Here is a 57,671-nt window from a genome sequence, read left to right on the forward strand (position 1 = left end):
TTCAACTAATTTGTTCATAGCCTGTTCCTCTCCGGAGTGGTTTTCGGCTTTCACCAAAACTTTGCTCCTGGAACAGGCCTCACGTCAATTTTTTATCCAGAATTCGGGTTATGAATATAACGCCCGTCGTCAGCTTACCCGTGCAAACAATGATGATGCGGTGGTGGAATATGAATACAACGCGGTTGGACTGCCTGTTTGTGAGCGTATTAATGGACGGGAAGTGACCCGTGAGTGGAACGATCTCGAGCAAATAATCGCTGAAACTATCGGTGGGCATACGTTGCAATTTGGCTATAACTTGATGGGAGCGGTTAACCACTTCCAGTTTAACCAGCATACACCACTGACTTTGAGCCATGATGCTTTAGGACGGGAAACAGTACGGGAAAGTGCAGAGGGGTTTATTCTTGCCAGCCGCTATACCACTACGGGACTGCTGGCACACCAATCAGCCGGACGGGCAACAGCATTCTTCCGTGAAACGCTGGCACAAAATGATCCCCATTTTCCGCCACAGGCCACCGCAGTTAACCGCAGTTGGCAATATGACCGAGCCTACAGTGTCAGCATGATCGATGATGGTATCTGGGGGCAGACTCGTTATCGTTATAACCAGAATGACCAGATCATCAGTGCTACATTTAACGGCCGATTGCCCTATGAAGAACAATTTGGTTATGACCCCAATGGTAACTTGAATTTGCATGTGCTGGTGGATGCAAAAGGAGTAATTGAACAGGTTGAACAACATCAGCAGACAGGTCGGGTTGTTAAGCGTGACAATGTCACTTATCGTTACGATGATAACGGCAGGCAAGTGGAAAAAACCGAACATCATGATGGTTTCCGGCCACAGATATGGCGTTATCGTTGGGATACCCAAAATCAGCTTACACACTGTGAAACACCCGATGGTTCACGTTGGCTCTATCGTTATGATGCGTTCGGGCGGCGTATCCGCAAATTAAAAGTGCATGATGGCAAACTGACCACTGCGAACCTGCAACGCTGGTTGAATGGTAAGCCAGATTTAACAGCAAAACCCGACGCCATCACCGGCTATGATTACTTGTGGAGCGGTGATCGGATGGTTGAGGAAGTTCCGCTTTATGCGGATGGCACACCTGCCTATGAGCGAAGTATTTGCTGGTTATATCAACCGGGTGTGTTAACGCCTTCAGCCCGCTATGAAAAAGGCAAACTGCATTATATCGTCAGCGATCATCAGGGAACGCCACGGGAAATACTGAGTGAAAATGGCAAACTAGTATGGGCAAGCCGATTAAGGACATGGGGAAAAGCTGAACGGATGCCATTATTGGCAGCAAATGATGAAGATTATCACGTTAGCTGCAATTTGCGCTTCTTAGGGCAGTATGAGGATGAGGAAAGCGGGTTATACTACAATCGGTTTCGGTATTATGATGGAGATATAGGACAATATATTACTCCTGACCCCATTGGGCTGCTGGGCGGGTTGAATCCGTATGGGTATGTCGATAATCCAGCAAATTGGGTTGATCCGTTTGGGCTTGCAAAAAAATGTCTGCATGCAAATCCTGAGAAGATTGCAGAGCTTCATGAAATTGAAAGTCCTAAAGATAGAGTAGCGTTTATCGAAAAAAACTTTAAAGAACTTGGCATTGACAAGGATAGCAGAAATTTTTTCTCGATGAAGTATACTATTAATACTGATAATAGAACGGTTACAGGCTATATAGACTCCGTTAGTGGTAAATATCATTCTGGATATCAGGAGGCATTTGTACCAGACCCTACTAATAGGACATTATTAAATTTTCCAGTATCTAATTCTCGACATCTTGATACAGAACTGAAAAGTTTAGAACAACTGGAACAAATAATTTCTGCTCAGAAAAATCCCTCAAGCATCCATGTTGAGATGCATTCAAAAATTGCAGTTTGTGACTCATGCTATTACGGTCTTAATCAGTTTATTGAAAAACATAATAATTCTGAATTTCACATAACTGCTACGGGGAAAAAATATTCTGAAGACTTTACTATGGGGGGCGATAATAGTGGAATAAGCATTAGAGGGGAAAAAGCTGGGGGAGTTATTGATAAACATATTTCTTATGATGAAATTCGTGGTATTAATAATCAATATACTGGAAAAAAAGTAGGCGATTTTGAGTTGACTAAAAAGGATGGGTCGGATATATCAAAAAAACTAAAAGATTAAATCCACTGATAAACAATCATAAAAAGAGAGATAAGATGAAAATAAAATCATTAGCTAATGAACTGAGTAAATTTGCAGGTGAAATAATGTCCAGTGGAAGAGTGGTTCAAGGCTGTGATGCTAAGCAACTTTCTGAGCTTGAAAGTAAATATGGGGCATTACCTGAGAGCTATAAGCTTTTTTTATCGCTTATGGGAATTGACGCCGGAGATTTTCAAATAGGCACTTCAATCTCATTTGATGAACTAGATGACATAAATGAAGGAGTGATAGAGTTAATGTATGAAAATATGATCACTCCACCGGAAAATATGTTTGCATTTCTCTTACATCAAGGTTATTCATCTTTATTCTTTGTTGATAGAACACAACAAGATCCTATCGTGTATAGTTATACAGAAGGAAATCCAATAAAAAAAACTGAATACACTTTTAGTGAATATATATTAGAAGAAATTAAATTTTATAGAAGCCTTAGATAAGGTTTATATAAAATTAATATATTATATCAGCAAGTTAAGTGTGGTGTTTTATCTTGCTTAGAATGAGAGTTTAATGCCTCTCTTATTGTTTTCAACAAAAGAGGCGTTAGATTTGGTTTATAAATCTCTGTTAATCTGTTTTATCCTCAAACTCACACAGATCTTCAATAATGCAAGATCCACAACGCGGTTTACGGGCAATGCAAGTATAGCGTCCGTGTAATATTAGCCAGTGATGACAGTCAACCTTGAACTCATCGGGGACGACTTTCAGCAGTTTCTTTTCCACTTCATCAACATTTTTCCCCGGTGCAAACTGCGTCCGGTTGCTGACGCGGAAAATATGGGTATCAACCGCAATGGTAGGCCAGCCAAACGCGGTGTTCAGCACAACGTTGGCCGTTTTACGGCCCACGCCCGGTAATGCCTCCAGCGCTGCGCGATCTTCCGGCACTTCGCCTTGATGCTTTTCCAGCAAAATCCGGCAGGTTTTAATCACGTTCTCGGCTTTGGTGTTATATAACCCGATGGTTTTTATATACTCTTTTAAGCCATCAACGCCTAAATCAAGAATAGTTTGTGGCGTATTGGCAACCGGATACAATTTTGCTGTTGCCTTATTCACGCTGACATCAGTCGCCTGAGCAGACAACAATACCGAAATCAATAATTCAAACGGTGAATTGAAAACCAGTTCAGTGGTTGGTGTTGGGTTGTTATCCCGTAAGCGGGTCAGAATTTCGACCCGTTTTTGTTTATTCATGCCTGATTACACCCTTAGCCTTTTGTGATATTGCTGCCACAGCCTTTATCCACTTCGTAGTGACGTGTTTTGCTCTCTGAACGGTTTCTGAGGCGTTCATCAATAATGTATTTCCCCGCCAGCATTAATCCTAATCCGATAAAGGCTCCCGGTGGCAGGATAGCGAGCAGGAACGGGGAATCCATATGAATAATTTCAATCCGCAGGACTTTAGCCCAGCTTCCTAATAACAGATCTGCACCATCAAACAGTGTGCCATTGCCCAGAATTTCACGCATCGCACCCAGAACGAACAGGGCAAACGTTGCCCCGAATCCCATAGCAATACCATCAATCGCTGAGTGATAGATAGAGTTTTTTGATGCGTAGGCTTCTGCACGGCCGATAACGATACAGTTAGTCACGATCAGCGGAATAAAAATGCCCAGTGATTCATATAACCCGAATGCAAAGGCATTGATTAACATCTGAACGGCACTGACGACAGAGGCAATGATCATCACATAAATCGGAATGCGGATTTCATGGGGAACCCAGCGGCGCAGGGCGGATACGGCAATATTGGTACTCAGCAGCACCAGCGTTGTTGCCAGCCCCAATCCCAATGCATTGGTGGCAGTAGAAGAGACGGCTAAAAGGGGGCAAAGCCCCAGAAGCTGTACTAATGCAGAGTTGTTCTTCCATAACCCCTGAAGAAACAGGTTCTTGGTTTCACTCATTTATTTGGCTCCACATGTCGGTAATGAAGAAAGTTGTGCCGGAATGGTTTCCATATAGATTGCTGTGCGTTTAACGGCGTTGACCACAGCACGTGGGGTAATGGTTGCTCCGGTAAACTGATCAAATTCTCCGCCATCTTTTTTCACCGCCCAGTGTGGATCGCTTGGTGAGGTAATTTTTTTGCCGGAAAACGCATAAATCCAATTGGAGATACGGGTATCAATTTTATCCCCTAATCCCGGTGTTTCATGGTGTTCCGTCACACGAACACCAAACACCTTGCCGGAAAAGTCAGCCCCGACCAACAATTGGATTGCACCGGAATAACCATCTGGAGCAGTGCTTTCTAGTGCTGCCGCAACAGGAATTCCATTTTTACGGGCGAGATAGAGGCGATGAGGTTGTTGGCTGCCCAGAGCATCCGCTGTTACCAGATAGCATTCATTTGGCATATCGTTATCATAGAGAGCGGGTGGAACAACCTGATCCAGTAATATTTTATGCTGTAATGCAGCCTGCTCGGCAATCCTGTCCTTTGTTAAGGAATAGACAACCGCAGTTAACCCTGTCGTGCAGGCGGCAAAAATAGCGAGAGTAATACCGTGACGTCGCATAGTTTCTAACATAGTCACTCCCTTATTTATGACCGTAAGCACGAGGCTGAGTGTAATTGTCGATCAGAGGTACACAGATGTTTGCCAGTAAAACAGCGAAAGCGACTGCATCCGGGTAACCGCCATAAACTCGAATTATCCAAATCAGTAAACCAATAATGGCACCGTAAATCAGGCGGCCTTTTGGTGTTGTTGAAGCACTGACCGGATCGGTGGCGATAAAAAATGCACCTAACATAGTTGCTCCGGAAAAGAGCTGTAATAAAGGCGGTGAGTAACGACCGGGATCAATCAGCCAGCTAATCAGGGCACAGCTTCCCAGTACCAGAATAAATGTTGTTGGAATATGCCAGCTAATGATTTTGCGGTTCAGCATGATTAATCCGCCAAACAGGTAAGCTATATTTATCCACTGCCAGCCAATGCCTGCCAGAGCCCCTTGCAAGATGGGCTGTTGTAATACTTCACTTATATCATGTGTCAGCCTTCCGGTTTTGAAGCTGTCCAGCGGTGTGGCCTGACTTAATCCATCAATACCCTGTAAAAGTTGTAATAGAGTCGAGCCGTCAGGTGTATGACCTGTGAAAATGACCATCAGACACTCCAAGGGAGTCAAAGTAACGGCCTGTAAGGAAGCGGGGGGCATCCAGCTGGTCATTTGTACCGGAAATGAGATAAGCAGAACCACATAACCAACCATCGCCGGATTAAATGGGTTTTGTCCCAGACCGCCATAAAGATGCTTGGCAATGATAATGGCGGAGAAAGTACCCAGAACGATGAGCCACCACGGTGCCAGTGGTGGCAGGCTGATCCCCAGCAGCAATCCGGTGACTAAGGCAGAGTTATCTTTCAGGCAGGGAATAACCAGCTGTTTTTTTAATGTGATAGCAGCGGATTCTGCCAACAGAGCGGTAATAACTGCCAATAAGATCTGGATTAGTGTTCCATAACCAAAGAAGTAAGTTTGTAGTGCGATACCGGGTATAGCAGCAAAAACCACCCATAACATAATTTGGCTGGTATTTTTTTTACTGTGTGTAAAAGGCGAACTGGCGACTTTTAACAGGTTATTGTCAGTGTTGACTGGCCTAAATTTCATCGATAAATGTCACTATTCTGTTAGAGTTTCTTGTTTTTCCTGAGCAGCTTTCTTCGCTTTTACACGAGCAATGGCCGCTGCGACAGCCGCTTTACGCGGATCCGCTTCTTCTGAAACCGTAGGCTGAACTTCTGGCGCTGGTGTTGGTTCAGGTTGAGCCTGAGCCGCTTTCTTTGCTTTTACACGAGCAATCGCTGTTGCGACAGCGGCTTTACGCGGATCCGCATCTTCCGAAACCGTAGGCTGAACTTCTGGCGCGGGTGCCGGTTCAGGCTGAACCTGAACAGTTTTCTTCGCTTTTACACGAGCAATCGCTGCTGCGACAGCGGCTTTACGCGGATCCGCATCTTCCGAAACCGTAGGCTGAACTTCTGGCGCGGGTGTTAGTTCAGGTTGAGCCTGAGCCGCTTTTTTCGCTTTGGCACGGGCAATAGCTGTTGCGACAGCGGCTTTACGCGGATCCGCTTCTTCTGAAACTGTAGGCTGAACTTCTGGCGTGGGTGTTGGTTCAGGCTGAGCCTGAGCGGCTTTTTTCGCTTTGGCACGAGCAATGGCAGCTGCAACAGCAGCCTTACGCGGATCAATTTCTTCCGAAACTGCCGGCTGAACTTCTGATACGGGTGCCGGTTCAGGTTGAGCCTGAGCCGCTTTTTTCGCTTTGGCACGAGCAATGGCCGCCGCAACAGTGGCTTTACGCGGATCTGCATCTTCCGAAACCGTAGGCTGAACTTTTGGAGCGGGTGCCGGTTCAGGTTGAGCCTGAGCCGCTTTTTTCGCTTTAGCACGAGCAATGGCTGCTGCAACAGCGGCCTTACGCGGATCCGTTTCTTCCGAAACCGCCGGCTGAACTTCTGGCGCGGGTGTCGGTTCAGGCTGCGCCTGAGCGGCTTTTTTCGCTTTAGCGCGGGCAATAGCTGCTGCGACAGCGGCTTTACGCGGATCCGCTTCTTCTGAAACTGTAGGCTGAACTTCTGGCGCGGGTGCCGGTTCAGGCTGCGCCTGAGCGGCTTTTTTCGCTTTAGCGCGGGCAATCGCGGCTGCAAGAGCCGCTTTACGCGGATCCGTTTCTTCCGAAACCTCCGGCTGAACTTCTGGCGCGGGTGCCGATTCAGGCTGAGCCTGAGCAGTTTTCTTCGCTTTGGCGCGGGCAATGGCGGCTGCAAGAGCCGCTTTACGCGGATCTTCTTCGTTTGCTACAGAGTCTGCGGTTGTTGTAGTTGCATTCGCTGTCTGTTTTTCAGCCTGGCGAGCGCGTAATTGTTCTTTTCTGGCCTTACGTGCTGCAATTGCTGCCGAATTATCAGGTAACTGACCGGCTTGTACGGTGATTTCCTCTCCCGCAGAGGATTGTTTTTCCTTCACGCGAGCCAATGCGGCCTGTACAGCGTTTGTATCCTGATTGCCTACCTGAACGGCTGCTTTTTTATGACGTTCTTCACGAGCCAGTTTTTCGCGCTCCATACGTGCCTGCTTGGCTTCAAACCTTAGTTTAGCTTCGGCAGCCCGGCGGGTTTCAGCATCAATGGCGCGTATTTCAGCTTTTTCCTGCCGGTAGTATTGAACAAGCGGGATATTACTGGGACAGACATAAGCACAGGCCCCACACTCAATACAGTCAAATAAGTTATGGTTTTTGGCTTTTTCGTGTTCCTGGCCCCGGCTGAACCAGTAAAGTTGTTGAGGTAATAATCCGGCAGGGCAGGCCTCAACACATAAACCACAACGAATACAGGCTTCTTCTGTAGTTTTTGGCTCCATTTCCTGTATAGAAGGAGCAAGTATACAGTTGCTGATTTTGACGATGGGGACATTCAAGTCAGGCAGAGTAAAACCCATTAACGGGCCACCCATAACGACCATCTGCTCTGACTGAGGAATAAACCCGGCCTGTTGCAACAGAAACTGAACCGGTGTTCCTAAGCGTGCCCAGAAATTACCGGGTGAAGCAACAGCTTCTCCTGTCAGGGTAACCACGCGCTCAATCAATGGTTCCCCATCAATAATAGCCCGTTTAATAGCCACCACAGTACCGACATTCTGCATCAGGGTACCAATATCAGAAGAGCGGCCACCAGACGGGACTTCCTTGCCTGTCAGTATCTTGGTTAGCTGCTTTGCTCCACCGGAAGGGTATTTTGTCGGAATGACACGCACGGCAATCGATTTATCACCTTGCAGGGCAAGATTCAGAGCGCTGATCGCTTCTGGTTTGTTATCTTCGATACCAATCAGAACCTGCTTCGGATTAAGCAGATGCATCAGAATGCGGATGCCTTCAATGATTTCGCTGGCATGTTCCTGCATCAGGCGATCATCTGCTGTGATATAAGGTTCACATTCGGCTGCATTGATGATCAATGTGTTGATGTAGTTCCCGCCACCTTTCAATTTTGCCGCTGTCGGAAACCCTGCTCCGCCAAGGCCAGCAATACCTGATGCATGAATACGTTGTAGTAAAGTATCAGCATCAAGGGATGTGTAATCTAAGGTTTTAACTTGTTCGCACCATTGATCTTGACCATCCGGTAGCAAACGGACGCATAATTCTTTCAGACCCGATGGGTGAGCTGTAACACAGGGTTCAATGGCTGTGATCGTACCGGAAGTTGAAGCATGAACAGGGACGGTTCTACCAGAACCCTGTGTCAGTGGCTGGCCCTTCAATACTTTATCTCCGGCTTTTACCAGCAACTCTCCCTCCGGGCCAATATGCTGCTGGAGGGGAATAATTAATTCCTCTGGTAACGGAGCATAGCGTAATGGTGTCCGGCTGGATTGCAGCTTCATTTCCGGCGGATGGATGCCACCATCGAAATCCCATATTTTGTTTTCGTTGGTAAGCAAATTGAATAGGTTAAACATTGACTTTAACCTCAACAGGCTTAACAGATGACATAAACAAAGAATTTGGTTCAGCAGGAATATTTTTGACCGGAATGGAATTCAAATCCCATTTCCAGTTGGATGTGGTAGTGGCTACAGGGATCATCGTGATGCAATCGGTCGGGCATGGGGCGACACATAAATCGCAGCCAGTGCAGAGATCTTCAACTACGGTATGCATTGCGCGGTTTGCACCGATAATTGCATCAACAGGACAGGCCTGAATACACTTTGTGCAGCCTATGCAGTTTTCTTCATCAATAAAAGCAACTTTTCTGGCCGGGTTTTGTATGCTTTCATCGCCATCCAGCGGTTGTGGATCAACGCCGAGCAATTCAGACATTTTGAGCATCACTTGCTCTCCGCCCGGAGCACATTTGTTGATCATCTCTCCATTGTTGATAACCGCCTCGGCATAAGGGCGGCAGCCCGGATAACCACATTGCCCACACTGACTTTGTGGCAACAGATTATCAACTTTTTCAACTATTGGATCTTCTTCCACCTTAAAACGGCGAGCAGCAAAACCCAGAATTAATCCAAAAATTAACCCGAGTACACTGAGTACGCCGACAGCAATCCATAAAGATATCATCAGAATTTCACCAAACCACTAAAGCCCATAAATGCAAGGGACATTAACCCTGCAGTGACAAGCCCTATCGATGAACCACGAAAAGGGGCAGGTATATTGGCAACAGCCAGACGTTCACGAATGGCGGCAAAGAGCACCATGACAAGTGAAAACCCGGCCGCAGCACCGAAACCATATACAGCAGACTGTAAAAAGTTATGCGATTGATTAACATTCAGCAGAGCTACGCCGAGTACAGCACAGTTTGTTGTTATCAGAGGCAGGAAAATGCCTAATAAACGGTAGAGTGAGGGGCTGGTTTTACGGACAGCTAACTCAGTGAACTGAACGACAACAGCAATTACAAGAATGAAACTTAGTGTGCGTAAATAAACCAAATCCAATGGAATAAGAATATAAGTATTTACCAGCCATGAACTGATGGAGGCAAGCGTCAGAACAAATGTGGTCGCCATTCCCATACCAATAGCGGTTTCAAGCTTTTTTGAAACACCCATAAACGGACATAGGCCCAAAAACTTCACTAAAACGAAGTTATTGACCAGAACCGTGCCAATAAATAACAGAAGGTATTCAGTCATTGCTATACCTGAAAATAAGATTATTTGATGAAAATAATATAGTCGTGAAAGTGACAGAAACTCCCCACGTTGCGGTGAGGCAAGTGGGGCAATGATAACAACCAATTGTGGGGGATGTTATCGATCTTGTGTGAAAGTCATTTTTACCCGATAAGAGCGCTTAATATAAGGAACAAAAACAGCAGCCGCTAATAGTGACCAAAGTAATGAGCTGACTGCAAGTTCGTCAGAAATGGGGGAGAATGCAAAAGCTTTGACAGCAATAAGTACTGAAAGTGTCAGCCAGATGATAAAAATACGCGGGAACCGTTTTGAACGAATAAAAAGCAATTTTAATACCCAAAGCGTAAAACACCACATAATAGCCGTGGTTAATACGGATATATACCATTGGACTGCGAAATCGCCACCTATTCGATGAATTAACGTACTTTGATAGGAATAGGTTATTCCATATAACACTAACATTGTACTGGCAGCAATAAATGTCATGACTAAATAAGCAGCAGGGGCTAATAGCCAACCATTAATACGGTAATAATCATTGGATTGATACATACAAAACATTCTCTCCATGATGGGTATTCAAATATAAAAAAGATAGTAACACAGGAAGTAAGATTATTTGCTAATGAGTCACCGCAGGTGATATTTTTTTATCCTTTTTGTAAATGTTGAGAGGTCATTATGAGTCATCTTCTGAAGGTTGGTCTGGTTGGATATGGTTATGCCAGTAAAACGTTTCATGCGCCATTGATTGCGGGAACGCCGAATGTAGAATTAGTTGCTATTTCCAGCAGTGATGCCGAAAAAGTCAAAAAAGACTGGCCGGACATGAATGTTGCTTCTTCTCCAGAAGCATTATTTAACGATCCTGACATTGATCTTATTGTGATCCCAACGCCTAACGATACACATTTCCCATTAGCACAAAAAGCGTTGGCCGCCGGAAAGCATGTTGTGGTCGATAAGCCTTTCACGATTACGGTGGCAGAAGCCGAAGCCCTCAAAAAACAGGCAGAAGAGGCTAATTTATTATTATCGGTATTTCATAATCGTCGCTGGGATTCGGGTTTTCTGACAGTTCAGTCACTACTGAAAGACAATGTGTTGGGCGAATTAAAGTATTATGAATCTCATTTTGACCGTTATCGCCCGGCTGTACGTCAACGCTGGAGAGAGGCGGCAGGCGCAGGCAGTGGGATTTGGTATGATTTAGGCCCTCATTTGTTGGATCAAGCGGTGCAACTTTTTGGCAAACCTCAGGCCATTACAACCGATTTGGGCATAATACGTCCAAATGCTGAAACTGCTGATTACTTCCATGCTCAGTTAAAATACCCTACGCTGAAAGTTGTATTACATGCATCAATGCTTGTTGCCGCAGAATCTCCTATTTATACCTTACATGGTATGTCTGGCAGTTACGTAAAATATGGTTTAGATACACAGGAAGATTGTCTGAAGGCCGGAGAAAGCCTGACACAAGAAAATTGGGGATATGATGCGCGTGATGGTCATGTGACAGTGTCACAAAATGATAATCTGATTACGCAGACTGTTCCTAATTTACCGGGTAATTATGGCGCGTATTATGCTGCTGTCCGTGATGCTATTTTGGCGGGAAAACCGAATCCTGTGACGGCGGAGGAAGCTATCCTGATTATGAAACTGATTGAAGCAGGTGAAAAATCAGCGAAAGAACAACGTACAGTAGTTATCGATTGACTGATTTAGTGATGGAGTAATCCTAAGGCAAGAGGTAGGGTACTGATGAATTGGTTGCAAAAATTAAAAATAGATCCTTTTCTGTTAACACTGCTTACTGTGGTCATGATTGCATCGTTTTTTCCCTGTGAAGGGGAAGTGAAAACGTGGTTCCAGTACCTGACTACGGCAGCCATTGCACTGTTATTTTTTATGCATGGAGCCAAACTTTCGCGTGATGCCATTCTGGCGGGAATAGGGCACTGGCGTTTACATCTGGTTATCTTTCTGAGCACGTTTGTTTTGTTTCCTGTACTGGGTATGGGGTTACATTTCATTGTGCCGGAATGGATGTCACCGTCTGTTTACATGGGGTTTCTGTATCTTTGTGCATTACCAGCCACGGTGCAGTCAGCCATCGCTTTTACCTCCGTTGCCAAAGGCAATGTTGCTGCAGCAATATGCAGTGCTTCTGCTTCCAGCTTACTGGGAATATTTCTCTCACCTCTACTTGTCGGTTATCTTATCCAGACGCATGATGGTGGAAGCCATCCTGATACATGGCAGGCGATAAAAGATATTATCCTGCAATTGATGGTACCTTTTATTGTTGGCCATTTGTCACGTCCATTGATTGCTAATTGGGTCGAAAAGCATAAAAAACTGGTTAATATCACCGATCGCTCATCTATTTTGCTGGTGGTTTATGTTGCATTCAGCGAAGCCGTTGTCGAAGGAATCTGGTATAAAATTGATGCTTACTCACTGATAATGATCGGTATTGTCTGCTGTGTTCTGCTTGCTGTGGTATTAACCATCAATGTATACAGTTCACGCTTACTAGGGTTCAGTAAAGAAGATGAAATAACAATCGTTTTTTGTGGTTCGAAGAAAAGCCTTGCCAATGGTGTGCCGATGGCAAATGTGCTATTTCCGGCCGCAATGGTGGGCATTATGCTGTTGCCACTGATGATATTCCATCAAATCCAGCTGATGGTTTGTGCTGTACTCGCCAATCGATATGCCAGACGTTCAAAAAAGGTCTAATTGTTCAAAAAAGGCAGAGTAATTTCTGCCTTTATACCCTCATATCATCAGCCTGATATAAGCTTAAACCGTCTGTTAACGGTTTGCGACTTTCATTCTTAATGCCTGTTTTTCCGCTTCGCTGAGGAATGCAGTTTCCAGACCATTTATCTGTGCCAGTCGGATCTGCTCTGGTGACAAGCCTGCGGCAGGGGCGGCAACATGGTATTCATGGCGAATTTCAATTCCTTCAACAGCCGGATCATCAGTATTGATGGATGCCGGAATGCCATGTTCAAGGAACTTTTTCAGTGGGTGAGCAGATAAAGCGCTGACAGTGCTGGTTTGCAGGTTTGATGTCAGGCAGGATTCAATACCAATACGGTGCTCTGCCAAATAATCCATCAGTGCCGGATCGGTAATGGCTTTAACACCATGACCAATTCGGGTTGCTCCCAGTTCACGAATCGCGTGCCAGATACTTTCTGCACCTGCTGCTTCTCCGGCGTGTACGCTGATATTCCAGCCTGCATCACGGGCCTGAATAAAGTGTTGTTCAAATAAATGCCCGGGGAAACCCAGCTCATCACCCGCTAAATCCATTGCAGTAATATATTGCTTATGAGCGAGCAGACCGGCTAATTCCTCAGAGCAGGCTTTTTCTCCGAATGTTCTGCTCAGAATACCAATCAGACGGATTTGGATATCGTGCTGCTTGCTGGCGGAATGAATGCCATCGATGACGGCTTCCACGACTCCCTCAACAGGAAGCTGGTGTTTCATCGCCATATAATAAGGAGAGAAGCGCAGCTCAGCATAATCCAGACCGGCATTAACGGCATCTTCTACGTTTTCTACAGCAACGCGGCGACAGGCATCCAAATCAGCCAGTACAGTAACGCCCCAGTCAAGTTTTTGCAGGAAACTGACGAGGTCTGGCTCGCTTTCAATGATCTGAACATGAGGACGCAGAGCTTCCAGCTCATAGGCAGGAAGAATGATATTGTGTTGACGACCAAGATCCAGAATCGTTTCGGGACGAATGTTACCGTCAAGGTGGCGGTGTAAATCGGTCAGCGGAAGCTGTGTATCAATCATTTTTTATCCTTTTTGTTTTACTAAAGTTATCATAAAAAGTATACAAAAAAGCCAGTCAACGCATTGACTGGCAATGAAAGTACTATCTATCGGTTTTTTTACGATGTTTTCGCTGTTTAGGCTTCTCCAGCCTCAGCATGTACTTTCTTATAGAGAACCTTGATAGGGTTTTGTGTTACTCAGCTGCAGGAAGACTAGCTTCACCATCATGCTGATTTTGCTCATCGGCATCATCATAGGAGTCGATGAGGTTATGATCAAGCAGGAATTGATGCAGGTTGAACTCTTCACCGTTAAATTTGACTTTGTCATCGGCATAATTGAGATTCATGTCAATGGAGTCATCAGTATGGGTAAACAAATTAAGTGCCGTAGCCTGTGCTTCAATCATTTGCACAACACTTTTTCCTGTAGCATCGGCTGCTTCCCTGTTTTCACCCTTGACCATCGCAGACAGAGCGATAGATTCTGTCAGCATTGGTTTTGATAGCTTAATGTCAAGTGAGAAGTTTTTGATCAGACTACGAATGATTTCTTCTTGATTACTATTCTGTAGCTTACTGAAATCGCCAGGAAGGTTATTCAGAGTCGTTGTGAAGTTAGCTGTACTTTCGCCTTTGCTATTTTTGAAGCTAAGAGTTTCGAGGGTGAATGTTGGATTATGTTGCAGCAACGCTGGCAAGTTTTCCATCAGCGCAGCATCTGTAATCTGAGAATATTTTTCTATATCAAAAGAATTCATTGTTTTGAAGAGAGCTTCATAAGTTGCCCGGTCTACCTTACTGTAGGCTTGATTATCAAGATGGTACATGCCTAACACAAATTTAGCTGAACCAAAATCCTGGTTTTTAACTTTGATGCCATCAACGGTAAGAGAATATTTTCCATCCAGATTGTTCTTTTCACCTTCAGTAAAGGTAGAAAATGATTTGATACCGTTAATGGACATCATATCTTCACCAAATCCACTCAGGCTCACTTCGTCTATGTTTGATGAAGTGTCACCAAGATAGACACCAAATTGGTTTTTTTTACTATTAAATGAAAAGCTTAAATTTTTCATTTTAAATTCGGTGTTTTGCTGAGAAGGCTGAATAAATTTTATTTCATCGCTTTTTCCTGTGGATGTAATTTCACTGAAATCCTTATTAGTATCTACAGTTAGATCTGCGCCTGAAATGACCCAATGGAGGCCTTCTTCAGTGGTGTAATCAACAGGAATAACATTGATACCAAAAGATAAATTACCATCATACGCGACACGGGTATCAACATTAAGTAAGGATTTATTTTTGGTGATTTCGAACAGTTCTTTCAGTAATTCACCGTCTTTTAGTTCGGAATGGATTGATGCTAATTTAGGGCTAAATTTAAATTTAGCAATATCGGAAAGAGGGAAAGGCCCATGCTCAATATTGGATGCGATAACAATGCCTTCTTTCTTATCAAGTTTGCTAGTAAGAGCAAGTTGGACATCCGTGCTAAAGATGCCGCGTTTCACATCTTTTTTCTGCAACTCCAATCCAAGGTCTGGCATTTTTTCGGCCAGTTTTGTATTTGCTTTTTGGAGTGCTGCATCCATACGCGCTTCAACTTGTTTCCCTGTGTACCAGGACGCGCCTGTCCACGCTGCCCCTAAAGCAACAATAACACCTACAGCTACTAGCGATTTTTTCATGTGGGAATTCCATCCTTTTTTGCGCATACGGCATTATTGCCATATGCGATATGTCTTTGTGTAAAAAATAGTTGTTAATTGTATAGATTAACTAGAGAAATTTTAATCACTTTTCAATAAAAGTGTGATTAACTACTGATGGGTAACTTTGTAACTATATGAATCACAATTATTTATTAGATACTAAGGCCAATTTCCCATTACCATAAATAGTTACATTTTTCTCTGCCGCGGCTAAGAAGATGGATTCACCAGCATATAATTTCAGTTCCTGCTCAGCAGACTTGACTGTAATCTGACCGCCAGAACAAAATAGAACCGATGCGGAATCATTTTCCAGTGTTATCGGCTGCCCTGAAACAGCATAAATAGAAAAATGAAAATCGTTGACTGGAACAGAATAATTCAGAGCTTCTTTTTCTTGTGTTGGGATAGTTAACAAGGTGGCAGCAGGTTTAGAGGTAAACTCCAGATTTGCCATTAATTCAGGAACATCGATATGTTTGCTGGTTAAGCCGGCGCGAAGGACATTATCTGAATTTGCCATAACTTCTAATGCAACACCTTCAAGATAAGCATGAGGAGTGCGGGCATAGAGAAACATGGCCTGACCCGGTTGTAATTCCACAATATTGAGCAGGAGAGGAGTAAACAGACCATTATCGTCGGGATAAAATTCTGTCATTTTTTTAATCGTTTCCCATGGCTCTCCCTGACGGCTATTCAATGCAGATTTCAATACTGCAAGCGCTAAACTTTTCTGTTTACCCTGCATATTGAGCAGTTGAGCAAAAAGGAACGATAAACCCTGCTCGGTAGGGTGTTGAATAAATGGCTGGATATCGGGATGTGCGTTCGAGACATAACTCAGTAACTCAGTTATTTCTGATAAAGGCCGGAAAGCATTCATCGCTCTGAATGGAGTCAGCGCATACACTAATTCAGGCTTATGGTTATCATCTTTATAATTACGCTGGGGTGAATCCAGAGGAATACCCGCAGCATTTTCTCTGGCAAAACCTTTTTCTGCCGATGATTTATCCGGATGAACCTGAATAGAAAGTGGCTGAGCTGCGCACAAGACTTTAAATAAAAAGGGTAGCCGCCCGAACTGCGTGGCGACTTTTTTACCCAGATATTTTTCCGGGTCCTGAGCGATAAGCTGATTTAGGGCAATAGGCTGGCCCGTTTCAGGATCAGCTACCTGAGAACTGCATTTGGGATGTGCGCCCATCCATAGCTCTGCCATAGGCTGATTATCCGGATTCGCGATACCATAAATATCGGTCAGTGCGGTTGTACTTCCCCAATCATAATGTTGGATTTGGTTGGTCATTTTCAGCATGGCGGATTTCCTTGTAATAAAAAAACTTATTTATACAACAACTTTATATGACAACAATACAATAAACACGATTAGGTCGCATTATCGATAATAAATTTATGGCATTATAAAGAGATGCCGATTAATTTATCTGCACTGTTGGGTGAGTTAAAAACAGTTGGATCCGGCGTATTCAATTATTCTGTGTGCTAAGGAGATAGTAATGGCAGCCACTCGCATTGAAAAAGACTCAATGGGACCTATCGAAGTACCTGCTGACCAATTATGGGGAGCGCAAACTCAGCGCTCACTGGAGCATTTCCGCATTTCTCAGGAAAAAATGCCTGTTGCATTGATTCATGCTCTTGCGTTAACCAAGCAGGCCGCGGCCAGTGTTAATATGGATCTGGGCCTTTTACCTAAGGAACGCGGTGATGCAATTATCGCTGCGGCGAAAGAGGTGTTGGAAGATAAACACCCGACAGAATTCCCTCTCGCTATCTGGCAGACGGGTTCTGGCACTCAAAGTAACATGAACATGAATGAAGTGCTGGCAAACCGTGGTAGTGAGATCCTTGGTGGTCAAAGAGGTAATGAACGCCTGATCCACCCTAATGATGATGTTAACAAGAGCCAAAGCTCTAATGACGTCTTCCCGACAGCAATGCACGTTGCGGCAGTTATCGCATTACGTGAGCACCTGTTGCCTGAGCTGAACGTTCTGCAAAAAACGCTGGCAGATAAAGCCGAAGCATTTAAAGATATCGTAAAAATTGGCCGTACTCACCTACAGGATGCGACCCCACTGACTTTAGGTCAGGAAATTTCAGGCTGGGCAGCAATGCTGGCTCATAACCTGAAACACATCGAAAACAGCATCCCTCATGTTTGTGAACTGGCGCTGGGCGGAACGGCGGTTGGTACAGGTCTGAATACTCACCCTGAATATGCCGTTCGTGTTGCGAAAAAAATCGCTGAATTATCCGGTCAGCCTTTTATCACTTCACCAAACAAATTTGAAGCATTAGGCACTTGTGATGCACTGGTTCATTCTCATGGTGCACTGAAAGGTCTGGCTTCATCATTGATGAAAATTGCCAACGATGTTCGCTGGTTGGCTTCCGGACCTCGCTGTGGTATCGGTGAAATTTCTATCCCTGAAAATGAGCCGGGTAGCTCCATTATGCCGGGTAAAGTAAACCCGACTCAGTGTGAAGCTATGACTATGCTGTGCGCTCAGGTTATGGGTAACGATGTGGCTGTCAATATTGGTGGTGCGTCCGGTAACTTTGAACTGAACGTATTCCGTCCAATGGTCATTCATAACTTCTTGCAGTCCGTCCGTCTGTTAGCTGATGGTATGCGTAGCTTCAATGAGCATTGTGCAATTGGAATTGAGCCTAATCGTGAGCGCATTACTCAGTTGCTGAATGAATCTCTGATGCTGGTAACTGCTCTGAATACTCATATTGGTTATGACAAAGCAGCAGAAATTGCTAAAAAAGCACATAAAGAAGGCCTGACTCTGAAACAATCAGCAATGCAGTTGGGTTACCTGACTGAAGCTGAATTTGACGCTTGGGTTCGTCCGGAAGATATGGTTGGTAGTATGAAGTAACTCTTGCCTATTAATGGCTGATGTGGAACCGGAGGTTTTTCCTCCGGTTTTTTGTTTATATTTCCCGATAAAGATGTAAACGGGGAATTATTCGCTCAAGCGGCTTAGCTTTGGGTTTGTGGCGGTATTTGATTGTATTGGCGTTATAATTTGGTAGTGAGCCTACTTTGGGGGTTACGCCACGATCTTTTGTATAAAAAGCGATGATGGGGAGAGGGCAGGCATATTGAACCTGTTTTTGTATTTCTGAATACCAGACTCGTGCGATAGGCTGTACTTTTACTGGTCGTTTAATTTTCAAAACCACATCATCAGGCAATTTCTTAATATCGGTGATTTCCAATGCGACCAATGCAGTCCACTGATCGCTGGAGTAGGGTGGGACTGCACGACCGGAATTATAACTCTTTTCCAGCCTTTCCAGAATTTGTTGTTTTGTTACTTTATTAATGATGTTTTTATTGGCCCAGCCAAAGTTGATAGTATCCGGATCTACGAGTGGAGTAATCGTTCGATAGGCATTTAAGGTAATTAAACCGCGTAAATGATCATGAACGAATTCAAACCGCTGTTCTTTGCTGACGCCTGATTCCTTAGTTACTATATTTTCCAGCTCTGTTTTTAACTCGTTGATTTCATCAATAACACTCATGGCCGCTTTATATTGTTGCTGGCTGACAGAAAAACACAATGCGCCCGGTAATCGGCTTGCGGCTTTGCTGCTGATATTGGGATGATTATGATGTATGAATAACTTCTGGTAAAACCGTAAACCTAAGTTAAGGGCATCTTCACCCTGTAGAGGAGTGACTTTAATTTCAGTAACCTGTTCATGTTCATCGCCTTTTTCAATTTGTGGCAATTGGAATACCCGGGCATCAATAAGGGGATATTTCATCAACAGTTCAGCCAATTCAGCTAATTTTTTTTCCTGTTTTTTAAAGCAAGAAGTAAGTGACTCTATTGAAAGGTATTTATTCATATTCGAATGCTCACACTTGTATTCTAGTGGATTTTCTTAAATTTAGTTACAACATACTTATTAAAATACAAAAAATCCAGTGCAACTATCAATAACAGAAGAAAATAAAGCTAAATAGGGAAGTTTATGGCAAATTATCTTTTAAATTGGCTATTGCTAATTATTTCTACATTATGGTAAAAGCTAAAAATAGATGCTTGCTATCTTTGTGTGATTACTTCGCTCTTGGGAGAGTTTTTTTGAAATCGGTTGGGTAAAGCGCTCTTCATTTTTTAAAGCGTATGAGAAAATTTTATTTTTTATGGACGTTATTCTGGGGTGGTTTGATATGAATAAATTGATTAAGCCAGTGAATTCTTTTAATAAAATTATTGATGCATTATTACCTTCCTCTGAAGAAATTTTATCAGATTTACCAACGCAAGGTTCATTAATTAAAATTGAGAATGAATTTGCCAAGTTCTTTTTATTAGTGCAGGGATATGTGAACATACGCAGAGTAGAAGATAATTTAATTATTTCGACTGTTTTTTCTCCTTATATCTTAGGGTTATCTTTTTATTCTGGTTCAGAAACCTATTATTCTATCGAGCTTGGCCCTGATTGTAAGATATATCAATTACCTCGTATTAGTGCATTGAATGCTATAAAAAAACATGATCTTTACAGAGAGTGGATGAGAGTGATTTCATATAAAATGGCATTCCTATATGCCAGAGATATGAGTATATTCCGTCACGGCGCTAAAGATATAGTATGTAGTCTATTATCTCGTCTTATCACGTTACCTAATGAATTCAGAGAAAATATCTCAGCTATTAAATATATAGAACAGCGATGTACACTTTCGCGCAGTTGTATTCAGCGCATATTAGCTTCTCTGAAAAAAAGTAAAAATATTGAGATTATTGATGGTTATTTAGTAAAGGTTATTTTTTTGCCAACAGAATCATATTATTAATAATCATATCTATCTTTTTTTTAAGTCACTTTTTTATTGGCTACACTCAACAATAATCGTTTTTATAACATATGATTATCTATATTTCTCTGGATCTTGAGAGAGTTCTGCCTCTCAAGATCCACTGGATATATTTTATTATGCTGCTAGTTTATTGAGCTTCATACCTATATAAAAAGCTATTATTGTTAATAATGAAATAAAAATAGCAACACCGTTCCATTGATAGTAAAACCAAAATACTCCACCTAATGTTCCTGATATACTCGAACCCGCATAATAACAGAACAGATAAAGTGATGAAGCCTGTGCTTTGGCTCGTTTAGTTCTTACGCCTATCCATCCACTGGCTACGGTATGAGCGGCAAAGAAGCCCATTGTCAAAATTGTCATACCGAGGAACAAAGCCCAGAGAGAGGAAAAAACCATGATTAAATTACCAATCAGCATCATACTGATCGCAATGAGTAACACCTTTCCTCGTCCATGCTTATTCAATAATGAGCCGGCTTTTGTTGCACTGTAAACACCTGTCAGATAAACAACAGATAATAATCCCACTACTGTCTGGCTCAAATGATAGGGAGCATCTAATAACCGATAGCCAATATAGTTAAACATTGTGATAAAGCTTCCCATCAATAAGAAAGCTTCGGCGAATAAAAGGGGCAATCCTTGATCGCGGAAATGTAATTTCAGATTAATAAATAATGTCTTAGGCTTGAGAGAACTGGATTTAAAATGTTGGGAGGAAGGAAGCATCACCCAAAATACGATAGCGGCAATAAGTGAAAATGAACCTAATAAAATGACAGCAAGATGCCAGGAATAATAATCTGTCATTACACCGGTTACTAATCGTCCGCTCATTCCACCAAATGAATTTCCACTGATATAAAGTCCAATCGATAAGGCTGCGCAACTCGGATGAATTTCTTCACTGAGATAAGTCATTGCAACGGCTGCTACGCCGCTTAAAGACAAACCTACCAAAGCCCGGATAATTAAAAAACCATACCAGCTGGTAGTCATGCTACTTAAAAGTGTAAGTAAGGAAGCGAAAATCAGAGAGATAGCTATCACATTTTTACGACCAATTGCATCAGACAGAGGGCCAGTGATCAATAATCCCAGTGATAACATGCCAGTAGATAATGAGAGAGCTAAGCTGCTGTTAGCTGGTGAAACTGAAAACTCTTTCGATAAGATAGGTAATATAGGCTGGATGAAGTAAAGCAGGGCAAAAGTTGCTAATCCGACCGCAAAAAATGACAAAGTAACACGTAGGTAGGCAGGGTCGCTGCTCTGTATATAACCACTATGTTCCCTATAACGAACTTCTTTTTCAGTATCTCGTGTAACATCAGCACCTACTGAATCTCTACTGATATCAGAGATTGTACCCATTCTACTTCCTTAAAATCCCTTCATTCAGGATTTATACTAAGAGGCTAAAAAAACGTTAATGTTTTGTTTCATAAAAAGGTTCCGGAACAAGAGTAAGAAGTTGTCAATATTTTGTCTAATATATTAATAATAATAAATGATATTTTTAACATATCAATTGACGGAAGATGATGAATATTAATATAGAATTAAGGCACTTACGTTATTTTATTGCGGTTGCAGAAGAACTGCATTTTGGGCGTGCAGCAGAGCGACTGAACATTTCACAGCCTCCATTAAGCCAGCAAATCCAGTCCCTTGAAGCCAATATTAAAGCCAAATTGCTGGCACGTAATAATCGTACAGTTACCCTGACACCAGCTGGTCATATGTTCCTCAAAGAGGCCTATCAGATATTATCTCAGGTTGATGCTGCGGCAACTAAAGCAGCCAGAATGCAGCAGGGTGAATTAGGCGAAATATCAATCGGTTTCACATCTACCACACCTTTTATGCATAAAGTGGCGCTTAGCTTACGTCAGTTTCGGGAACGTTACCCTGATGTATCGGTTCACATGCACCAGATGAACACCAAAACTCAGATTGCTCCATTGCAGACTGGTCGGATTGATATCGGGATCATGCGCAATACGTTATTACCTGATAATTTGCAGCACCGGCTATTGTTTCGTGAACGCTTTATGCTCGCTGTGTACGATGGCCATCCTTTACTGGAGTGTGTAAACGAAGGGATCACAATAAAAATGTTATCTGAATACCCTTTGGTTTTTTTCGAGCGGGATGTGGGAACGGCTCTATATGATGAAATTATTGCTTTGTTTATCAGTGCCGGAGTATCTCCGATGATTTCACAGGAAGCAGGCGAAGCGATGACTATACTTGGCCTTGTTGCCGCTGGTTTGGGAATTAGTATTGTTACGGAATCATTTATACGGATGAAAATCGATGGGGTGCAATATATTCCGTTAGCTCATACGTCGGTTCACTCTGAAGTTTGGCTGGTTAACCATAAAAAACGGCAGAACAATCCGGCAGTAGAGCGGTTAACTGATCTATTGCTCTCAAATATCTACAGTTGACAGAGAGTAGTTAAACAAACGTAACAATCACGAGAAATTCGTGTGAAAGATCACATTTTTGTTCTAAACGGATATCTTCAAATTTAAACAACGACATAATCATTACTAATTATTTAGAGGTGTAAATTAAATAGCGGGAGGCTCAGTGAGTATAGACGTACAACCAAGCCATGTTGACCAAATCAAACAGATTAATCTTGGTCTGGTTTACGGTCTGATAGATCAATATGGGCCTATTTCACGTATTGCACTTTCTAAAAAATCTCAGTTAGCACCTGCCAGTATTACAAAAATTACCCGAGAACTGTTCGATGCTCACTTAGTGAAAGAAGTTGAATTTCCTGATCTAGGGTTTCGTGGGCGTCCAGCAATCGGGTTAAAAACCGACAGCAAAGGGTGGCAATTTTTATGTATACGGATCGATAAAGATAGCACTGTATTTGGGCTTAGGGATTTGGGCAATAATCTTATTGTTGAAGAAGAGTTATCCTTATCTGCTTCTGAAAACCAGTCTTTTCTGAATTGCCTTTCTGAGCTGATCGATAATTTTTTTTTCCGGCATCAATCCCACCTCGAGCGTTTAACGGCTATCAGTGTGACCACAAACGGGATTATTGACCCGATTAATGGAGTTATTCATAACTCGCCGCATTACAGTATCCAGAACCTTCCTCTCAGCACATTTTTATACCGACGTATCGGCGTGCCGGTTTTTTTGCAGCATGGCATTACTGCATGGACAATAGCTGAATCTTTATATGGTGCAGGGAAGGGTTGCCAGAACATTATTCAGGTTGTTATTGATGATAACGTTGGTGTTGGCATTATGATCGCCGGGAAAATGCTCCATGCAGGAAATCAGAGTGTTGTTGAGATTGGGCATACTCAGGTCGAACCTGATGGTGAGCGTTGCTATTGTGGCAATACGGGCTGTCTGGAAACTGTTGTCGGTATTAAAAATATTTTGCTGAAAGCTCGAGAATTAGCCAGCCAATACCCTGGTTCATTAATATCTCCGGCAACACCTCTGACAGTGGAATTGCTTTGTCTGGCTGCTAATCAGGGTGATCCTCTGGCAACAGAGATTATCCAGAATGTAGGGGAAAGAATAGGGCAAATCATGGCGATTATGGTCAATATCTTCAATCCAGATAAGATATTGATTGGTTCACCGCTAAACGAGGCGAAACATATTCTTTATCCTGTTATTCAACAGAAAATAACGCAGCTTTCACTCCCCGGATATAGTCAAAGAGTCAATATAGCAGCGACCGCATTTGCCAATTCAGGAACCTTACCAGCCGCATCATTGATCAAGCAATCCTTGTACAGTGGTCATTTACTGCTCGAAATTATGCAGGGATAGCACACATCAGGCAAAACATTGAGCTAACGCAATCCCTATCTCAAACATATCACCTAAACTTCAACTCAGTTCTCTAGTTACAGCAAAGAGTAACCAGTCTAATCGGTTATTACGGAAATAAATTTATGTTAACGCGCTTATTTGTTACAGGCACGGATACCAATATCGGTAAAACGGTTGTTACCCGCGCATTACTGCAGTTCTTTAATAATGAAAAGGAAATTGCTGTAGGGTATGAACCTATAACAGGGGAAGGAACTTCGGTTGATTTTGCTCAAATGACTGATTGTCTTAATAAGCTGAGTCATAAGGCAGATCGTGTGATTGTTGACGGAAATGGTGGCTGGCGGGCGTTATTACAAGATAATTCTTTCTATTCTGACTGGGTTGTGAGAGAAAAACTACCCGTAATTTTAGTTGTAGGTATTCAAACCGGGTGTGTTAATCATGCTATTTTGACTGCACAATCCATTATCAGTGATGGTGTGCCATTGCTTGGTTGGATAGCCAATCGCATTAATCCCGGTTTAGCACATTACGCTGAAGTACTGGAAAGGTTACGTTGTCACATACCAGCACCTCAACTGGGTGAAATTCCTTATCTATTAAGGCCAGAAGAGCGGGAATTATCTCATTATCTGGATAGCACTGTTATATCGACATTTGATCATCTGTGAATACAAGAAGGGAGTGCCACTGTGTTCACTCCCTTCTTGTGAAGTAATTACTTTTGGCGATAGATTAGTGAGTGGACTGGCTTTCGTCATTAGTGTGAAGAAGTCGGGTATAAATAATTTTCTGTTTGCCACGGTTACAGCTTCCAACGACTTTCTCACCACTGTTAACCACTTGATCATTATCGATAACTTCAAGCTTAAAGTTTGCTTGTTTAACACCGTTGTTAATAATTTTCTGCGCTATTTGCTCTTTTAGAACATCACATGTCACAACTTTATTTGTCACTACATTGGATTGCGGATTTTGATCTTGTGATGCCTGAGTTACAAAAGATGTAGCTGCAGTCATTAAAATAGCCCCGGTTAGTAAGAATTTTCTCACCTTATCTCCTTGTTTTATTGGTATGGGTATAGCCTATTCAGGATTAATAGGGCGACCTGTATTCACATCCAGACAGCGCTTTGTTTTTGGTTCCCAATAAGCATTCAGGTTGAAGTTTTTCAAACAAGCATCCTCATTGTCAACGTCATTCTCATATTCTTCAAATCTCTTTTCTTTGCGTTTATTAATTTTATTACGCAAATCACGTTGTGAGTTCCACTCTTCTCTATCCTGTCTGGCGGTCTCTCTGGTCATAGAGTTCTCACCACCACCATTAATAATGACGCAGTTATCTGATGTGCAAGGATTAGATCTGGATAGCGCAGGAGTCTGCCAAAATAGCAGTAATAGAAGGGCAATGGCAGGGAAGTACTTGGCTATTAAGGGATGATGAATATTCATGCTTTAACCTCTCTCACAAAGTATTCATGAATGATACCCGAAATAATTGAAACCTGTTTTAAAGAGTCGCCTTATTATTTCGGGTATAAAATAACACCTATACCATTACCCATTGGTCAACAGATTAAATTTTTAAGCTCTGTGTATACTCAGGCCTGCAAATGTCTGGCAAACAGGCATCATTTCTAATGTATTGATATTGACGCGACCCGGCAGGTTAGCAACCCAGAATACAGCTTCTGCAATATCATCTGCAGTCAGTGCATCTGCGCCTTCATAGGTTTTATTCACTTTTTCACCATCACCTTTAAAGCGAACCTGAGAAAACTCCGTTCCTCCGACCAAACCCGGTTCAATATCTGTAACCCGAACTTTCTTCCCTTGTAAATCAGCACGAAGACCCAGACTGAACTGTTTTACAAATGCTTTAGTAGCACCGTAAACGTTACCGCCCGCATATGGCCAGCTTGCTGCGACTGAACCAATATTAATAATATGACCGTGATTCATTTTTACCATGTTAGGTAGTAAGGCGCGGGTCATATTCACTAAGCCTTTTGTATTGGTATCAATCATAGTTTCCCAATCATCAGGGTTAGCCTGATGAGCGGGCTCCAGCCCTAATGCAAGACCGGCATTATTCACGAGAATATCGATATTACGTAAGTTATCGGGCAAATCCTGCATAACTTTCTCTATTGCAGCACGATCCCTCACATCCAGTTGTACAGGATAAAAATTTTCACCTAATTCTTCCCTTAATTTATCCAGACGTTCTTTGCGACGCCCGGTAGCAATAACGATGGAACCGTTTTCAATAAATTTTCGGGCAATCACTTCACCAAAGCCAGCTGTTGCTCCAGTCACAAAAACAATCATAGTCGTCCCCTTTTACCGATGATTAACTAATTTTCCTATTTAACTATTAATTAGAGAAAGTTATTTATCTTTAGTCAAGAAAGAATTTAATAAGCTCTTTAGTTGTGATGACAAAATGAAGGGTATTCAGAGCTCATCGATTAATGTAACTATATGATATTAATTTGATTTTTTTGGTTTTTTATCTTCGTAAAACAATGGGGGTTATTTTATGGATTACAGAAAATCATGGGAATACAATATTAATTCCCTGCCACTTGCAGCAGGGATACTGGACCTTAATTTTAATGGCTTGAACTATTTAATGAATACACCAAAACGTTGGAACTGATTGATTTCAGAAACGAACTTATCAAAATATTTATGTTCTTCCACCGTATCTTTTGGGGAATAGTTTCGGTATGTTTCAGAAAAATCCGTGTATGCCTGATTGATTTTTTCTCTGAAGTTATCGTAAATATCCGGATTATCAGAAGACTTAATCTTATTTAATAATGAAACCAATTTTTCTGCCTCTTTTTGTACATCTGCATGTTTAAATTTCGGCTCAGGAAGAGTGTAATCAAGCACTGTATTCACAGTATCGTTGTTTTCATCAGCTTTGGTATCAGGAGTGAACTTTTCATCGTATTCTGTTAAAAAATATTGCAATAACTCTGGTTTATCAAAACATTTTGAGGTTATTTTTCCCTGTGATTTTTTATCATAAATATTAATTTCTTCTGGGAATGGTTTGCCTAAAGGAAATTGGCAGTTAAAGACATTGCCATCAATAACTGCTGCATTACTACTTCTTAATGGCATTTCAAGCTCATGCCCGTTAATAGTAACCTCATATTCTGCTGGCATGAAACGGTCTGCCTGCCCCTTTAACGCATATACTTCTGATAAGGTGTAATACATATAATTGTTCGGATTGAGGATACCGCCATTATTGTGTTCCAGTACCATAAAGGTAGATTTATTACCTTTATTATCATCAAGGTAATGTACTCCTGGTGACAGTTTTACACTTCCGTTGATCCCCGGTTCAATAGTGTAATCCTTATCGTCAATTTTAAATGTGATAGGGCTGTTTGTCGGGTTGCTGTAATAGAATTTGTTCTTATTGCTGTCAGGATCTAAGGCATCACAGGCTGCAAGGAGTAATACTGCGCTACTTAATACACCAACTTTTAAAAATGTTTTCATAGTTTATCGTCCATAACAAAAAAGTGTTCAAATTATTCATACACCATAAAGTTTTTGCAAATGTTTTGTTTTTAGAAACAAGGACAATAAAGTCAAATATTACTTGATTGACGTATAAATAACGTCTGCGAATTACCGGATAGCATTTTTATTCTGATGAGATACATATGAGAAAAATAATAATATTGGAAGCGGACTTTATCACTTATCACCTGATTGAAGCGCTCCGTGAAGAAAAGACTTGCTCCATGGCGGTAATTAAGCGCTGATTTTCCCACTCACTGCGTATAGCTATTCGATAGTAACGGTTATCTAGTCCGGCATAATTTTTACAATGACGGATTAGCAACTGATGTTTCAGTAAGGCATGCCACAGATCAATCTCAGGTCGCTCACAGCGAAAAAATAAAAAATTGGCTGATGGCGGCCAGACTGTCAGTTCAGAAAAGGCTGAAAGCTGGTTCCACAAATAATATTGCTGTGATTTAAGCCACTGATGTGTCGCAGCAATATAGTCATGCTCATCAAATAAAATTTCACCGACTTTTGCGGCAAAGGCGTTAATTGACCACGGCTCACGTCTATTTTTCATCTCTGCAATAACGGTTGTATTTCCGCTGATTAAATAACCTAAACGTAGGCCGGGAATAGCAAAAAATTTTGTCATTGAACGCAATATATAGAGATGTTTTGTGGTCGAAATTTGTGAGATCAATCCTCGATTATCAGGTAAAAAATCAATAAAGGATTCATCGACAATCAGCGAAATTCCATTTTTCTCGCAATATTCCACCAGCGCCTGTATAACTTGATTATCCGGCATTAACCCCGTGGGGTTATTGGGCGTGGCAATAAACAAACAATCGGGTTTAATTGCAGAAAGCATATCCAGTAGACGCAAATCAGGCTGAAATCCAGTTTCTTCTGTTAATGAATAATCGATGATTTTTGTTCCGATTTGCTGCAAAGCCCGTCGATATTCGGCAAACCCCGGAGTAAGAAGTAAAGCGAGTCTGGGATTAAGACAACGGACAATGGCATAAATCAGCTCTGTTGCACCGTTGCCTGCAATAACCTTTGCCTCATCGCATTTATGCGCTTTTGCTATTGCCTGATGTAAATAGCGATACTCCACATCGGGATATTTCTCAATATCGGTCAGGCTATTCTTTATCAACGTCTTAACGCGTTCCGGCGGGCCTAGCGGATTAATATTTGCACTGAAATCAATGAGTGTATCGGCTGAAAGACCATATCGCTGAGAAATACCGATAATATTGCCGCCATGTTCACTCATGGTATTACTCCGTCAATAGAATCTTCCAGTGCAGGGCAAAGCGAAGAAAGATTCAGATAAGAGGGAGAGAAGGCCAGCATTTCACTTAAATTAACTACATCACCGATCACAATCAGAGCAGGAGCATGCAGTTCCTTTTCTTCTGCCTTTGCCGCCAGTGTTTCCAGTGTGCCGATAACACTTTCCTGTTTCGGGTGGCTGGCATACATAACCACTGCCGCTGGCGTTGTCGCGGGTTTACCATGCTGAACTAATTGCTGACAGATATCTGTCAGGCGGGTCATTCCCATCAAAATGATCAAAGTGCCTTCCAGCTGAGCAAGTATTTTCCAGTTTTGTTGTTTGTCTTCCTGAGAGGTGTGCCCGGTCACTATATGAAAACCGGATGCGTAATTACGGTGAGTGACCGGGATCCCTGCATAGGCTAATCCGCCAATTGAGGAACTGATCCCCGGAACAATTTCAAATTTAATACCATGTTGTGCCAGAATTTCTGCTTCTTCTCCTCCACGCCCGAAAACATAAGGATCGCCGCCTTTTAAGCGCACGACTCGTTTTCCGTCCAGAGCATGTTGTACCAGAATTTCGTTAATCGCCTCTTGTGGAATAGGGTGATAATCATGTTCTTTACCAACATTAATAATTTCGCAGTGATCGGGGATTTGAGCAATAAGTTCAGGATTAACGAGACGATCATGAACAATGACATCCGCAGATTGAATGCAATGTAATCCCTTGACCGTAATTAAACCCACATCGCCGGGACCTGCACCGACTAACCATACACATCCTTTATTCATGAGATGACCTCTATGGATGTAAAATATAATGGAATTATATTTTTCTTTATCTCAGAGTTTTTACTATACACAATATAAATATGTTGATAATTATTACTGAAATGCTGAACAACTGAAATTGATTCAAATCAATTTTTGTATTTTTTGATAATGAATATTTTTCAGATTAGATGTTATCGTTTTAAATTAAGGTGTTTTATGTGAAGTTAATTTAATTAAAGATAAATGGGATCTTTGCTATAAACCATAGAATGTCAATGCGCTACTGGTTTTTATTGCTATTTCATTGTTGTTATGTATTGTTTTTTATTTTATCTCACTATAAATAATCATTAGAGGTTGTCATTAAAATTATCAATGGAATATTAATTGTTATATGGCGGGTTAATTAAAAATCATTTTGTTTGATATATGTCAATGATGAGGAATGCATGAATTTAACATCCTATTACTAATACAAGATTAAAACTAAGAAAGTCTTAAAAACTAAATCTGATTTTAATATCAAATCAGAATTTATATGTTTTGGGGTCAGCACATGCAACAGAAATATGCTTTTGTTATCGCAGGTACAGGTAGCGGATGTGGTAAGACAACGGTAACGTTGGGCATTATGCGATCCTTGATAAACCGAAAATTACGGGTACAACCGTTCAAAATCGGGCCTGATTATCTGGATGGCGGATGGCATTGTGCGGTAACGGGGGTTGCTTCACGGAATCTTGATGCTTTTATGCTCCCGAAACCTATCCTGAATGGTTTATTTAACGAAGCTATAGCCGATTACGATGTTGCCGTCATTGAAGGCGTGATGGGGCTGTATGATGGTTATGGTACAGATCCTGACTATTGCAGCAGTGCAGCGATGGCAAAGCAACTGGTTTGTCCGGTGATTTTGGTGGTGGATGGTAAGGCTGTTTCCACCTCGATTGCTGCAACAGTGATGGGATTTCAGCTATTTGATCCGACAGTGAATATTGCAGGTGTACTGATTAATCGCGTTAATCGGGATAGTCATTTTCAGCTTTTAAAACAGGCAATTGAAAATTACTCCGGTATTCCCGTTTTGGGGCGGCTTCCCGTTATGCCTGACGTGATACTGCCCTCCCGTCATTTAGGGCTGCTCCCAGCACAAGAACAGCGAGATCAACCTGCTGAACGCTGGTCCCGTCTTGCTCAGCAGGTTGCAGACTCGATAGATTTGGATAAGTTGCTGGATTTAACCCGGCTATCTTCGCTGCCAAAAGGCGATATAGGCTCTTTGGTTGATCCTACTCTAGGGCGGGGTTTAACGCTGGCACTGGCAGAAGACGAAGCCTTTCACTTTTATTACCCGGATAACCTGTTGTTATTGGAAAAGGCCGGTGTATCAATCAAACGTTTCAGCCCTCTGCATGATCACCAACTTCCTGAATGTCAGATGGTTTATCTGGGGGGAGGATATCCTGAAATTTATGCCCGTACTTTAGCTGCCAACTACGCCATGCATACAGCATTACGTCAGGCACACCAGAAAGGTATTCCCATTTATGCAGAATGCGGGGGATTGATGTATCTCGGTGATGCCCTGATTGATGCAGATGGTGTGAAGCATAGCATGGTGGGGCTGATTTCTGGTGAAAGCCGGATGGGTGATCACCTGAAACGCTTTGGTTACTGCGAAGCCACGGCAATGTGTGATACGCCTTTAATTGCGAAGGGAGAAACGTTGCGTGGGCATGAATTTCATTACTCAGATTTTATTACGACTCAGCCTGCGGTTTTTCAATGTATTAAGAAAACACACACTAGAGAAGCCTCAGAGAAAATCCAGAAAAGCTGGCAGGGCAGTTACCTGAATGGCAATACACTGGCGGGTTATCTGCATATCCATTTTGCCCAACGGCCTCATTTGCTCCATCGCTGGTTAATGCTGGCCCGGAGGCTGTTATGACCGTGTTATTGTGGTTCTCCGCTTTTATTCTGGATATGAAGTTAGGCGATCCTCTTCATTGGCCTCATCCCGTGCGCTGGATAGGGCAGCTTATCAGCCGGTCTGAGCAATTTATTCGTCCGGTTTGTCAGACCGAAACCAGCCTGAAATGGGGCGGTGTGTTGCTATGGCTTGTCGTTGTGGGGAGTACTTGGCTGGCGAGCTATTGGTTTTTACAACTGGCCTATGGGCTTATGTTCTGGCTGGGATGTGTAGCAGAAATCTGGCTGATTTATACCATGCTGGCAGGACGAAGCCTGAGCGATGCAGCAAATGCGGTTTATCAGGCATTGTGTAATGAAGCTACAGATCACAATAATTTGAATATCAGCCGACAGGAACTTGCCAAAATTGTTGGTCGTGACACTTCTCAATTACAACCACCACAAATTAGCTGCGCTGTGATTGAAACCGTGGCTGAAAACAGCGTAGACGGCGTTATTGCTCCCTTATTCTTCTTAATGCTTGGCGGCGCTCCACTTGCTATGGCTTATAAGGCAATCAATACCCTTGATTCAATGGTGGGATATAAAACTCCCCGTTATCAGGCAATAGGAATGTTTTCAGCCCGTATGGATGATGTCGCGAATTGGTTACCTGCACGTCTTGGATGGCTCCTGCTGGCAATGGCCGCAAAATGGCAGGGGCAGGATTTTCGCCAGGCATTGCGCATTGGCTGGCGTGACCGCTACCAGCACAGCAGCCCGAATAGCGGCTGGTCAGAGGCAACTATGGCAGGGGCATTAGGTATCCGCTTGGGTGGGCCGAATGTTTACTTTAACCAGCTGGTTGAAAAGCCGTGGATTGGTGATGCAAAGCGCGAAGTCACACCAGAGGATATACCTCAGTCTGTTCGAATAATGCAAGTAGCATCAGTCATGGCGCTTCTGCTTTTTGCCCTGCTGTATAGCCTGTTCAGCGTGATGACATAAGGAGGGAATAACATGAGTGATTACATCCGACAGCCCCAACAGATTGAAAAAAATAGTTTCGATATCATCAGCCGGATTATTTTCGAGTCATATCCTGATTTTCATTTTGTCGATGAAGAGCAGGAAGCGGTCATCAAACGGGTCATTCATACCACTGCTGATTTTGACTGGCTTAATCTTCTCTATTTTTCCCCTGATGTTTTTCATCTTATTCGTAACGGTATATTGCGTGGCTGTACGCTATACACCGATACAACTATGGCGCTGTCCGGCATCAACAAAACCCGTCTGGCTCAGTATGGAAGCAAATGCCGTTGTTATGTCAGCGATTGTCGTACTATGCACATGGCAAAAGCACAGCAAATTACGCGTTCGATGGCGGCTGTCGATCTGGCTCTGCAAGAACCGGGAGAGAAGATTTTTATCTTTGGCAATGCTCCGACAGCCTTGTTTCGTTTGATGGAACATCAAGTTACTCCTATTGCTGTCGTCGGTGTACCGGTTGGGTTTGTTGGGGCAGAAGAATCAAAAAATGCCCTGATCCAGAGCGGAATAAGCTGTATTGCAGCAAAAGGCCGTAAAGGAGGCAGCAATATTGCAGCTGCGATAATCAACGCGATTCTGTACCGGATGCCAGAGGTGAGCCATGAATGATCTCATTGAGCTCGGTACAGTCTGGCACAGAGGAAAGCAGTATCGTAAAGGCTATACCACCGGCTCTTGTGCGACCGCTGCGGCAAAGGTTGCTGCGTTAATGATCCTGCGTCAGCAGATTATCCATCAGGTTTCAATTGTCACACCTTCCGGCATCACTCTGGCTTTGAATATTGAACAACCCTTGATTGAAGGTGATCAAGCTGTCGCGGCTATCCGCAAAGATGGCGGTGATGACGTAGACGCAACTCACGGAATGCTGATTTTTGCCCGGGTATCCCTGAACGACAGTGGTGTTATCACACTGGATGGCGGTAACGGTATTGGCAGGGTAACGCGGGTGGGGGTCGGGTTACCTATAGGCTGGGCGGCAATCAATAAAACCCCGCGCCAGACCATAGAAGAGACGGTACGGGAGGTAATCGGTCCGAATCGAGGGGCAGATATCATCATTTTTGCACCTGAAGGTGAGGAGAGAGCGAAGCAAACTTATAACGACCGATTGGGAATTAAGGGCGGAATTTCGATTATCGGCACAACAGGCATTGTAACTCCGATGTCAGAAGAGAGCTGGAAACGTTCACTGGCGCTGGAGTTAGAAACGAAACGGGCCAGTGGGTTGGATCGCATTATTTTTGTGCCGGGTAATCATGGAGAGCGCTTTGTCAGCCAGCAGCTGGGTATTGATGCCAGCTATGTCGTCACCATGAGTAACTTTGTCGGTTACATGTTACAGGAAGCAGTACGTTTGGAATTCCGCCATATCGTGCTGGTCGGGCATGTCGGCAAATTAGTGAAAATTGCTGCAGGTATTTTTCATACTCACAGCCATATTGCCGATGGGCGCATGGAAACTCTGATTGCCAGTCTGGCCTTAATGGGAGCTCCTTTCGAACTGATTCAGGCCGTGGATCAGTGTGATACCACTGAAGCAGCCATTGAATTGATTGCTGAACAGGGCTGGCAGGGAGTGTACCAGCAGATAGCGCAGAAGATATGTTGGCGTATCGACCAAATGCTGCGTTTCGCCAAGAGCAAGCCACAGTGTGACGCCATTTTGTTCTCCTTTGATAATCAGATATTAGGTTGTAACCGGCCTGCAGACCAGATAGTGCAGGATTTTATGGAGGGCGGCCGATGATCACGGTTGTAGGCGTTGGCCCGGGTGCTTTAGAAAATCAGACATTGTCTGCGCTGGATGTTATCAGTCAGGCCGATGTTCTGGTTGGAGGAAAACGTCATCTTGCCGAATTTCCTTACTTCGATGGTGAAACCCATCCTGTGAATGCTGATGTGGATACGTTAATGCAGTGGCTGGAACAGAATCAGCATCGCAAAGTTGTTGTACTGGCTTCAGGTGATCCTCTTTTCTATGGCATCGGTAAACGGATTAGCCAGCATTTCTCAAAGCTATCTTTTACTACAAAAGAACCACATGCTGATGAACAGCATAATAGTAGAAAAAACATCCGCATTATCTCCGGTATCAGTTCAGTCCAGTATTTGTGCGCGCAAATTTTGCTGGATATGAATGACATTTATCTCACCAGCAGTCACGGCCGCAAGCCGGATTTTGACTGGTTACTCCAACACAAAAAAATCGCCATGGTGACGGATAACGTTATTGGCCCTTACCAGATTGCCCAGGAAATTCTGGCGCGAGGGCAACAGCGTTACATGGTGATTGGTGAAAACTTATCCCACAAACATGAACACATTCGTTGCCTGACAGCAGAGCAGATCGCGCAACGTGGCGACATTCATTATGGCCTGAATGTCGTGATTATCCTGAATGGTGATTTCTATGAAAGATGAACTGTTTTTGCGTGGTCATCGCATTCCAATGACCAAAGAAGTGGTTAGAGCGCTGGCACTGGAACGTTTGCAACTGGAAAACGCCCGACATTTTATTGATGTCGGTGCAGGTACTGGCAGCGTCAGTATTGAAGCGGCACTGCGTTATCCCGCACTGGATATTATCGCCATTGAGCGCAAAGAAGATGCATTACTGCTACTGGCTGAAAATGTTCAGCATTTTTCCTGCCATAAGGTCCGTATTAAATCGGGGGTAGCCCCTGTGCCACTGGAAATCAATGCAGATGCTATTTTCATTGGCGGAACGGGTGGCCATCTGACCGAAATTATTGACTGGGCGTTGCTCAACCTGAATTCAGGTGGGCGTTTGGTCATGACTTTCATTCTGTTAGAAAACTTCACACAGGCATTGTCCTATTTGGGAGCGTGTCCGGTAGCAGAGCTGGACGGGCGTGAAATTCAGGTGGGAGAACTGACAGCATTAGGACAGGGGCATTATTTCAGGCCTAACAATCCGACTTATCTATTGTCCTGCCTGAAGAGTTCTGATCAGGAGGTACAGAATGGATAACGTCAGCTTTGACACTGAAAAAGTCTGGTTTGTTGGTGCGGGGCCGGGAGATAAGAGTCTGATTACCCTAAAGGGATATCAATTATTACGTCAGGCTCAGATAGTGATTTATGCCGGATCACTGGTTAATCACGAGCTTTTGGATTACTGCCGACCCGATGCTGAATGCCATGACAGTGCCGGATTAACGCTATCAGAGATCACCGAATTAATGGTGAATGGTGTGAAAGGGAAAAAATTAGTGGTTCGTCTGCAAACGGGAGATTTATCGCTGTTTGGCTCCATTCGTGAACAGGCGGAGGAGCTGAAAAACTGCGGAATCAGTTTTATCTCTGTTCCCGGCGTGAGTTCATTTCTTGGCGCAGCCGCGCAATTGGGCGTGGAGTACACCGTCCCCGAAGTTGCCCAAAGTTTAATTATTACCCGTATGGAAGGCAGAACACCAATGCCCCCGCAGGAGACACTGGAAGCCTTTGCTGCTCATCAAACCTCAATGGCGATTTTTCTTTCGGTACAGAATATCAGGGAGGTTGTTGCACGGTTAATTCAGGGAGGTTATGAACAGGAAACACCGGTTGCTGTGGTTTATAAGGCAACGTGGCCTGATTCACAGATTGTGCGTGGAACACTGGAAACCATTACTGAACAGGTCCGCAGTGCCGGTATTCGTAAAACGGCTCTGATTCTGGTGGGCGCTTTTCTTGGGCAAGAGTACCACTATTCAAAACTGTACGATGCGAGGTTCAGCCATGAATACCGTAGCGCCTGACATAATGATTGCTGACACTATAACAGATGGAGTGACAACGTCACTTAATGCAGTCGTACCTGATAACAAATATGCCTTGTTTTGTCTGACAGCGGGAGGTATCGCGCTGGCTCGTCGTTTGCAGTCCTATTTAGCGATAGATTGCTTCACCTCCCCTGAGCTGGTGGAAAGTGGATTTTTCACATTTGACGGTAGTTTTTCCAATACGGTACGCAAAGTATTCACACGATATAGCGCACTGATCATGGTGGGTGCAACGGGGATCGCCATTCGGGTTATTGCGCCTTTACTCCGGGATAAAATGACTGATCCGGCGGTTATCGTGCTGGATGAAAAAGGGCAGTTTGCTATCAGTTTATTGTCAGGGCATATGGGAGGAGCAAATAAACTGGCACAGCAGATTGCCGATATCCTTGATGGTCAGGCTGTCATTACGACTGCAACGGATGTCAATCAGGTCGCAGCGCTGGATCTCTTATCCCAACAATTAGATGGAAGAATGGAGAATTTCCGGGAGAGCGTTAAAACCGTTAATCAAATGCTGGTTAACGGTAAACGGGTTGGAATTTGGTTTCACCCTGATTTAAGTGATGAAAAAAATCGCTACGATATACGTGGGTTCATTCCCGTCTATTCTCTGGAAGAACGCCCTGAGTTGGATGCTTTGGTATACGTCAGTTATGAGCGAACTAATCTAATGCTGGCAATCCCTGTATTTAAATTAATTCCTCGCCGTATTGTGGCAGGAATAGGTTGCCGGTTAGGGGTAGAACCTGAGCGATGTGCCGAACTCTTAGAACGCCATCTGTTGGAACTCAACCTTGAACCACTGGCACTGAAAGCTATCGGCAGTATTGAATTGAAAAAAGACGAGCCAGCGTTAATCCAATTAAGCCAGCAGCATCAAATTCCATTCCAGACTTTTTCTGTTAATCAGCTTTCCCACTATGAGCAAGTATTTCCCACGTCTGAATTTGTCCGGAAAACGGTAGGCATCGGCAGTGTCTCCCAGCCTGTGGCCTGGCTAATGAGTAAAGGGCATTTAGTTGGCCATACTCTGCGAGAGCAAGGTGTCACCATCACATTAGGAGTATTGAGTCCATGTTAACTGTTATTGGAATTGGTCCCGGTAGCGAAGCCATGATGACGCAGGAAGCGATAGCGGCACTGAAAGCCGCTGATATCGTGGTGGGTTATAAAACCTACACCCATTTAGTGAAACCGTTGGTTGGTGACAAGGAAATTATTAAAACTGGCATGTGTAAGGAGATAGAACGTTGTCAGACCGCTATTGAGCTGGCAGAACAGGGTAAAAATGTGGCGGTGGTTTGCAGTGGTGATGCGGGTATTTATGGCATGGCCGGTCTGATTCTGGAACTGGTCAGCCAGCAAAAACGTAATGTAGAAGTCAGGCTGGTGGCTGGAGTGACGGCAAGTACCGCCTGTGCTGCTTTGCTGGGGGCGCCGTTAATGCATGATTTTTGTCATATCAGCCTGAGTGATCTGCTGACGCCGTGGGAATTGATCGAAAAACGGGTGAAGGCGGCGGCAGAAGCCGATTTTGTCATCTGTTTCTATAATCCGCGCAGCCGTGGGCGGGAAGAACATCTGGCCCGGGCATTTGCCCTGATGGAACCATGGAAATCAACAGATACGCCTGTGGGAGTCGTGAAAGCAGCAGGACGTAAACATGAAGATAAATGGCTGACCACTTTTGGCGCAATGGATTTCTCCCGTGTTGATATGCGTAGTCTGGTGATAGTGGGTAATCAGTCAACATATGTACGTGACGGGCTGATGATCACACCAAGGGGATACCGGTTATGAAACGGCCAGCGACTCTCATTTTTGGCGGAACCAGCGATGCCCGCCAGATTTGTCAGATGATGGATACTGTCGGCATCAATTACTGCCTGTCAGTGGCGACTTCCGCAGGCGTACAACAGGCGACTGGGATCCGTGGCGAAATAATTACCGGCAGAATGGAAGCGGAAGAGATGGTGGATTATCTGAAAACGCGGGAAATGGAAAGGGTGATTGATGCCTCTCATCCCTATGCTGAACGGCTGAGCCAGAATATTGTCAGCGCCTGCCGGAAGTTAGGTATTCCTCTTATTCGTTATATTCGACCCAGCGATATTGATGCTGTCGAGAATCCGCTTATTCATAAAGTCACAACCATCAAACAGGCATGTGAAACAGCGGTCAGGCTGGGTACACGGGTTTTGTTGACAACAGGCAGTAAACAGCTGACCGATTATATGACGTACCTGAAAGAGAAAACGGTACTGGCTCGAGTCTTACCAACCGCAGAAGTGCTGAAAATGTGTGAATCCTGCGGCTTATCTGTCGATCAGATTTTTGCCCTGAAAGGCCCGTTCAGTGCTGATTTTAATCGGGCTTTTTACCAATTTTGCCGGGCGGACGTGGTGATTACCAAAGAGTCGGGTGAGCAAGGCGGTTTCAGGGAAAAAGTGGAACCGTGTCTTTCTCTTGGGCTGCCCTGCATTGTGCTTTGTCGCCCGGAACAACAATTTGAAGGCGAGGGGATCACTCAGATTCATGGATTAGAAGAGATGGCGTGCTTGTTGGCAAATTAAAATAAACCAATAAGGAAAAACGAAATGAAAAAAGCACTATTGGTGATCAGTTTCGGAACCAGTTATCACGAAACACTGAAAAATAATATTGAAGCCTGTGAACAACAACTGGCATCTGTATTTCCGGACAGGGAACTCTTCAGGGCATTCACCTCCGGTATGATCATTCGCAAATTGCGCCAGCGCGATGATATTCACATTGATAACCCTCATGATGCGTTAACCAGATTGCACCACGCCGGTTATAACGATGTTGCCGTTCAGTGTTTGCATATTATCAAGGGCGATGAATATGAAAAGGTGTTACATGAAGTTGAAAAATTTCGTCCTCGTTTTAGACGATTAGTGCTCGGTGCGCCGTTACTCAGCCATTTTGATGATTATCTGCAACTGATGCGGGCATTACACCACCAGCTTCCTGTACTGACGGAAAACGAATGTGTCGTCTTTATGGGACATGGCACAGAACACCATGCTTTTTCTGCTTACGCCTGTCTTGACCATCTGATGAATCATTATCACTTTCCGGCACGGGTAGGTGCGGTTGAAAGTTATCCGGAACTTCCCCTGATTATAAAAGGATTAAAAGAGCAACGGATCCGTAAGGTATACCTGATGCCATTGATGCTGGTGGCCGGAGATCATGCCATCAATGACATGGCTTCAAGTGAAGATAGCTCGTGGAAATCACAGCTGGAAAAAGCCGGAATAGCCGCAATTCCCTGGCTACAGGGATTGGGAGAAAATCCGAAAATTCGGCAGATGTTTGTCGACCACCTTACTTGTGCGCTGAACTGTCAGGAGAAAGTCTAATGGATGAAAAATCGTCGGATAATATGGGGAAACTGTATGTTATTGGCGTGGGGCCGGGAGCCAGTGATCTGATTACGGTACGGGCAGCCCGCATTCTTGCTGAACTTGATGTGACCTATACCCCAACGGGAAAAAAAGGAACCAAAAGCCTCGCTCACTCAATTATTGAAGAATATCTTTTGGCGGAAACCAAAGTTTTCACTTACCACTTTTTAATGAAAGCCGATATAGACGCTAAAAACGCAGTGTGGGATGAAGTCGCTCACTCATTGCAAGAAGAAGTGTTCAGTGGCAGAAAAGTCGGTTTTATCACTTTGGGTGATCCTATGCTGTTCAGCACATGGGTATTCCTTTTACAGCGTCTGGTATCGACGCAAATGGTCATTCCGCCGTGGCTGGAAATTGTGCCGGGAATAACTTCATTTTCTGCCATCGCCGCCGCCAGTACGATGCCATTGGCAATGGAAAACCAGACATTGGCTGTTATTTCCTGTACTGCTTCTGAAACCACTTTAGAACAGGCATTGCTTAATCACGATTGCCTTGTCCTAATGAAAGTCTATTCGCGTTTCCCCCTGGTCCGTAACTTGTTACAACGTCACAATCTTCTGGAACATGCATTGATGATGGCTGATGCCACATTGCCGGGTGAACAATGCTGGCGCGACCTCACTACACTGCCGTTCAGTGAAAAAGATTGCAGACAGGAATTATCTTATTTTTCAACGATTTTAATTAATAAAAACTGGCAATTATCGAGGTGAGTTATGCAACAGAAACTGACGAACTCTACGTTATTGAGTGCAATTATCGCACTGTTGTTGGTGATGGCACCGCAGGAAGTTTTTGCTATGCATGTTATGGAGGGTTTTTTACCCCCCATGTGGGCGATTGGCTGGTGGCTGGCTTTTCTGCCTTGTCTGGCGGTCGGGTTGGTAAAGTTACGCCAGATTGTGCAGGATGAGGGGAATCAAAAAGTTCTGCTGGCACTGTGTGGCGCATTTATTTTTGTCCTTTCAGCCCTGAAAATTCCTTCGGTTACCGGAAGTTGCTCACATCCTACCGGCGTGGCGCTGGCGGTGATTCTATTTGGCCCTTCTGTTGTGGCGATACTGGGTGCAATTGTCTTGTTGTTTCAGGCGTTATTGCTGGCGCATGGCGGTATCACAACGCTGGGTGCTAACGGAATGTCAATGGCAGTTATTGGCCCACTGGCCGGGTATTTGATCTGGCGTTTCTCCTGCAAGATGGGAATGCGCAAAGATATTAGCGTCTTTTTGTGTGCTTTTGTCGCTGATATTGTCACTTACGCCATTACCTCCATTCAGTTGGGTGTTGCTTTTCCTGATCCGCAACTCGGTATGGGGGCGGCGATCCTTAAATTCATGGGTATTTTCTGCATAACTCAGCTTCCCATTGCCGTGGCTGAAGGGTTACTAACCGTACTGATTTACGACCAGCTGGTAAAAAGACAATTAATTCAGGCCCGCAGTTTCTGAGGAGAACAACAAATGAAAAAGACCGTGATATTACTGTCCCTCGTTGCAGCACTGTGCATTATCCCGTTTTTCATTGAGCATGGAGGAGAATTTGGTGGAGCAGATGGACAGGCAGAAGCCCAGATTATGGAAATAGCGCCGGATTATACACCGTGGTTTGAATCCCTCTATGAACCTGCCAGTGGTGAGATTGAAAGCCTGTTGTTTACTTTACAGGGAAGCCTGGGTACTGCCGTGATTTTCTACATTTTTGGTTACTATCACCGTAATCGGAAAGATCATGATCGGAATAGATAAACTCAGTTACCAAAGCCGCTGGCGTGATAAAGATCCCAGGGCGAAATTCGCCCTGTATCTCCTGTTCATGACTCTGGCAATGGTGCTTTCGCCATTGGGGCAGGCCGTATTGTTGGTCGGGCTTGTGATGCTGAGCTGCTATCTATTGCGGATCAGCCTGCTGCGTTATTTGAAATGGCTGTTAATTCCTTGTGGTTTTTTGGTATTCGGCCTGATTGCTATTGTGTTGTCCGTTGGTATGCAGCCGGAAAAACTGCTGTGGGGATTTCGTATCGGGCAATATTGGCTTGGTATTGATACACAGGGAATTCAGATAGCTAATCAAACTCTCTGGCGCAGCCTTGCTGCGCTATCTGCAACATTCTGGTTCATGATGAATATGCCCTTTGAACAGATAATCAGATTACTGAAATTTTGCCGTGTTCCCCATTTGCTAATCGAACAACTCCTGCTGACATGGCGTTTTATTTTTATCTTTGTAGAGGAAGCAGCCGCAATTCATCATGCGCAATCATTACGGTTCGGTTACCGCACTTTGCGAACGAGTTACCACTCACTGGCAATGCTAATCAGTATGTTATTTGTGCGGGTAATGAGCCGTTATCAGCAAATGGGCGTGGCATTGGAACTCAAGCTATATCAGGGAAATTTCCATTTAACAATAAGAAAACCATAAAGTAAGGTGAAATAATATGTTAGAAACTCGGGCACTGTCTTTCAGCTATCAGGATGGTCCGGTCTTAAAAGATCTCACACTTGATTTCAGTCGCTTTCAGGTTACTGGCATTATTGGTGCAAATGGCTGTGGCAAATCCACCTTATTTATGAATCTTTCCGGTATTCTGCGCCCACAAAAAGGCGCAGTCTGGTGGAATAACACACCGCTGGATTATAGTAAAAAAGGTCTGATGGCTCTGCGCCAGCGTGTTGTGACAGTTTTTCAGGACCCCGACCAACAAATTTTTTATACCGATATCAACAGTGATCTTGCTTTTAGTTTGCGTAATCTGGGTGTTGATGAAACTGAAATTCAGCGCCGGATAGAATATGCACTGACTCAGGTAGATGCACACACTTTTCGCAATAAGCCAATTCAATACCTGAGTTTTGGTCAGAAAAAAAGAGTCGCTATTGCGGGTGCGCTGGTTATGGATGCTGATTATTTATTGCTGGATGAACCAACCGCAGGGCTTGATCCGGCAGGTCGCCAACAAATGCTAGATATTATCCACAATATTGCTGCTGAAGGTAAAAGGATCATTATTTCCAGTCACGATATAGATTTAATTTATCAAATCTGCGATGGCTTATATGTGCTGGCAAATGGAGAAATGATCAGTTCCGGCAGCACTGAAACCGTGTTCCTGCAAAAAACTCAGCTTGAGCAGGCTGGATTGGTACAGCCGTGGCTGGTGAAAGTACACACTGAAGGTGGTTTGTCTTTGTGCAAGACAGAGCAACAGCTTTTTTCCATGCTTCGCAAAAATATCCCTAATCATTAACACTTTTGTAAAGCAGCAATAATGAAGTTTGCTATGCAACTTGTAACTACCAAAATCCCAGCTACACTGCCTTCGTTAAATTTTCTGTTGCTGAGATATTAAGTACGAATACAACTGGAAAAATATTTTTAGTCAAAAAGTGGGTTACTTGTCTAACCCCGTAACATCCGATTTGTGTATAGGATAAAGTAACCACACAGTATGCAAGCTAATCTTTAATCGAGCGGGTTGCCATAAAAGTAGGTAAATACTGATCTATGACAAAACGGGGATAGGGTTGCCAATCCTCATAAAAATCAATTAACCGGAATCCAACACGTAGTTGCCCACCAATTAAATCAGTTAAAGAGTGTCCGAAAACAAACGCTTCCTGTTTCTGGTTTTTATCAGTTATTTGTTCTGGTGTCAGAATATCCATTTCAGAAAAAGGCATTTTATACAGTGGCTTAATAATTCCTTGCTGCATATGTTCTTGATTGCGTTCTCCAACAAAAACGACAGGGTTAAAAAAGCTCGCTAATAATTTCCCTTTTCTTTTTAAAACCCGGTGACACTCTTGCCATACAGGATTGACATCGGGAATATACAAATTAGAGATAGGGTGAAAAATGAAATCAAATGTTTCATCGGCGAATATACTGAGATCTCGCATATCTCCTTGAACAGTCTCAATTCGGAGTTCGTCTCTTTCTGCAACGATTCTGTCTTGCTCCAGTTGTTTTATGGAAAGATCAAAAACAGTGACTTCAGCTCCGGCTGCCGCCAGTATTGGCGCTTGCTGCCCACCGGCAGAGGCCAGACACAGGATACGTTTCTGGCTAATATCACCAAGCCACTCTTTGGGAAGCGCTTTCGGAGTGAGATGAACCTGCCATTCACCTTTTTTGGCTTGTGAAACCGTCTCGGAACTAACAGGGACAGACCACGGATGCTGTTCTTCGGCTTGTCTATCCCAGGCTATTTGGTTCGCAGTTAAAAAATCAGTCATAAAGAATACTCATTGGTAGGGGAGTGATGCAACTCAAAATCTATAGGGTATAATTTAAAAGCGTTGATTTAAGACTCTTTCTGATCCGAATCTCTTATTATATACGTCTTCTCATTCATCACCCCGAACTCTTCTTCGCTCACAGGAAAACATCCACCAGCACACGGGTTTCACATGATTAAAATGGTTTTGTCGGTAAATATTTACCGTCCAGAGTGATTACAGCCCGGCTTCCGCCTGCGGGATCTTCGATTTTCCTGATATCTAATTTAAAGTCAATTGCACTAATAATACCATCGCCAAATTGCTCATGAATTAACGCTTTTAAGGTTGTTCCGTAGACTTGTAATATTTCATAGAAGCGATAAATCGTTGGGTCGGTCGGTATTCCGGTTGGGATTGAACCCCGCATAGGAATTGCCTGTAGAAGTTTTACCGCATCATCTTTCAGCCCCAATTGTTCGACAACCTTTTTGGCCGCTTCCATCGGTAATGAATGTTGCCCAAGTAAGGCCGCTGTAACAAAAGTCACACTCAGCCCTGTGCCCTGCGCAATGTCTTCCCATGAGAGGTTTTTTGCAAGTTTGGCTGTGATAATACGTTCAGTCAGTTCGAGACGAGAGGTTTGAGTGGTTAATGTTTGTTGCATGTTATTTTCCTGAATAGTAGTGAGAGGTAGAAAAGGGGTAAATAAGGAAAATAACCCGGATCACTATCCGTAATTCGGGTTATTGACTGCTTATTTTTTCATTTCAATAATATAGTGATGACTTCCTGTCAGGGAGAAATTAAGATTATATGCATTTGTTATAGTGAGACCCGCTTGTCCTGCTATTGATTCGAATTCTGAGCGATATCGTGATTTACCCGATACTGTGACGTCCATATATAAATCAAAAGATTCTGAAGTCGCATTATTTTTCTCTTTAATCATCTCGATAATATATAAAACAGAATCTTTTCTCATTGCTTTATGGCAATTTCTGAGAATATCAACGGCTTTTTGATCTGGCCAGTTATGCAATACGTTTTTTATACAATAAGCATCGTATCCTGAAGGAATATCAGCAAAAAAATCACCATTAATTAAAGTTACACCTTCAGATTCTTTTTTGTCAAAATCATACAAATCCATGACGTGACACTGGATATGGGGATAGTGCGTTTTTATATCTTTTGCTAAAGCGCCAAGCCCTCCACCTATATCAATAAATGAAGTAATGCCATCTAGAGGCATATTTTCAATAATTGGATCACTCTTTGACTCAGTTGCTTTTGACATAAAATCATCAAAAGTCACTTTGAAGTTTTTATTACTTTCATGACCCGCATAAGCGAAAAATGATTGATGATTGTGAATTTCAAACGCCGGTTTGTCGCTCATTTCATTCAGAGATATGCTGTATTGTGACCATGCATTCCAAATAGCTGGGTTTAATTCGAGTTTTATGTGTAATGTCTCAAGGCTGTTTGGATCACTGAGAGTTGAGCATTCCTCAGTGAGATAAAATTTATCTTCTTTTTTTGTTAACACATTGAGTGTTTGCATGTAATTCAACAGCCTATGAAACCTATCCTCAGAAACATGACATAATTGAGCAAGGTGTTTCGCTGTTTTACCCTCTTGGGTGGTTAAATATAATGGTGCCTTACTTTCCACAAAAGCAAACAGTGCAGCAGACTTACGATAAGACACAGTCATTTCTGATAACATTATTTTCTCCCGCATATATATAATTAATCAGAACTAAAGTATATTTTTTTAATAAATCTTGCATTATCAAATTATGCCATAAGAGCAATAATTATTACCATGAAAAAACAGGTTAAATATTATCAATCAGACTTTATGAACAGCTGTTAATTAAATAATTTTTCTTTGATTAATATCAATTAATTGCCATAAAATTTGATTTTATTATGCGATTAATAAAAAATGTAATGCAATGTAAAATAATACCCCTTGTGTTGAGTAGAGCGTGGTTCATAAAATAAAACACCCGAATTACGATGTAAGCAGTAAACCGCTATGAAAACTTCACAAGTAGTACCTCTTACCCAGTACCAAAAAGAAATTTATTATGAAACCCAACGTAATCCAGAAAGTAATCAATTTACTATAGCCATAGCACGGAAATTAAAAGAAAATATTAATTTTGAAAGGTATTTTCATGCAGTTAATAACACCATAAATTGCGATATAACACGTCAAATACGTATCCTTGAACAGGATGGAGTGCTGAATCAGCAGATAAAAAACAGTGCTATTAATCAAGTAAAAATTATTGATGCTGAAGATAAGGATATTTCTGTTCTTTTCAAAGAATGGTCAGAACACATTTTTACTCTGAATGACAAATCATTACTTGAAGTTGTCTTACTGCGCAATTTGAAAAATAACCAGTCGGCTATTTTTATTCGAGCCCATCATATTGTTTGTGATGGCTGGGGAATAAATCAGTTAACAAAAAAAATCGCTAAATATTATCGGAATACTGATGATAATACTGAGTCATTATCCCTCAACACTGAAAAGTATATTTCATCGATCCTTGAACAAGAAAAAATTCTGTCACAGCCAGAAACCGAACAGCAAATAACACAACTGGCTGATCTTACACAACGTCATGAACCGGTTTTTTTTAATCGGAAAAAGAAAAGACATCAGTCTCATTTTATACAACATAGGCACCTATTAGCGCCCGCCAAAGTAGAGAAGATGCTTTCTCAGGGAATCAACCCTTATCAGGTTGTTATGGCTTCAGTGGCTATCTTGTTATCACGAGTACACAATAACACCCGATTAACCATTGGTATTCCATTCCTTAACCGTCGTATGAATCAGCTTGATATTGCAGGGGAGTGGGCTAATACACTGCCACTGGCTGTTATGGTCAACGCACAGGATACGTTTATTGAACTGGCGGCGCGTATTAAAGCCGATATTTCAAATCTAAAAGCGTTTGAACATATTCCTCTTGGGCGTTTACTTAAATCTATAGGTGCCGGGAAACGTCAGTGTTTTGATGTCACTGTATCTTATAACTATTCACCCCTAACTGCGGCTTCCCGTGATATCTATAACGACGAAGAGATTTATGCCGCAGCAACGGCCCATGAAGATGATGCTATTGCGATTCATGTTCATAGCTGTGGGAATAACAGGGAAGTTGCCATTGATATTACCGGGGCCGAGGATATTTTCGATGAAGATTACTCATTTGAAGCCTTTACTTCGTCTTTAGCACATATCATTGAACAGATGGTTGCATCGCCAGAGCAGACTGTTGCTCAGGTGAACCTCTCTTCAATCGAAGAAGTGGCACGACTTGCTCTTTTTGAACAAGGGCCGGTTACTGAATTCTCAAAACAAGAAACTTTATCAACGCTATTTGATACTCAGGTTGCATTAGATGGTGAAGCAATCGCTATCGCAAGTTCTGGCGGGAAACCAGCCCTGACTTATCTCCAATTCCAAAGCCGTATAGATAATATGGTAGCCGTTTTACTGAAGGCTGGTGTGAGAAAAGGGGACATGGTTGCTATTTTGATGGATCGTAGTACGGATATGCTCACAGCGATTTTCGCGGTCTTGAAAGCCGGTGCCGCTTATTTGCCTGTAGATCCCAATTATCCGCAAGAGCGGGTTAACTATATGCTGAAGGACAGCGGTGTCACGGTCATCATTTCCGATGAAGTTAAACCGTCTTTGAGTGAGCAATCGTATGTTGTCATTGATGGAAGTCGCATTTCAATTCATGAGTATATAAAGCAGCCCAATTTATCTGCCGCAGATTCGCTGGCTTATATGATTTATACCTCAGGTTCTACCGGACAGCCTAAAGGTGTAATGATCAACCATAATTCAGCGGTAAACCGGATTGAGTGGATGCAGGAACGTTATCCACTCAATAGCACGGATGTGATATTACAAAAGACACCGATTTCATTTGATGTGTCTGTCTGGGAATTATTCTGGTGGTCAATTTCCGGGGCATCTGTTCACTTATTACCTCCCGGTGCTCATAAAGATCCGCTGGAGATAATAAACGCGATAAGTGCACACAACGTAACAACATTGCACTTTGTTCCTTCTATGCTTCAGCCTTTCCTCGATATTCTGGAAGCTGAACCAGAGTTAGTGAATCAACTAACTAGCTTACGCCGCGTATTCACCAGCGGTGAAGCCTTGCCTCCGACACGGGTTAATCAATTCCGTCAGATTTTTTCCGCTTTTGGTTTAAATGCACCGGCTTTGATCAATCTCTATGGCCCGACTGAGGCAACCGTAGATGTATCGTATTTTGAGTTTCTTCCCGAAAATAACAGTGTTATCAATCGGGTTCCTATTGGATTCCCGATCAACAATATCACACTGAGAATCGTATCCCAGCATGGCACCCGGCAACCAATAGGTATTGCGGGTGAGTTGCAGATTAGCGGCATTGGGTTAGCCCGTGGTTACCACAATAAGACTGAATTAACAGACGAGAAATTCATTCTGGATGGAGGTGAACGCTGGTATCGCACAGGGGATTTAGCTAAATGGTTACCTGATGGCAGCATTGAATATTTGGGGCGAATTGATAATCAGGTAAAAATCAGAGGTAACCGTATTGAGCTGGGGGAAATACAAAATACGCTAGAGCGTATTCAGGGGATCAGCCGAGCGGAGGTTTTACCACAGGTAAACAGTAATAGTGATACTTACCTGTGTGCATATTATGTTATTAACCCGAATGTCATCAATAACCAGTATTTTACTCCTGAAAAACTGCGTGAAATGTTACTGGAATGCTTACCTGATTTCATGATCCCGCAGCAATTTATCCCCGTTTCTTATATTCCTCTTACTCCAAATGGTAAAGTTGATCGTCAGGCACTTATTACGCTGGTAAATAGCTCATTGGTAAAAACGGAGGTTTTGCCTAGCTATGATGATGCTCAGACTGAAACTGAACATCAATTGGCTGAAATATGGCAACGGGTATTAAAAATTGAGAAGCTCAGCGTGCAGGATAATTTTTACACATTAGGTGGTGATTCAATCCTGATGTTGAAAGTACGTTCTGAGGCTGAAAAAGCAGGAATGAATGTCACGCTTTCTGAGTTATCACAATATTTGACGATAGCTGAGTTGAGCCAGCAAATTGATGCTGGCCGGAAAATTCAAAAACATGTTGAGCTATCTCCGTTTGCCTTGATTAAAGAAAAAGAGCGTGCAGCACTTTCACACTATGAAGATGCGTTTCCTGCCACTCAACTCCAGCTTGGTTTGATATATCACAGCCAGCAGAGCAAACATTCAGCCACTTATAAAGATGTTTTCCGCTATACGCTGAAAGGAAAGTGGGAGCCTGAAATTTTTCGCCAAAGTATATCAGCGATAATCCAGCGACATCCTGTTCTGCGTTCCCACTTTAATCTGGCGGATTTCAGTGAACCATTACAAATTATCAACCACAATATCAGGCTTGATGATGTTGTAGAGATTCATGATATCAGCTCACTGACACAGGATGATTCCGAAACAACGCTCAAAGAGTGCATGGAAAAGGGACGTCGTCATAACTACCAGTTTGATTGTGCGCCATTGTATCGAATCAGCTTATTCAGAACGGCAGATACTATCGAGATGGTATTCAGTTTTCATCATGCCATTCTGGATGGTGGCAGTGTGGCAAATTTGATACGTGAACTCTTTTCTCGTTACCAGCATGAGGGGATGTATTCTTCAGAGGCAGATGTATTACCATCACCAGCTCTATATGTTCAGGATGAGATCCACGCATTACAGTGTCAGGAACACCAATTGTTCTGGAAAAACATGTTCAGCGGGCTGACCAGAACGCAATTACCTGCCTACCGGTTGTACGACAGTGAGCCAGAAGATCGGGTCTTCACTAAAAAAGCAATTATTTCCAAAGAAACTGAAGAAAAGCTGACAACGTTAGTCCAGCGTGAACGTGTTTCAGTTAAATCAGTATTCTTTGCCGCCCATTGTTTGACTGTGGCTAAAATTACGGCTCAGGATGAAATTGCAACCGGGTTAGTCACTCACGGCAGACCAGATGCACAGAATTCAGAGCAAACACTGGGTTTGTTTCTCAATACATTACCTGTCCGTTTTTCTGTGCAGAATAAAACATGGAAAGAGTGTATCCATGCTGTATTTAGCGCTGAACAGCGTCATGCTCCATATCGTAAATATCCGCTTAATGCTATCCGGCAAGTAGCAGGAGAAGGCGTGGAAATAAGCTCCGCATTTAATTACATTCATTTTCATGTATTAAAAGATGTTTTTGACACTCCTGATTTATCTCTCATTGCATTTGATCCGTGGGAAGAGACTAACTTTGAATTACTGCTCAATGTCATGACCGATTTCAGTACCGGCCAACATTATCTGCGATGTGATTTTGATGGCAGTGTGTTCTCACAGATTCAGGCTGATACCTATATGGATATCTATATGTCCATATTGAACAGAATGATCAGCCATCGTGATCAACCGGCAACGCTGAGCCAGCCGCTTACACAAAGCAACAAAGGCATATATTCTCAGGAATTTATCTCTGTACTGGCGATGATGGCCAAAAATGTACGGGAACAGCCGGATGCAATTGCAATCCGTCATCATGATCTGCAATGGAGTTACAGGAAACTCTGGTCGGAATCCGGGAAAATTGCTTCCGTGTTGATTGCTGGTGGCGTTGTGCAGAATACGCCTGTTGCCATTGCGCTTGAACGTTCTCCGATATTGGTTTCATCACTGATTGGTGTTATGAGAGCAGGCGGCGTTTGTCTTCCGTTGGATTTAAGCTATCCGGCTCAGCGTATTGAAGCCATGACGGAACAGGCTCAGCCAGCACTTGTCATTGTTGATGATAAATCCAGTCAGTTATTTAACGTGGCGGCAATTCCAACCGTCAGGGCTGACACGCTGATACACAGGGGTGTGCCTTTATCAGATACAGAGAAACCAGAGACAGAAATAGAGCCTGAACAACTGGCTTATTTACTGTTTACTTCCGGTTCAACGGGAAAACCTAAAGGTGTGGCAATGCCGCATCGTAGCTTGTCAAATATGGTTATTTGGCAGAATGAAACCCAATCCGGTAAAAATATTGGTTCTACCTTACAGTATGCGCCACTGAGTTTTGACGTTTCATTTCAGGAGATTTTCTCTACGCTGACTGCCGGTGGCGAGTTACATCTTATCAGTGAAGATGAACGACGCGATCCTTTGCAATTACTGCGTACTCTTGATAATTACCGGACAGAAAGAATTTATTTGCCTTATGTTGCGCTTCAGCAATTAGCTGAAACAGCCGTTGCACTGGAAACCTACCCGAAAAACCTGAAAGTTGTTATTTCATCAGGAGAACAACTTCGGGTGACTGATGATATTCGTTTGCTTATCGGTCAGATTAATAACGGTATTCTTGAGAACCAGTACGGTCCGACGGAAACCCATGTTATCACGGCATTTACTATGCAGGGTGATCCGGCAGTTTTTCCGGCGCTTCCTCCCATTGGTAAAAGTATCAGCAACGCAGATATCATCTTGCTTAATAGCCAGTTAGAAGAAGTCGCTATCGGTGAACAGGGGGAAATTTATGCCCGTGGTTTACCTGTTGCACAGGGCTATTACCGCCAGCCAGAATTAACCGCAGAACGCTTTATTGTCCTTAAAGGCAGCGGGGAGACACTCTATCGAACCGGTGATCTGGGTGTAAAACTCAGGGATGGCAATATCCTCAGCTTAGGCCGTAAAGATACTCAGGTTAAAGTACGTGGGTATCGTGTAGAACTGGCAGAAATAGAATTAGCGATATCGAGTACGCCCGGTGCTGATAAGGTTCTGCAAGACGTTGCTGTTGTCGTTCAGCAACATGGGGAAAATGATAGCCTGCTGGTGGCATTCTTGGTAGGAGAAAAGAATGAAGCCTTAACTGGGCGTATACAGCAACATTTGTCTGAAAAATTGCCTAAATACATGGTGCCTTCCCGAATAGAGTGGCTGAGTACTCTGCCTAAAACGCTAAGTGGTAAGCGTGATGATGCTGCATTACGTAGTATGAAGATTATGCAATGCCATAACAACGCAGAAGATATTGCGCCACGAGACAATTATGAACAGGTTCTGTGTGATTTGGCCGCTGATTTGCTGAAAATTCCTGCTGTATCTGTTCACCAGAATCTGTTTGATATCGGGGCTACTTCATTAACTGCCATGAGAATGGTGGTCTTGATTGAAAAGCATTTCAGTACCAGTGTTCCTTTGTCTCTTTTTATCAGTTACCCGACGGTTGCCCAGTTAGCTGCACATATCAGGGAAGAGGGAGGGTATCCAAAATTCAGTCCGCTTGTCCCCATGCGAACGACAGGGCATAAACAACCACTGTTCTTTGTCCATCCTATGGGGGGAAATGTGTTGTCCTATTTGCGGTTAGTGAAGTATTTCCCTGACGATCAGCCTTTCTATGCATTACAGGCGCATGGTGTAGACGCAGGATCTATACCGCTGAACAGTATACAGGAACAGGCTGCAAATTATCTGGAAGCTATACGTGGAATACAGCCACATGGCCCATATTCAATCGGAGGTTGGTCTTATGGCGGATTTGTCGCATTCGAGATGGCCCGACAATTGAAAGAGCAGGGTGAAGACGTCACAGACCTCTTTATTTTAGACACGGTGGCTGTTAACGCATCGTCTCAGACAACAATAAATGAAGGCGCTTTGCTGCGATGGTTCTTTTGGGAATTATTATGGCTGAACGAAGGCGCCACACTCCCGGAACAGACCTTACCGGAACAGATTACCTCTTTGCAGGAACAGTTTGAATATATCACCGAGCATGCTATCGCGACAGGTGCAATTCCTCAGGGTAGTTCCCGTGCAGTCATACAGCGGTTATTCGATGTGTATAAAGCTAACTGGAAAGCGGCTACAGATCATGTTGCTGATAAAGCGGATATCAATATGACTTTATTACATGCAACACGGCCGTTACCTGTCATTTTGCGCTCTATGCATGATGCGGTACGAAGTGAGTATCGTGATCCGAAAAATGGCTGGGAGAGCAAGACAAGCGGTTATATCAATGTCATTGATGTGCCCGGGGATCATCTGGAAATCATGGAAGAACCTTATGTACAGGAAGTGGCAAAGGTCATTCTTCAGGAAATGAAAAAATCGTCTACAAAACAAGTCATATCGGATTCGGAGAAAATATGTCCCGTCCATTGAAAGTTATTATAGCTGGTGCAGGTATTGGCGGATTAACGACGGCGGTTGTTTTACAGCGTCTTGGTTATGAGGTTGAAGTTTACGAACAAGCAACGACTTTACGAACGGCAGGTTCTGGTCTGTCTGTGATAACTAATGCTGTTGCGGCGCTATCCTCTATTGGAGTTAATCTGAAACTGGAAAACTTTGGTGCTCCGGTTAAGAATTTCGAAGTCAGGAACGTTAAGGATCAGCTTATACGCAGAATGCCTGTACCTGAAATCTCGTCTTCCAATGGATTTGATAGTGTCTGTTTATCACGTAAGGCACTACAGGAAGCCCTGTTACAGCAATTAGATCAGAACATTATTCATGTCGATGCGAAAGTAGATGAAATTATCGAAAGTGATAATGCGGTTACTGTCCGTTTTGCTGACGGAAGAGAAACACAGGGTGACCTGTTGATTGGTGCTGATGGTATCCACTCTGTTGTCCGGGAATATCTACAGGGGAATCAGCCGCTCCGTGCTTCTGATTATATCTGCTGGCTGGCAATTACCCGTTATCAGCATCCGCAGATTACCCCCGGCTATGTTGTCCATTATTTGGGGCAGGGAAAACGAGTCGGTTTAATCGATATAGGCGGAGGTGAAGTTTATTGGTGGGGAACTGCAAACATGAGTAACGAGCAGGCCTGTCATTGGGAAGGGAGTAATCAGGATGTTCTGGCCTATTTTGAGGGTTGGCCGACAATTGTTTCCGACATTATTTCACAAACGCCATCGGAAGATATTATCTCCGTATCTGCGCAGGACAGGCCTTTTTCCCCGCTTTGGGGGAAAGGAAGAATTACTCTTTTAGGTGATGCTGCTCACCCTATGCTTACGACCCTGGGCCAGGGTGCCGGGATGGCGATTGAAGATGCTGCTGTTCTGGGGCATATGTTGAAGCAGCAGCCAGATCCAGTTGCCGCTCTGCGTCAATACGAGAAAGTGCGTATCCCAAGAACCGAACTGTTTGTTGATGAGTCAAAGATACAAAGCGATCTTGGACAGAAAGATGGTATTTTTGATTGTCAGCAGAGGGACTTATCTTTACAGTCTTTACCAGAGACGGCTCTCAGAGAAGACTTTGAAAGATTCTTACACTTTCCGGTGGGAGATCTTACTCTCCAGACCCTATAACGACTCTTTTGGTTAAAGCATTTTTGTCGTAAAAAATCTGCAACGGGCTGTGTTTAAAGTAAAAATACAGCCCGTTATTATTCAACAATGATTGGCTCTGAGATCCCAAATTTTCATTATTTGTGTAATGGATGATTCAAGAACCTCCAGCGAAACGTCATCTCTGGCTAAAGTTGAAAATCCTAACAGAAGACCATTGAACAACGCCGCCATTGCTGAAGGATCACTTTCGCTTGCTAACTCACCGTTATCTATGGCGCGCTGTATACACGAAGCAAAACCTTTCCGCGTTTCTTCTCTGATATCTGCCAGCAGTTTTTGGATATGTTCATGCTCTGGTGAGCAAACACTAGCTGACAATACGAGTAAACAACCCGAGGGGTGATCGTATTCTGTTTGCATTCTCGCTGAGTGACGTAGTGCCATTTCAACCGCGTCTTTGGGAGGTATGTTCTGATCCCAAAGGCTTGCGGTTACCTGACCATATGTATCCAGATAACGGGTTACTACTTCTTTAAATAGTGCCTCTTTGGAGCCAAAGGCAGCATAGAAACTGGGAGCAGAAATGCCACCCATTCCAGCTTTTAGCTGACTCAGAGACGTTGATTCATAGCCGTGTTCCCAAAACAGAAACATCGCCTGATTGACCGCTACATCTCGATCAAAACGACGTGGACGCCCCATTTTAGCCATCATTATTTCCTCATTAAAGTCTACTTAAATACTAATCGATATAAAAGTCCTTGACAAGGTAGCCTTGTTATCTCTACTTTTATATCGATCGATATATATATTAAAAGGATCATTTAAATGCATGAAAACACCTCTGTATTATCAGTAACGACAACTGAGCGTCTTCCTATTTCCGGATTATTGGGGCTGGCAATGACGGGCTTTATTGCTATTTTGACGGAGACACTACCCGCAGGGTTACTACCTCAAATTAGCTTGGATTTTGGCGTTTCAGAAGCGTTAGCGGGTCAGTTAGTCACTCTTTATGCTCTAGGGTCATTATTAGCAGCAATTCCTCTTGTCGCCGCAGTACGCGGTTATCGGAGACGACCCGTTCTACTCTGCGCGATTGTTGGTTTTTTGATTTTTAATACGATTACTGCATTATCCTCAAATTATTTTCTGACATTAACTGTACGTTTTCTGGCTGGAGTTGCAGCGGGTCTTGCGTGGGGGTTTTTAGCCGGTTATGCACGGCTGATGGTACCAGTTTCATTGCAGGGCCGGGCAATGGCCGTGGCAATGGTGGGAACACCAATTGCATTATCTCTGGGGGTTCCGGTCGGGACTTGGGCGGGTAATCTGGTTGGCTGGAAAGGAACCTTTGCGATTATGTCTGGCCTGACACTAATACTGGCGATATGGGTCATACTTAAGGTACCTGATTTTCCTGGGCAAAGTGCAGAGCGGCGTGTTCCTGTTTACAGAGTTTTTACCACAGCGGGTGTTCGTCCGGTGTTGCTTGTCATTTTTTTCTGGATGTTGGCACATAACATTCTTTATACCTATATCTCACCTTTTCTTGTACCCGCCGGATTATCGGAACGTGTTGATTTCATTCTCCTGATATTTGGGATAGCAGCTTTACTGGGTATCTGGATCATCGGGTTATTGGTTGATAACTATCTGCGAATACTGGTGTTACTCAGCCTCAGCATATTCACCTTAACTGCCGTTATGCTTGGTTTTGGTGGTAATATCCCTTCAGTCATTTATCTGGGAGTTGCTGTCTGGGGATTAACCTTTGGTGGTGCAGCGACATTACTGCAAACGGCTTCTGCTGACGCCGCAGGGGATGGTGCCGATATAGCGCAATCTATGGTTGTCACTGTATGGAATATTGCCATCGCTGGTGGCGGTATTCTGGGAGGAATTCTGCTGGAAACCCTTGGAGTATCTTCATTCCCCTGGGTGATCTGTCTATTGTTATTAGCTGGATTAACTTTAGGCTGGAAGTCTAAAAAATATGGCTTCCCCAGCAGTCGTAGGCTCCAATAAGCGCAAAAGATAGCGTATTTTTGGTACCTCCTTCACTCTAAAGAAGGCACCTGAACAACATTCATTAAGATCTGCTTTCCTATTTTAACCGCAGATCTTTTTGTATATGAGCATGGAAACATACAGTGATGATTACTCTATGCTCGTGGCGCAATTCCCATCGATATGCTCACCTGAAAAAGCTCGTTTAACAAAAATGGTAGAGTCGGGCAAAGAGCCTTTCATTGTGGCCGAGTGGCTCAAACCGGGATAGAGATGCCACTCAATATGACTGCCTCGTTTGCACGCAGCAGTAACAAGCTTAATCTGTCCGGCTTTTGGTGAGTCTACATCCTGCCCACCTGTTCCCCAGAAAATAGGAATGTCTGTTTTTATGGCGGGATAATACCTGACGCTCAGGATAGCTTGTATAAGTGGTACTGGATCTTTCTTAAAACTATTTGCGCCGGTTAAGTTATCTGAAAATATCTGTTTTTCTATATCACGCAGACAGTGAGTCTGTGAAAGGCGAAAAGCCGGGATTGCTTTGTCACTCAGATAATCCTCAGGCGATAATGATGGTTTGACTAACGGTACAGTATTCACTGCTAATAAAAAGTAAGCAAGTGTATGTCTGACAGTATCGTCTCGTTTTACCATTTTCTTGATAGCGTCAGGCACACTGGTTCCCGTTGTTACAGCACCGACAATATCAAGATCAGGTGAGTAGCTTTTTGCGTATAAGGTAGCGGCAAATGTAGCTCCTCCGCCTTGCGATTGTCCAATGAGGATTGTTTTCTTTGATAGATGAAAATTGCCTTGCTGAACTGCGCGGATACTATCGAGCAGACTATAAGCTGTAGCCCGATAGTCAGAATATGGGTGCAATCCCGGAGTCCCCAATCCTTGGTAATCTGTAGAAACAATGGCGTATCCTTGTTTGAGCCAGTAGTTGAGGTAGCTAATATCACGTTTACTACGGCCTGCAAACGATGGGGCACAAATATTCGCGATACCGACAGTACCAT

General features: G+C 43.3%; 52 protein-coding genes (1 of these 52 running past the window's edge). 28 read left to right on the forward strand and 24 right to left on the reverse strand.

The genetic code is table 11. From position 1 onward, the window contains the following. Together AACX38_RS03860 and AACX38_RS03865 are read left to right on the forward strand one after the other, a co-directional pair. On the forward strand, positions 1–2,209 hold a 2,209-nt coding region (locus AACX38_RS03860; protein WP_228863556.1), incomplete at its 5' end, for an RHS repeat domain-containing protein. A 35-nt stretch (positions 2,210–2,244) separates the two neighbouring features. Beyond that, entirely contained in the window at positions 2,245–2,691 is a 447-nt protein-coding gene (locus AACX38_RS03865) for an SMI1/KNR4 family protein (RefSeq protein ID WP_228863557.1), read from the forward strand. A gap of 130 nt (positions 2,692–2,821) precedes the next feature. Here AACX38_RS03865 and nth read toward each other — a convergent pair whose 3' ends face one another. The 8 genes from nth to AACX38_RS03905 all read right to left on the reverse strand — a co-directional run bounded on the left by nth (position 2,822) and on the right by AACX38_RS03905 (position 10,507). Further along, positions 2,822–3,454, reverse strand: a complete 633-nt coding sequence (gene nth, locus AACX38_RS03870; RefSeq protein WP_228863558.1) for an endonuclease III — start codon at positions 3,452–3,454, stop codon at positions 2,822–2,824. Between the two features lie 14 nt (positions 3,455–3,468). Beyond that, a complete protein-coding gene (locus AACX38_RS03875) occupies positions 3,469–4,173 on the reverse strand; it encodes an electron transport complex subunit E (RefSeq protein ID WP_228863559.1) in 705 nt (234 codons plus the stop codon). Further along, positions 4,174–4,800, reverse strand: a complete 627-nt coding sequence (gene rsxG / locus AACX38_RS03880; protein ID WP_099111463.1) for an electron transport complex subunit RsxG — start codon at positions 4,798–4,800, stop codon at positions 4,174–4,176. Positions 4,801–4,810: 10 nt separating this feature from the next. Continuing rightward, on the reverse strand, positions 4,811–5,890 hold the full coding sequence (rsxD, locus tag AACX38_RS03885; RefSeq protein ID WP_228863560.1) for an electron transport complex subunit RsxD: 1,080 nt from the start codon (positions 5,888–5,890) through the stop codon (positions 4,811–4,813). Between the two features lie 12 nt (positions 5,891–5,902). Beyond that, the gene (rsxC, locus tag AACX38_RS03890) at positions 5,903–8,752 is read right to left on the reverse strand and encodes an electron transport complex subunit RsxC (RefSeq protein ID WP_228863561.1); all 2,850 of its coding nucleotides are present in this window, start codon (positions 8,750–8,752) and stop codon (positions 5,903–5,905) included. Continuing rightward, entirely contained in the window at positions 8,745–9,368 is a 624-nt protein-coding gene (gene rsxB, locus AACX38_RS03895; protein WP_099122530.1) for an electron transport complex subunit RsxB, read from the reverse strand. The genes rsxC and rsxB overlap by 8 nt, the downstream gene beginning before the upstream one ends. After that, positions 9,368–9,949, reverse strand: coding sequence for an electron transport complex subunit RsxA (gene rsxA / locus AACX38_RS03900; RefSeq protein WP_099111459.1), 582 nt, complete (start codon positions 9,947–9,949; stop codon positions 9,368–9,370). The genes rsxB and rsxA overlap by 1 nt, the downstream gene beginning before the upstream one ends. A 117-nt stretch (positions 9,950–10,066) precedes the next feature. After that, entirely contained in the window at positions 10,067–10,507 is a 441-nt protein-coding gene (locus tag AACX38_RS03905) for a DUF2569 domain-containing protein (RefSeq protein WP_099111458.1), read from the reverse strand. A 129-nt stretch (positions 10,508–10,636) separates the two neighbouring features. On the opposite strand from AACX38_RS03905, the gene AACX38_RS03910 reads away from it, so the two are divergent. Next, positions 10,637–11,677 carry an oxidoreductase gene (locus AACX38_RS03910; RefSeq protein ID WP_228863562.1) on the forward strand — a complete coding sequence of 347 codons (1,041 nt, stop codon included), beginning with the start codon at positions 10,637–10,639 and terminating at the stop codon, positions 11,675–11,677. Positions 11,678–11,722: 45 nt separating this feature from the next. Beyond that, a complete protein-coding gene (locus tag AACX38_RS03915; protein WP_228863563.1) occupies positions 11,723–12,703 on the forward strand; it encodes a bile acid:sodium symporter family protein in 981 nt (326 codons plus the stop codon). Between the two features lie 75 nt (positions 12,704–12,778). Here the strand turns inward: AACX38_RS03915 and add are convergent, their stop codons facing one another. The 3 genes from add to manA form a co-directional block, all read right to left on the reverse strand. Next, on the reverse strand, positions 12,779–13,780 hold the full coding sequence (add, locus tag AACX38_RS03920; protein WP_228863564.1) for an adenosine deaminase: 1,002 nt from the start codon (positions 13,778–13,780) through the stop codon (positions 12,779–12,781). 175 nt (positions 13,781–13,955) lie between these two features. Next, positions 13,956–15,458 (reverse strand): YdgA family protein, encoded by a 1,503-nt coding sequence (locus AACX38_RS03925; RefSeq protein WP_228863565.1) that lies wholly within the window; start codon positions 15,456–15,458, stop codon positions 13,956–13,958. A gap of 169 nt (positions 15,459–15,627) precedes the next feature. Next, positions 15,628–16,803, reverse strand: a complete 1,176-nt coding sequence (gene manA / locus AACX38_RS03930) for a mannose-6-phosphate isomerase (RefSeq protein WP_228863566.1) — start codon at positions 16,801–16,803, stop codon at positions 15,628–15,630. A gap of 202 nt (positions 16,804–17,005) precedes the next feature. On the opposite strand from manA, the gene fumC reads away from it, so the two are divergent. Then, positions 17,006–18,400, forward strand: coding sequence for a class II fumarate hydratase (gene fumC, locus AACX38_RS03935; protein ID WP_228863567.1), 1,395 nt, complete (start codon positions 17,006–17,008; stop codon positions 18,398–18,400). Between the two features lie 55 nt (positions 18,401–18,455). On the opposite strand, the gene tus is transcribed toward fumC, so the two are convergent. After that, the gene (gene tus / locus AACX38_RS03940; RefSeq protein ID WP_228863568.1) at positions 18,456–19,382 is read right to left on the reverse strand and encodes a DNA replication terminus site-binding protein; all 927 of its coding nucleotides are present in this window, start codon (positions 19,380–19,382) and stop codon (positions 18,456–18,458) included. 328 nt (positions 19,383–19,710) lie between these two features. Here tus and AACX38_RS03945 point away from each other — a divergent pair, with 328 nt between their 5' ends. Further along, positions 19,711–20,343 carry a helix-turn-helix domain-containing protein gene (locus AACX38_RS03945; protein WP_099122146.1) on the forward strand — a complete coding sequence of 211 codons (633 nt, stop codon included), beginning with the start codon at positions 19,711–19,713 and terminating at the stop codon, positions 20,341–20,343. Between the two features lie 138 nt (positions 20,344–20,481). On the opposite strand, the gene AACX38_RS03950 is transcribed toward AACX38_RS03945, so the two are convergent. Further along, entirely contained in the window at positions 20,482–21,750 is a 1,269-nt protein-coding gene (locus AACX38_RS03950) for an MFS transporter (protein ID WP_228863569.1), read from the reverse strand. Between the two features lie 176 nt (positions 21,751–21,926). Here AACX38_RS03950 and AACX38_RS03955 point away from each other — a divergent pair, with 176 nt between their 5' ends. From AACX38_RS03955 to bioD, 3 genes are all read left to right on the forward strand, one after another. Continuing rightward, positions 21,927–22,829: a LysR family transcriptional regulator gene (locus AACX38_RS03955; protein WP_228863612.1), complete on the forward strand. Its 903-nt coding sequence runs from the start codon at positions 21,927–21,929 to the stop codon at positions 22,827–22,829. Between the two features lie 145 nt (positions 22,830–22,974). Next, positions 22,975–24,195 (forward strand): sugar metabolism global transcriptional regulator Mlc, encoded by a 1,221-nt coding sequence (gene mlc, locus AACX38_RS03960; protein WP_228863570.1) that lies wholly within the window; start codon positions 22,975–22,977, stop codon positions 24,193–24,195. Between the two features lie 125 nt (positions 24,196–24,320). Further along, positions 24,321–24,872, forward strand: a complete 552-nt coding sequence (bioD, locus tag AACX38_RS03965; protein WP_228863571.1) for an ATP-dependent dethiobiotin synthetase BioD — start codon at positions 24,321–24,323, stop codon at positions 24,870–24,872. 64 nt (positions 24,873–24,936) lie between these two features. Here bioD and AACX38_RS03970 read toward each other — a convergent pair whose 3' ends face one another. From AACX38_RS03970 to cobA, 6 genes are all read right to left on the reverse strand, one after another. Then, positions 24,937–25,254: a DUF1161 domain-containing protein gene (locus AACX38_RS03970; RefSeq protein ID WP_228863572.1), complete on the reverse strand. Its 318-nt coding sequence runs from the start codon at positions 25,252–25,254 to the stop codon at positions 24,937–24,939. Between the two features lie 33 nt (positions 25,255–25,287). After that, complete coding sequence (locus tag AACX38_RS03975; RefSeq protein ID WP_228863573.1) at positions 25,288–25,656, reverse strand: DUF1283 family protein; 369 nt, start codon at positions 25,654–25,656, stop codon at positions 25,288–25,290. Positions 25,657–25,788: 132 nt separating this feature from the next. Beyond that, a complete protein-coding gene (gene ydfG / locus AACX38_RS03980; RefSeq protein ID WP_228863574.1) occupies positions 25,789–26,535 on the reverse strand; it encodes a bifunctional NADP-dependent 3-hydroxy acid dehydrogenase/3-hydroxypropionate dehydrogenase YdfG in 747 nt (248 codons plus the stop codon). A 297-nt stretch (positions 26,536–26,832) separates the two neighbouring features. Further along, positions 26,833–27,726: a hypothetical protein gene (locus tag AACX38_RS03985; RefSeq protein WP_228863575.1), complete on the reverse strand. Its 894-nt coding sequence runs from the start codon at positions 27,724–27,726 to the stop codon at positions 26,833–26,835. Positions 27,727–27,934: 208 nt separating this feature from the next. Next, entirely contained in the window at positions 27,935–29,023 is a 1,089-nt protein-coding gene (gene cobD / locus AACX38_RS03990; RefSeq protein WP_228863576.1) for a threonine-phosphate decarboxylase CobD, read from the reverse strand. Further along, positions 29,020–29,823, reverse strand: coding sequence for a uroporphyrinogen-III C-methyltransferase (gene cobA, locus AACX38_RS03995; RefSeq protein WP_228863577.1), 804 nt, complete (start codon positions 29,821–29,823; stop codon positions 29,020–29,022). Before cobA ends, cobD begins: the two co-directional genes overlap by 4 nt. 538 nt (positions 29,824–30,361) lie before the next feature. Here cobA and AACX38_RS04000 point away from each other — a divergent pair. Genes AACX38_RS04000 through AACX38_RS04075 form a run of 16 tightly spaced genes read left to right on the forward strand, consistent with a single transcriptional unit; the run spans position 30,362 to position 43,247 of the window. After that, positions 30,362–31,756, forward strand: coding sequence for a cobyrinate a,c-diamide synthase (locus tag AACX38_RS04000; RefSeq protein WP_228863578.1), 1,395 nt, complete (start codon positions 30,362–30,364; stop codon positions 31,754–31,756). Further along, a complete protein-coding gene (gene cbiB / locus AACX38_RS04005; RefSeq protein WP_228863579.1) occupies positions 31,753–32,727 on the forward strand; it encodes an adenosylcobinamide-phosphate synthase CbiB in 975 nt (324 codons plus the stop codon). The genes AACX38_RS04000 and cbiB overlap by 4 nt, the downstream gene beginning before the upstream one ends. Positions 32,728–32,739: 12 nt before the next feature. After that, positions 32,740–33,381, forward strand: coding sequence for a cobalt-precorrin-8 methylmutase (locus tag AACX38_RS04010; protein WP_228863580.1), 642 nt, complete (start codon positions 32,740–32,742; stop codon positions 33,379–33,381). Beyond that, complete coding sequence (cbiD, locus tag AACX38_RS04015; RefSeq protein WP_228863581.1) at positions 33,374–34,522, forward strand: cobalt-precorrin-5B (C(1))-methyltransferase CbiD; 1,149 nt, start codon at positions 33,374–33,376, stop codon at positions 34,520–34,522. Before AACX38_RS04010 ends, cbiD begins: the two co-directional genes overlap by 8 nt. Next, positions 34,519–35,196, forward strand: coding sequence for an SAM-dependent methyltransferase (locus tag AACX38_RS04020; protein WP_228863582.1), 678 nt, complete (start codon positions 34,519–34,521; stop codon positions 35,194–35,196). The genes cbiD and AACX38_RS04020 overlap by 4 nt, the downstream gene beginning before the upstream one ends. Next, positions 35,186–35,767 carry a decarboxylating cobalt-precorrin-6B (C(15))-methyltransferase gene (locus AACX38_RS04025; RefSeq protein ID WP_228863583.1) on the forward strand — a complete coding sequence of 194 codons (582 nt, stop codon included), beginning with the start codon at positions 35,186–35,188 and terminating at the stop codon, positions 35,765–35,767. The genes AACX38_RS04020 and AACX38_RS04025 overlap by 11 nt, the downstream gene beginning before the upstream one ends. Then, on the forward strand, positions 35,760–36,536 hold the full coding sequence (locus AACX38_RS04030; RefSeq protein ID WP_228863584.1) for a cobalt-precorrin-4 methyltransferase: 777 nt from the start codon (positions 35,760–35,762) through the stop codon (positions 36,534–36,536). Before AACX38_RS04025 ends, AACX38_RS04030 begins: the two co-directional genes overlap by 8 nt. Positions 36,537–36,540: 4 nt before the next feature. Then, positions 36,541–37,644 carry a cobalt-precorrin 5A hydrolase gene (gene cbiG / locus AACX38_RS04035; RefSeq protein ID WP_228863613.1) on the forward strand — a complete coding sequence of 368 codons (1,104 nt, stop codon included), beginning with the start codon at positions 36,541–36,543 and terminating at the stop codon, positions 37,642–37,644. After that, positions 37,638–38,363, forward strand: coding sequence for a precorrin-3B C(17)-methyltransferase (locus AACX38_RS04040; RefSeq protein ID WP_228863585.1), 726 nt, complete (start codon positions 37,638–37,640; stop codon positions 38,361–38,363). Before cbiG ends, AACX38_RS04040 begins: the two co-directional genes overlap by 7 nt. Then, the gene (locus tag AACX38_RS04045; RefSeq protein ID WP_228863586.1) at positions 38,360–39,136 is read left to right on the forward strand and encodes a cobalt-precorrin-6A reductase; all 777 of its coding nucleotides are present in this window, start codon (positions 38,360–38,362) and stop codon (positions 39,134–39,136) included. The genes AACX38_RS04040 and AACX38_RS04045 overlap by 4 nt, the downstream gene beginning before the upstream one ends. A 24-nt stretch (positions 39,137–39,160) precedes the next feature. Then, a complete protein-coding gene (gene cbiK, locus AACX38_RS04050; RefSeq protein ID WP_228863587.1) occupies positions 39,161–39,949 on the forward strand; it encodes a sirohydrochlorin cobaltochelatase in 789 nt (262 codons plus the stop codon). After that, positions 39,949–40,713: a cobalt-factor II C(20)-methyltransferase gene (locus AACX38_RS04055; RefSeq protein WP_228863588.1), complete on the forward strand. Its 765-nt coding sequence runs from the start codon at positions 39,949–39,951 to the stop codon at positions 40,711–40,713. The genes cbiK and AACX38_RS04055 overlap by 1 nt, the downstream gene beginning before the upstream one ends. A gap of 3 nt (positions 40,714–40,716) precedes the next feature. After that, on the forward strand, positions 40,717–41,448 hold the full coding sequence (locus AACX38_RS04060) for an energy-coupling factor ABC transporter permease (RefSeq protein ID WP_099122116.1): 732 nt from the start codon (positions 40,717–40,719) through the stop codon (positions 41,446–41,448). Positions 41,449–41,460: 12 nt separating this feature from the next. Continuing rightward, entirely contained in the window at positions 41,461–41,745 is a 285-nt protein-coding gene (locus tag AACX38_RS04065; RefSeq protein WP_228863589.1) for an energy-coupling factor ABC transporter substrate-binding protein, read from the forward strand. Then, complete coding sequence (locus AACX38_RS04070; RefSeq protein WP_228863590.1) at positions 41,729–42,421, forward strand: energy-coupling factor ABC transporter transmembrane protein; 693 nt, start codon at positions 41,729–41,731, stop codon at positions 42,419–42,421. The genes AACX38_RS04065 and AACX38_RS04070 overlap by 17 nt, the downstream gene beginning before the upstream one ends. Before the next feature lie 16 nt (positions 42,422–42,437). Further along, a complete protein-coding gene (locus AACX38_RS04075) occupies positions 42,438–43,247 on the forward strand; it encodes an ATP-binding cassette domain-containing protein (RefSeq protein ID WP_228863591.1) in 810 nt (269 codons plus the stop codon). Between the two features lie 208 nt (positions 43,248–43,455). Here AACX38_RS04075 and AACX38_RS04080 read toward each other — a convergent pair whose 3' ends face one another. The 3 genes from AACX38_RS04080 to AACX38_RS04090 form a co-directional block, all read right to left on the reverse strand. Continuing rightward, positions 43,456–44,235: a class I SAM-dependent methyltransferase gene (locus AACX38_RS04080; RefSeq protein ID WP_228863592.1), complete on the reverse strand. Its 780-nt coding sequence runs from the start codon at positions 44,233–44,235 to the stop codon at positions 43,456–43,458. A 178-nt stretch (positions 44,236–44,413) separates the two neighbouring features. Beyond that, a complete protein-coding gene (gene cynS / locus AACX38_RS04085) occupies positions 44,414–44,884 on the reverse strand; it encodes a cyanase (protein WP_099122110.1) in 471 nt (156 codons plus the stop codon). Positions 44,885–44,974: 90 nt separating this feature from the next. Further along, entirely contained in the window at positions 44,975–45,949 is a 975-nt protein-coding gene (locus AACX38_RS04090) for a methyltransferase (protein WP_228863593.1), read from the reverse strand. A gap of 315 nt (positions 45,950–46,264) precedes the next feature. Between AACX38_RS04090 and AACX38_RS04095 the strand changes: the two genes are divergently transcribed. Next, the gene (locus AACX38_RS04095) at positions 46,265–53,491 is read left to right on the forward strand and encodes an amino acid adenylation domain-containing protein (protein ID WP_228863594.1); all 7,227 of its coding nucleotides are present in this window, start codon (positions 46,265–46,267) and stop codon (positions 53,489–53,491) included. Beyond that, the gene (locus AACX38_RS04100; RefSeq protein WP_228863595.1) at positions 53,476–54,654 is read left to right on the forward strand and encodes an FAD-dependent monooxygenase; all 1,179 of its coding nucleotides are present in this window, start codon (positions 53,476–53,478) and stop codon (positions 54,652–54,654) included. Before AACX38_RS04095 ends, AACX38_RS04100 begins: the two co-directional genes overlap by 16 nt. Positions 54,655–54,735: 81 nt before the next feature. Here the strand turns inward: AACX38_RS04100 and AACX38_RS04105 are convergent, their stop codons facing one another. After that, positions 54,736–55,347, reverse strand: a complete 612-nt coding sequence (locus AACX38_RS04105; protein ID WP_228863596.1) for a TetR/AcrR family transcriptional regulator — start codon at positions 55,345–55,347, stop codon at positions 54,736–54,738. Between the two features lie 117 nt (positions 55,348–55,464). On the opposite strand from AACX38_RS04105, the gene AACX38_RS04110 reads away from it, so the two are divergent. Next, complete coding sequence (locus AACX38_RS04110) at positions 55,465–56,664, forward strand: MFS transporter (protein ID WP_228863597.1); 1,200 nt, start codon at positions 55,465–55,467, stop codon at positions 56,662–56,664. A 132-nt stretch (positions 56,665–56,796) separates the two neighbouring features. On the opposite strand, the gene AACX38_RS04115 is transcribed toward AACX38_RS04110, so the two are convergent. After that, positions 56,797–57,671 carry the 3' portion of a lipase family protein gene (locus AACX38_RS04115; RefSeq protein ID WP_228863598.1) on the reverse strand. Its footprint extends 307 nt past the window's final position, so only the last 875 of its 1,182 coding nucleotides appear in the window; the start codon falls outside the window, past its right edge; it ends in the stop codon at positions 56,797–56,799.

This window comes from Xenorhabdus sp. PB30.3, assembly GCF_963895965.1.
Classification (GTDB): domain Bacteria; phylum Pseudomonadota; class Gammaproteobacteria; order Enterobacterales; family Enterobacteriaceae; genus Xenorhabdus; species Xenorhabdus stockiae.

Coding starts and splice junctions, on each gene's coding strand:
- AACX38_RS03865 (WP_228863557.1), top strand. CDS start 2,245: ATGAAAATAAAATCATTAGCTAATGAACTGAGTAAATTTGCAGGTGAA.
- nth (WP_228863558.1), bottom strand. CDS start 3,454: ATGAATAAACAAAAACGGGTCGAAATTCTGACCCGCTTACGGGATAAC.
- AACX38_RS03875 (WP_228863559.1), bottom strand. CDS start 4,173: ATGAGTGAAACCAAGAACCTGTTTCTTCAGGGGTTATGGAAGAACAAC.
- rsxG (WP_099111463.1), bottom strand. CDS start 4,800: ATGTTAGAAACTATGCGACGTCACGGTATTACTCTCGCTATTTTTGCC.
- rsxD (WP_228863560.1), bottom strand. CDS start 5,890: ATGAAATTTAGGCCAGTCAACACTGACAATAACCTGTTAAAAGTCGCC.
- rsxC (WP_228863561.1), bottom strand. CDS start 8,752: ATGTTTAACCTATTCAATTTGCTTACCAACGAAAACAAAATATGGGAT.
- rsxB (WP_099122530.1), bottom strand. CDS start 9,368: ATGATATCTTTATGGATTGCTGTCGGCGTACTCAGTGTACTCGGGTTA.
- rsxA (WP_099111459.1), bottom strand. CDS start 9,949: ATGACTGAATACCTTCTGTTATTTATTGGCACGGTTCTGGTCAATAAC.
- AACX38_RS03905 (WP_099111458.1), bottom strand. CDS start 10,507: ATGTATCAATCCAATGATTATTACCGTATTAATGGTTGGCTATTAGCC.
- AACX38_RS03910 (WP_228863562.1), top strand. CDS start 10,637: ATGAGTCATCTTCTGAAGGTTGGTCTGGTTGGATATGGTTATGCCAGT.
- AACX38_RS03915 (WP_228863563.1), top strand. CDS start 11,723: ATGAATTGGTTGCAAAAATTAAAAATAGATCCTTTTCTGTTAACACTG.
- add (WP_228863564.1), bottom strand. CDS start 13,780: ATGATTGATACACAGCTTCCGCTGACCGATTTACACCGCCACCTTGAC.
- AACX38_RS03925 (WP_228863565.1), bottom strand. CDS start 15,458: ATGAAAAAATCGCTAGTAGCTGTAGGTGTTATTGTTGCTTTAGGGGCA.
- manA (WP_228863566.1), bottom strand. CDS start 16,803: ATGCTGAAAATGACCAACCAAATCCAACATTATGATTGGGGAAGTACA.
- fumC (WP_228863567.1), top strand. CDS start 17,006: ATGGCAGCCACTCGCATTGAAAAAGACTCAATGGGACCTATCGAAGTA.
- tus (WP_228863568.1), bottom strand. CDS start 19,382: ATGAATAAATACCTTTCAATAGAGTCACTTACTTCTTGCTTTAAAAAA.
- AACX38_RS03945 (WP_099122146.1), top strand. CDS start 19,711: ATGAATAAATTGATTAAGCCAGTGAATTCTTTTAATAAAATTATTGAT.
- AACX38_RS03950 (WP_228863569.1), bottom strand. CDS start 21,750: ATGGGTACAATCTCTGATATCAGTAGAGATTCAGTAGGTGCTGATGTT.
- bioD (WP_228863571.1), top strand. CDS start 24,321: ATGTTAACGCGCTTATTTGTTACAGGCACGGATACCAATATCGGTAAA.
- AACX38_RS03975 (WP_228863573.1), bottom strand. CDS start 25,656: ATGAATATTCATCATCCCTTAATAGCCAAGTACTTCCCTGCCATTGCC.
- ydfG (WP_228863574.1), bottom strand. CDS start 26,535: ATGATTGTTTTTGTGACTGGAGCAACAGCTGGCTTTGGTGAAGTGATT.
- AACX38_RS03985 (WP_228863575.1), bottom strand. CDS start 27,726: ATGAAAACATTTTTAAAAGTTGGTGTATTAAGTAGCGCAGTATTACTC.
- cobD (WP_228863576.1), bottom strand. CDS start 29,023: ATGAGTGAACATGGCGGCAATATTATCGGTATTTCTCAGCGATATGGT.
- cobA (WP_228863577.1), bottom strand. CDS start 29,823: ATGAATAAAGGATGTGTATGGTTAGTCGGTGCAGGTCCCGGCGATGTG.
- AACX38_RS04000 (WP_228863578.1), top strand. CDS start 30,362: ATGCAACAGAAATATGCTTTTGTTATCGCAGGTACAGGTAGCGGATGT.
- cbiB (WP_228863579.1), top strand. CDS start 31,753: ATGACCGTGTTATTGTGGTTCTCCGCTTTTATTCTGGATATGAAGTTA.
- AACX38_RS04010 (WP_228863580.1), top strand. CDS start 32,740: ATGAGTGATTACATCCGACAGCCCCAACAGATTGAAAAAAATAGTTTC.
- cbiD (WP_228863581.1), top strand. CDS start 33,374: ATGAATGATCTCATTGAGCTCGGTACAGTCTGGCACAGAGGAAAGCAG.
- AACX38_RS04020 (WP_228863582.1), top strand. CDS start 34,519: ATGATCACGGTTGTAGGCGTTGGCCCGGGTGCTTTAGAAAATCAGACA.
- AACX38_RS04025 (WP_228863583.1), top strand. CDS start 35,186: ATGAAAGATGAACTGTTTTTGCGTGGTCATCGCATTCCAATGACCAAA.
- AACX38_RS04030 (WP_228863584.1), top strand. CDS start 35,760: ATGGATAACGTCAGCTTTGACACTGAAAAAGTCTGGTTTGTTGGTGCG.
- cbiG (WP_228863613.1), top strand. CDS start 36,541: ATGATTGCTGACACTATAACAGATGGAGTGACAACGTCACTTAATGCA.
- AACX38_RS04040 (WP_228863585.1), top strand. CDS start 37,638: ATGTTAACTGTTATTGGAATTGGTCCCGGTAGCGAAGCCATGATGACG.
- AACX38_RS04045 (WP_228863586.1), top strand. CDS start 38,360: ATGAAACGGCCAGCGACTCTCATTTTTGGCGGAACCAGCGATGCCCGC.
- cbiK (WP_228863587.1), top strand. CDS start 39,161: ATGAAAAAAGCACTATTGGTGATCAGTTTCGGAACCAGTTATCACGAA.
- AACX38_RS04055 (WP_228863588.1), top strand. CDS start 39,949: ATGGATGAAAAATCGTCGGATAATATGGGGAAACTGTATGTTATTGGC.
- AACX38_RS04060 (WP_099122116.1), top strand. CDS start 40,717: ATGCAACAGAAACTGACGAACTCTACGTTATTGAGTGCAATTATCGCA.
- AACX38_RS04065 (WP_228863589.1), top strand. CDS start 41,461: ATGAAAAAGACCGTGATATTACTGTCCCTCGTTGCAGCACTGTGCATT.
- AACX38_RS04070 (WP_228863590.1), top strand. CDS start 41,729: ATGATCGGAATAGATAAACTCAGTTACCAAAGCCGCTGGCGTGATAAA.
- AACX38_RS04075 (WP_228863591.1), top strand. CDS start 42,438: ATGTTAGAAACTCGGGCACTGTCTTTCAGCTATCAGGATGGTCCGGTC.
- AACX38_RS04080 (WP_228863592.1), bottom strand. CDS start 44,235: ATGACTGATTTTTTAACTGCGAACCAAATAGCCTGGGATAGACAAGCC.
- cynS (WP_099122110.1), bottom strand. CDS start 44,884: ATGCAACAAACATTAACCACTCAAACCTCTCGTCTCGAACTGACTGAA.
- AACX38_RS04090 (WP_228863593.1), bottom strand. CDS start 45,949: ATGTTATCAGAAATGACTGTGTCTTATCGTAAGTCTGCTGCACTGTTT.
- AACX38_RS04095 (WP_228863594.1), top strand. CDS start 46,265: ATGAAAACTTCACAAGTAGTACCTCTTACCCAGTACCAAAAAGAAATT.
- AACX38_RS04100 (WP_228863595.1), top strand. CDS start 53,476: ATGTCCCGTCCATTGAAAGTTATTATAGCTGGTGCAGGTATTGGCGGA.
- AACX38_RS04105 (WP_228863596.1), bottom strand. CDS start 55,347: ATGGCTAAAATGGGGCGTCCACGTCGTTTTGATCGAGATGTAGCGGTC.
- AACX38_RS04110 (WP_228863597.1), top strand. CDS start 55,465: ATGCATGAAAACACCTCTGTATTATCAGTAACGACAACTGAGCGTCTT.